General features: G+C 71.2%; 48 protein-coding genes and 1 pseudogene (2 of these 49 cut by a window edge). 14 read left to right on the top strand and 35 right to left on the bottom strand.

Translation table 11 applies throughout. The features are described from left to right. The 18 genes from AB0959_RS21280 to AB0959_RS21365 form a co-directional block, all read right to left on the bottom strand. Window positions 1-135: the 5' end (the start) of a VWA domain-containing protein gene (locus tag AB0959_RS21280; RefSeq protein ID WP_366827992.1), read on the bottom strand. It extends 1212 nt beyond the left edge of the window; the window shows 135 of its 1347 coding nt (coding positions 1-135); its start codon is at window positions 133-135; the stop codon falls past the left edge of the window. Window positions 136-373: 238 nt separating this feature from the next. Then, window positions 374-2014, bottom strand: coding sequence for a PP2C family serine/threonine-protein phosphatase (locus tag AB0959_RS21285; protein WP_366827993.1), 1641 nt, complete (start codon window positions 2012-2014; stop codon window positions 374-376). 3 nt (window positions 2015-2017) lie between these two features. Next, the gene (locus AB0959_RS21290) at window positions 2018-4669 is read right to left on the bottom strand and encodes a tetratricopeptide repeat protein (protein WP_366827994.1); all 2652 of its coding nucleotides are present in this window, start codon (window positions 4667-4669) and stop codon (window positions 2018-2020) included. A 33-nt stretch (window positions 4670-4702) separates the two neighbouring features. Beyond that, window positions 4703-6037, bottom strand: a complete 1335-nt coding sequence (locus AB0959_RS21295; protein WP_366827995.1) for a hypothetical protein — start codon at window positions 6035-6037, stop codon at window positions 4703-4705. A 154-nt stretch (window positions 6038-6191) separates the two neighbouring features. After that, the gene (locus AB0959_RS21300) at window positions 6192-7220 is read right to left on the bottom strand and encodes a glutamate ABC transporter substrate-binding protein (RefSeq protein WP_366827996.1); all 1029 of its coding nucleotides are present in this window, start codon (window positions 7218-7220) and stop codon (window positions 6192-6194) included. A 26-nt stretch (window positions 7221-7246) separates the two neighbouring features. After that, window positions 7247-8686, bottom strand: coding sequence for a hypothetical protein (locus AB0959_RS21305; RefSeq protein WP_366827997.1), 1440 nt, complete (start codon window positions 8684-8686; stop codon window positions 7247-7249). A gap of 308 nt (window positions 8687-8994) precedes the next feature. Beyond that, a complete protein-coding gene (locus AB0959_RS21310; RefSeq protein WP_366828085.1) occupies window positions 8995-9999 on the bottom strand; it encodes a BadF/BadG/BcrA/BcrD ATPase family protein in 1005 nt (334 codons plus the stop codon). Between the two features lie 20 nt (window positions 10000-10019). Next, window positions 10020-11285: a 6-phospho-beta-glucosidase gene (locus tag AB0959_RS21315; RefSeq protein ID WP_366827998.1), complete on the bottom strand. Its 1266-nt coding sequence runs from the start codon at window positions 11283-11285 to the stop codon at window positions 10020-10022. A 7-nt stretch (window positions 11286-11292) separates the two neighbouring features. Then, window positions 11293-12192 (bottom strand): carbohydrate ABC transporter permease, encoded by a 900-nt coding sequence (locus AB0959_RS21320; RefSeq protein WP_366827999.1) that lies wholly within the window; start codon window positions 12190-12192, stop codon window positions 11293-11295. A 2-nt stretch (window positions 12193-12194) separates the two neighbouring features. Beyond that, window positions 12195-13175: a sugar ABC transporter permease gene (locus AB0959_RS21325; protein ID WP_366828000.1), complete on the bottom strand. Its 981-nt coding sequence runs from the start codon at window positions 13173-13175 to the stop codon at window positions 12195-12197. A 4-nt stretch (window positions 13176-13179) separates the two neighbouring features. Next, on the bottom strand, window positions 13180-14523 hold the full coding sequence (locus tag AB0959_RS21330) for an ABC transporter substrate-binding protein (RefSeq protein ID WP_366828001.1): 1344 nt from the start codon (window positions 14521-14523) through the stop codon (window positions 13180-13182). A gap of 235 nt (window positions 14524-14758) precedes the next feature. Then, on the bottom strand, window positions 14759-15982 hold the full coding sequence (locus tag AB0959_RS21335) for an ROK family transcriptional regulator (protein ID WP_366828002.1): 1224 nt from the start codon (window positions 15980-15982) through the stop codon (window positions 14759-14761). 286 nt (window positions 15983-16268) lie between these two features. After that, window positions 16269-17057 carry a hypothetical protein gene (locus AB0959_RS21340; RefSeq protein WP_366828003.1) on the bottom strand — a complete coding sequence of 263 codons (789 nt, stop codon included), beginning with the start codon at window positions 17055-17057 and terminating at the stop codon, window positions 16269-16271. Between the two features lie 69 nt (window positions 17058-17126). Beyond that, window positions 17127-17603, bottom strand: a complete 477-nt coding sequence (locus tag AB0959_RS21345) for a hypothetical protein (protein ID WP_366828004.1) — start codon at window positions 17601-17603, stop codon at window positions 17127-17129. Continuing rightward, on the bottom strand, window positions 17603-17728 hold the full coding sequence (locus tag AB0959_RS21350) for a hypothetical protein (protein ID WP_366828005.1): 126 nt from the start codon (window positions 17726-17728) through the stop codon (window positions 17603-17605). The genes AB0959_RS21345 and AB0959_RS21350 overlap by 1 nt, the downstream gene beginning before the upstream one ends. Before the next feature lie 112 nt (window positions 17729-17840). Beyond that, complete coding sequence (locus tag AB0959_RS21355; protein WP_366828006.1) at window positions 17841-18437, bottom strand: Uma2 family endonuclease; 597 nt, start codon at window positions 18435-18437, stop codon at window positions 17841-17843. Between the two features lie 79 nt (window positions 18438-18516). Further along, window positions 18517-18714, bottom strand: coding sequence for a hypothetical protein (locus AB0959_RS21360; RefSeq protein ID WP_366828007.1), 198 nt, complete (start codon window positions 18712-18714; stop codon window positions 18517-18519). Window positions 18715-18725: 11 nt separating this feature from the next. Then, window positions 18726-19577, bottom strand: a complete 852-nt coding sequence (locus AB0959_RS21365; RefSeq protein ID WP_366828008.1) for a helix-turn-helix transcriptional regulator — start codon at window positions 19575-19577, stop codon at window positions 18726-18728. 266 nt (window positions 19578-19843) lie between these two features. Between AB0959_RS21365 and AB0959_RS21370 the strand changes: the two genes are divergently transcribed. Further along, entirely contained in the window at window positions 19844-20257 is a 414-nt protein-coding gene (locus AB0959_RS21370) for an ATP-binding protein (RefSeq protein ID WP_366828009.1), read from the top strand. A 140-nt stretch (window positions 20258-20397) separates the two neighbouring features. On the opposite strand, the gene AB0959_RS21375 is transcribed toward AB0959_RS21370, so the two are convergent. From AB0959_RS21375 to AB0959_RS21400, 6 genes are all read right to left on the bottom strand, one after another. Next, window positions 20398-20850: a hypothetical protein gene (locus AB0959_RS21375; RefSeq protein ID WP_366828010.1), complete on the bottom strand. Its 453-nt coding sequence runs from the start codon at window positions 20848-20850 to the stop codon at window positions 20398-20400. Between the two features lie 5 nt (window positions 20851-20855). Further along, window positions 20856-25490 carry a putative T7SS-secreted protein gene (locus AB0959_RS21380; RefSeq protein ID WP_366828011.1) on the bottom strand — a complete coding sequence of 1545 codons (4635 nt, stop codon included), beginning with the start codon at window positions 25488-25490 and terminating at the stop codon, window positions 20856-20858. Then, window positions 25490-26104, bottom strand: a complete 615-nt coding sequence (locus AB0959_RS21385) for a hypothetical protein (protein WP_366828012.1) — start codon at window positions 26102-26104, stop codon at window positions 25490-25492. Before AB0959_RS21385 ends, AB0959_RS21380 begins: the two co-directional genes overlap by 1 nt. Further along, window positions 26101-26502 (bottom strand): SseB family protein, encoded by a 402-nt coding sequence (locus AB0959_RS21390; RefSeq protein WP_366828013.1) that lies wholly within the window; start codon window positions 26500-26502, stop codon window positions 26101-26103. The genes AB0959_RS21385 and AB0959_RS21390 overlap by 4 nt, the downstream gene beginning before the upstream one ends. A 135-nt stretch (window positions 26503-26637) precedes the next feature. Then, complete coding sequence (locus AB0959_RS21395; protein ID WP_366828014.1) at window positions 26638-27384, bottom strand: hypothetical protein; 747 nt, start codon at window positions 27382-27384, stop codon at window positions 26638-26640. 335 nt (window positions 27385-27719) lie between these two features. Next, the gene (locus AB0959_RS21400) at window positions 27720-28256 is read right to left on the bottom strand and encodes an HNH endonuclease (protein ID WP_361946960.1); all 537 of its coding nucleotides are present in this window, start codon (window positions 28254-28256) and stop codon (window positions 27720-27722) included. A 371-nt stretch (window positions 28257-28627) separates the two neighbouring features. Here AB0959_RS21400 and AB0959_RS21405 point away from each other — a divergent pair, with 371 nt between their 5' ends. Beyond that, window positions 28628-29695 (top strand): mechanosensitive ion channel family protein, encoded by a 1068-nt coding sequence (locus tag AB0959_RS21405; protein WP_366828015.1) that lies wholly within the window; start codon window positions 28628-28630, stop codon window positions 29693-29695. A 126-nt stretch (window positions 29696-29821) separates the two neighbouring features. Here the strand turns inward: AB0959_RS21405 and AB0959_RS21410 are convergent, their stop codons facing one another. The 4 genes from AB0959_RS21410 to AB0959_RS21425 all read right to left on the bottom strand — a co-directional run bounded on the left by AB0959_RS21410 (window position 29822) and on the right by AB0959_RS21425 (window position 35922). Next, window positions 29822-31174, bottom strand: coding sequence for an ABC transporter permease (locus tag AB0959_RS21410; protein WP_366828086.1), 1353 nt, complete (start codon window positions 31172-31174; stop codon window positions 29822-29824). Between the two features lie 5 nt (window positions 31175-31179). Continuing rightward, the gene (locus AB0959_RS21415) at window positions 31180-31881 is read right to left on the bottom strand and encodes an ABC transporter ATP-binding protein (protein WP_366828016.1); all 702 of its coding nucleotides are present in this window, start codon (window positions 31879-31881) and stop codon (window positions 31180-31182) included. Beyond that, window positions 31878-32411: a PadR family transcriptional regulator gene (locus tag AB0959_RS21420; RefSeq protein WP_366828017.1), complete on the bottom strand. Its 534-nt coding sequence runs from the start codon at window positions 32409-32411 to the stop codon at window positions 31878-31880. Before AB0959_RS21420 ends, AB0959_RS21415 begins: the two co-directional genes overlap by 4 nt. 358 nt (window positions 32412-32769) lie before the next feature. After that, entirely contained in the window at window positions 32770-35922 is a 3153-nt protein-coding gene (locus tag AB0959_RS21425; protein WP_366828018.1) for a beta-N-acetylglucosaminidase domain-containing protein, read from the bottom strand. Window positions 35923-36214: 292 nt separating this feature from the next. Between AB0959_RS21425 and AB0959_RS21430 the strand changes: the two genes are divergently transcribed. The 3 genes from AB0959_RS21430 to AB0959_RS21440 all read left to right on the top strand — a co-directional run bounded on the left by AB0959_RS21430 (window position 36215) and on the right by AB0959_RS21440 (window position 39112). Further along, complete coding sequence (locus tag AB0959_RS21430) at window positions 36215-36448, top strand: hypothetical protein (protein ID WP_366828087.1); 234 nt, start codon at window positions 36215-36217, stop codon at window positions 36446-36448. A gap of 186 nt (window positions 36449-36634) precedes the next feature. Next, complete coding sequence (malQ, locus tag AB0959_RS21435; protein ID WP_366828088.1) at window positions 36635-38752, top strand: 4-alpha-glucanotransferase; 2118 nt, start codon at window positions 36635-36637, stop codon at window positions 38750-38752. Between the two features lie 78 nt (window positions 38753-38830). Then, complete coding sequence (locus tag AB0959_RS21440; protein ID WP_366828019.1) at window positions 38831-39112, top strand: hypothetical protein; 282 nt, start codon at window positions 38831-38833, stop codon at window positions 39110-39112. Window positions 39113-39305: 193 nt separating this feature from the next. Here AB0959_RS21440 and AB0959_RS21445 read toward each other — a convergent pair whose 3' ends face one another. Further along, window positions 39306-39929 (bottom strand): TetR family transcriptional regulator, encoded by a 624-nt coding sequence (locus tag AB0959_RS21445; protein WP_366828020.1) that lies wholly within the window; start codon window positions 39927-39929, stop codon window positions 39306-39308. A gap of 184 nt (window positions 39930-40113) precedes the next feature. Between AB0959_RS21445 and AB0959_RS21450 the strand changes: the two genes are divergently transcribed. After that, window positions 40114-41649: an FAD-dependent monooxygenase gene (locus AB0959_RS21450; RefSeq protein ID WP_366828021.1), complete on the top strand. Its 1536-nt coding sequence runs from the start codon at window positions 40114-40116 to the stop codon at window positions 41647-41649. Between the two features lie 103 nt (window positions 41650-41752). On the opposite strand, the gene AB0959_RS21455 is transcribed toward AB0959_RS21450, so the two are convergent. Continuing rightward, window positions 41753-42253, bottom strand: coding sequence for a MarR family transcriptional regulator (locus AB0959_RS21455; protein WP_366828023.1), 501 nt, complete (start codon window positions 42251-42253; stop codon window positions 41753-41755). A 155-nt stretch (window positions 42254-42408) separates the two neighbouring features. On the opposite strand from AB0959_RS21455, the gene AB0959_RS21460 reads away from it, so the two are divergent. Both AB0959_RS21460 and AB0959_RS21465 read left to right on the top strand, forming a co-directional pair. After that, the gene (locus AB0959_RS21460; protein ID WP_366828024.1) at window positions 42409-43461 is read left to right on the top strand and encodes an EamA family transporter; all 1053 of its coding nucleotides are present in this window, start codon (window positions 42409-42411) and stop codon (window positions 43459-43461) included. A gap of 293 nt (window positions 43462-43754) precedes the next feature. After that, on the top strand, window positions 43755-45035 hold the full coding sequence (locus AB0959_RS21465) for a M14 family zinc carboxypeptidase (RefSeq protein WP_366828025.1): 1281 nt from the start codon (window positions 43755-43757) through the stop codon (window positions 45033-45035). Between the two features lie 144 nt (window positions 45036-45179). Here the strand turns inward: AB0959_RS21465 and pepN are convergent, their stop codons facing one another. Continuing rightward, window positions 45180-47795, bottom strand: a complete 2616-nt coding sequence (gene pepN, locus AB0959_RS21470) for an aminopeptidase N (RefSeq protein ID WP_366828026.1) — start codon at window positions 47793-47795, stop codon at window positions 45180-45182. A 113-nt stretch (window positions 47796-47908) separates the two neighbouring features. Here pepN and AB0959_RS21475 point away from each other — a divergent pair, with 113 nt between their 5' ends. Beyond that, window positions 47909-48433, top strand: coding sequence for a DUF1203 domain-containing protein (locus AB0959_RS21475; protein WP_366828027.1), 525 nt, complete (start codon window positions 47909-47911; stop codon window positions 48431-48433). A 78-nt stretch (window positions 48434-48511) separates the two neighbouring features. On the opposite strand, the gene AB0959_RS21480 is transcribed toward AB0959_RS21475, so the two are convergent. The 3 genes and pseudogenes from AB0959_RS21480 to AB0959_RS21490 all read right to left on the bottom strand — a co-directional run. Beyond that, a complete protein-coding gene (locus AB0959_RS21480; RefSeq protein WP_366828028.1) occupies window positions 48512-50821 on the bottom strand; it encodes a caspase family protein in 2310 nt (769 codons plus the stop codon). Continuing rightward, a complete protein-coding gene (locus tag AB0959_RS21485; protein WP_366828029.1) occupies window positions 50805-51182 on the bottom strand; it encodes a hypothetical protein in 378 nt (125 codons plus the stop codon). The genes AB0959_RS21480 and AB0959_RS21485 overlap by 17 nt, the downstream gene beginning before the upstream one ends. A gap of 125 nt (window positions 51183-51307) precedes the next feature. Continuing rightward, window positions 51308-51400 (bottom strand): annotated as a pseudogene (locus AB0959_RS21490) (nitroreductase family deazaflavin-dependent oxidoreductase); the annotation flags it as partial. Window positions 51401-51574: 174 nt separating this feature from the next. Here AB0959_RS21490 and AB0959_RS21495 point away from each other — a divergent pair. Continuing rightward, window positions 51575-52117 (top strand): GNAT family N-acetyltransferase, encoded by a 543-nt coding sequence (locus AB0959_RS21495; RefSeq protein WP_366828030.1) that lies wholly within the window; start codon window positions 51575-51577, stop codon window positions 52115-52117. Between the two features lie 140 nt (window positions 52118-52257). On the opposite strand, the gene AB0959_RS21500 is transcribed toward AB0959_RS21495, so the two are convergent. Further along, window positions 52258-53274 carry an aspartate-semialdehyde dehydrogenase gene (locus AB0959_RS21500; protein WP_366828031.1) on the bottom strand — a complete coding sequence of 339 codons (1017 nt, stop codon included), beginning with the start codon at window positions 53272-53274 and terminating at the stop codon, window positions 52258-52260. Between the two features lie 486 nt (window positions 53275-53760). Here AB0959_RS21500 and AB0959_RS21505 point away from each other — a divergent pair, with 486 nt between their 5' ends. From AB0959_RS21505 to AB0959_RS21520, 4 genes are all read left to right on the top strand, one after another. After that, the gene (locus tag AB0959_RS21505) at window positions 53761-54279 is read left to right on the top strand and encodes a sigma-70 family RNA polymerase sigma factor (protein WP_366828089.1); all 519 of its coding nucleotides are present in this window, start codon (window positions 53761-53763) and stop codon (window positions 54277-54279) included. A 1-nt stretch (window position 54280) separates the two neighbouring features. Further along, window positions 54281-55447, top strand: coding sequence for a hypothetical protein (locus AB0959_RS21510; RefSeq protein WP_366828032.1), 1167 nt, complete (start codon window positions 54281-54283; stop codon window positions 55445-55447). Between the two features lie 94 nt (window positions 55448-55541). After that, window positions 55542-56015, top strand: coding sequence for an NUDIX hydrolase (locus AB0959_RS21515; RefSeq protein ID WP_366828033.1), 474 nt, complete (start codon window positions 55542-55544; stop codon window positions 56013-56015). Between the two features lie 243 nt (window positions 56016-56258). Continuing rightward, window positions 56259-57374 carry the 5' portion of a TIGR03767 family metallophosphoesterase gene (locus AB0959_RS21520; RefSeq protein WP_366828034.1) on the top strand. Its footprint extends 642 nt past the window's final position, so only the first 1116 of its 1758 coding nucleotides appear in the window; its start codon is at window positions 56259-56261; its stop codon lies off the right edge, out of view.

Consider the following 57374-nt stretch of genomic DNA (forward strand, 5'->3'; position numbering starts at 1 on the left):
GCTGCCGACGGTGCCGCCGCCGGTCGAACTCACCGTCACGATGGCGTTGACCTCGCGGCCGCCCTCCGGCAGGTACTCGTTCTGGTACACGTCCACCGAGAACTGCGGCACGTTCGACTTCGAGAAATTGGCCATGCGCTTTTCGCTCCCCCTAAGACCCCCACGACTCGTGGGGCGATGACTGTGCCTGCGGATACGGACCGGTCCCCTCCGGCCCGCCCGGCCGACCCCGTCGATCGGCCGTAACCCCGGCCGCTCCCACACGGCCGTAACCCCGGCCGCTCCCACACGGCCGTAACCCCGGCCGCTCCCAGACGGCCGTTCCCTGGCCGCTCCCACACGGCCGTGACGGCGTCCGCGCGCGTGGGCGCCCTCAGGCCGATCCTGCCCCCTGGGGCGGGGCCGGGAACGGGAGGACGGCCACTGTTACGTTGTCGTGGCCCCCGCCGTCGAGGGCGTGGCCCACCAGAACCTGGGCGGCGTGCAGTGGGCGCTGTGCGGCGTCGAGGGGGACGACCTCGGCCATCTCCTCGGCGCTCTCCGCGTAGTTCCACAGCCCGTCGGTGCACACCACCACTACACCCGGGCGGTCGGGTTTGAAGGAAGCGGTGTGCGGCTCCAGTTCGTACGCGTCCGCGCCGAGCCAGCCCGTGATGGCGTGGGCACGGTGATCGGCGTACGCCTCGGCCTCGCTCATCAGTCCCGCGGCCACCATCTGCGCGGCCCAGGAGTCGTCCTCGGTCAGCCGGGCCGGGGGTGTGCTGCGGTCCGCGGGGACCCAGTAGGCGCGGCTGTCGCCGACCCAGCCCACGACCAGCAGGGTGGAGGTGACGACGGCGCTGACCAGCGTGCACGCCGGCGCGTTCTGGTGCGGAGCGTGCTCCTGGGCCGTCTCGGGCTCCTCGGCCAGGGAGTTGACGGCGTTCGAGGCGGCGACGATCGCGTCGTGCAGGGCCTGCTGCGGGTGTGTGCCGCGCGGCAGCGTCTCCATCAGCGCCTCGCTCGCGGCGCGGGACGCGGCCAGTGAGGCGTCGTCGGGGCGGGTCGCGGACGACACGCCGTCGCACACGATCGCGACGACCGCGGGCGTGCCGTCGGTCAGGGCGGTGGAGGACACCGCGAACGCGTCCTCGTTGCGGTGGTGGCGCAGCCCCCGGTCGCTGACCGCGGCCACGGCTCCCAACTCCTGCTCCATGTGGTCGCGTTCACGGGGCTGGGCGTGGCCGCAGTTCTCGCAGTAGCCGTCCCGGTCGACCTGTCCCGCCCGGCACGCCACGCAGGTCTTCGTGCCCGCGGGGGGAGTCGAGAGGTCCGCGGTACGGGGGTCGACGGGCTGGGGCGCCGCCAGGTGGTAGTCCCCCGCGTCGGCGGAGTGCGAGGACGGCGAGGACGCCGAAGAGGGTGCGGAAGGCGAAGAAGGCGAAGAAGGCGCGGAAGGCGAGGCGGACTCGGTGGGCCGGTCGAACCGCACCCCACGCGCCGAACGCTCGGCCTCACCCGACTGCGGCCCCTGCGGCCCTTGCGGCTCCTGCGCCCCCTGGTGCCCTTGCGGTCCCTGTGGCCCTTGCTGTCCCTGCGATCCCTGGGCGCGCGCCACGCTCTCGCTCAACTGCTGTCCTTGTGCCTGTGGTTCGGCGCCGCTCAACTGCTGTCCCTGTACGTGTGGTTCGGCGCCGCCCGGCTGCGGCCCCTGTGGGTGCGGCTCGGCCGCGTTCGACTGCTGCCCCTGGGCGTGCAGTTCGGAACCTCCCGAGTCCGTTCCATGGATGTCGCTGGGCAGATGCGCCGGTGCCGGCACGCCGGAGCTGCCGGCGTGGGGGGCGACCGGCCAGTCCACCGGCGCGGCCCCGGGCGACGGGGGTGGTGCCGTCCCGTTCATGGTGATCGTGGGGGAGTCCTGCGGCGGTGCGGGGACCACCGACAGGTCGTACCCGCACGCACCGCAGAAGCGGTCACCCGATTCGAGAGGCCACTCGCAGCTCGGGCAGGCGGCCAGTTGGGGCATCTGCGACATCAACTACACCCACGTCCGGGGGCGGTAACGGTTGGCACGTTCCACCAGGTCGATCCTCTCCTCGCCGCCCTGCGCGAGCCGGGCCAGCGTGCGGTACGAGCGCTCCAGGCCGAAGCGGAGGCCGCGCTCGTCCAGCGCGCTCCCGAGCAGCACACGCCCGCCGCCCGCTGGTGGTGCTGAACCCTGGCTACCGGAGAGTACCCAGTCCAGCGCGCAGCCGAGGACCTCTGTGGACAACTGCTCGCGGCGCACGGCGTCCAGACCGTATCCGCCGAGGGCTTCCACTTGGCCCGCGGCCGCGGTGAGATCGTCGAGGAGCTGCGATCCGGTGGTCTCGTTCGTACGGTGACGCAGACGCGCCCGTACGGCGGCGACGCGGGCCGCCGTGTAGTGGATCGACGCCTCGGGGACGGACTCGAGTGTCCGCACGGCGGCGCTCCGGTCGCCGGCCGCGAGCTGCACCCGGGCGAGCCCGAAGGCACTGCTCACATAGCTGGGGTCGGTCGACCACACCAGACGGTAGTACTCGGCCGCGTTGTCCAGCTGCCCGAGGACCTCCGCGCACAGACCGAGGGCCAGCTTCGGCGCGGGCTCTCCGGGGAACGCGTCGTATATGGCGTCGAACGCCAGCGCCGCGCTCTCGTGGTCGCCCGTCGCGAGCGCCGCCACTCCCCGGTACCAGACCACCCTCCAGTCGTCCGGGTGGTCCCGCTCCAGGGCGTCCAGCGTGCCGACCGCACCGGCGAACCCACCCATCTCCAGCCGGGCCCGCAACTCCCGCAGCCGCAGCTCCAGCGAGCCGGTGGGCGCCGCGTGCAGCGCGGTGATCAGCTCCGCGGGCGCCGAGGCGATGAGCCCGGCGAGGAACCCGGCGTTGGGGTCACCGGGGTCGATCCGGGGGACGGGCAGCGCGAGCGCCGCGGCGGCCGTGTCGAGCTGCCTGACCAGGATGGCCGCGGCGCTCGGCGGCGGCAGCGGCAAGGGCTGAACACCCTGCGCCCCCTTCGACGCCGTCCCGCCCAGTGCCGTCCCACGCGATGGTGCCGTTCCGCCCGTGCCCGTCCCGCCCGGTGCCGTGCCGCCCGGGGCCGCCACCGCGAAGGCGCCCTTCCTCCCGCGCACGCGCACCGGAGCGACCCGCACCCCCAGCCGTGACACGTCCCCGTCCAGCTCGCCGAACAACTCCGTGTCCGTGACCTTGGTCTCGGGCCCGAACAGAGTCGACAGCGCCGGCCGCGCCCGCCCCGTCTGCAGGGACACGACCTCGCGCAGCACGCCCGTGAGCTGCTCGGCCATCTCCTGCGCGGAGGCGAAGCGGCGGGCCGGATCGGGGTCGGTGGCACGCACCAGCAGCCGGTAGAACGACTCGTACTGGCGGAAGACCTCGATGTGGTCCGGGTCGGGCAGGGAGTCCACGAACACGTTCGTGTAGCCCTGGAAGTCGAAGGTGAGGACGGCGAGCGTGCGGGCGACCGTGTACAGGTCCGAGGCCACCGAGGGCCCCACGTCCGCGACCTCCGGCGCCTGGTAGCCGACCGTGCCGTAGATGGCCGACTCCTCGTCGTCCATCCTGCGCACCGCGCCCATGTCGATCAGCTTGAGCTGGTCCTCGGTCTGGATCGCGTTGTCGACCTTGAAGTCGCAGTACAGCAGGTTGCGGCTGTGCAGGTGACCGAGGGCCTCCAGCGCCTCGATGCCGTACGCGCAGGCCTGCTCCACCGGCAGCGGGTCGCGCTTCCCGGCGGGCGTGCGGCGGCCGTTGGCGATCTCCTTCAGCGACTTGCCGCCGACGTACTCCATGACGATGTACCCGTCCAGCGAGCCGGTGCGCTGGTCGAGGTGCTCGACGAAGTTGTAGATGCGGACGATGTTGGAGTGCTCGATCTCGGCGAGGAAGCGGCGCTCGGAGATCGCGGCGGCCATCGCGTCCTGGTCACCGGTGTCCAGCAGGCCCTTCAGCACGACCCACCGGTCCGACACCGCACGGTCGACGGCCAGGTAGATCCAGCCGAGACCGCCGTGCGCGAGGCAGCCCGCGACCTCGTACTGGCCGTGCACGACGTCGCCGGCCTTCAGCTTCGGGACGAACGAGTAGGGGTGGCCGCACTTGGTGCAGAAACCCTCCACACGCCCCGGCCGTTCGCCGCGCGCCCGCCCCACCGGCGCCCCGCAGTCCGAGCGCGAGCAGAACCGCTTGCGCTCGGGCACCTCGGGGTTGTCCAGGACCATCGCGCGCGGGTCGGGCCGCGGCACCTGCGGGACCTGCACCAGACCGGCGCCCAGGCGGGCCCGCCCGGAGGAACCGGCGGACGAACCGGAGCTGCGCACCGACACCGAGCGGCCCGTCGACTTGCCCGACAGGGAACGCGAGAGCCGGCCGGAGACCGAGCGCCGGGACTGCGAGGACCGCGAGGACGTCCGCGAGCTGGTGCGGGAACTGCCGCTCGACCCGCTGGACCGGCTCGACCGGCTCGATCCGCGGGAGCCCTTGCCGCCGACGCCTCCGGCGGTGATCCCCGTCGCCGGTGAGCTCACCATGCCGTTCGCCGCGACGACCGGCGCCAGACCGCACGTGTCGCAGTACAGCTCGCCGTCGCCCATGTCCTCGTACGAACCCGAGCAGTCGGGCCGCTGGCACGCCTGCTGCTCACTCATAGCGCATCACCCATACCGCATCACCTCTGTCGCTCACGCGCCCGGCCCCCTCCGGTCCTGTGGCTGACTCGCCCCGCCCTGCCCCGGCACACCGCTGCCGAGCAGCTCCGCGGCCGCGTGCTGGTAGCGGAGCACCGCCTGTTCGGCGACCCGCAGGTCGCAGGGCGCGCTCCACAGCATGCGGCGGGCCGCGTCGTACCGCTCGATGAGGAAAGGGTCCTCCGCGAGGCCGTGCCGTGCGACCTTCGCCCGGTACGCGTCGAGGCGGCCCCGCAACTCGGCGCGGACCGCCAGCGGCGCGGTGACCGCGGTCAACGACTCGCGGGCACGCAGCAGTTCGTCCTCCGCCTTCTGCTCAAGGGACTCCAGGAGCGGGGACAGACGGTGCCACTGGGCGCGTCTGCGGTAGTCGGCGGCCGTCGCGAGCTGCTCCTGCAGCACGGTCGGCGGGCCGCTGACCACGGGCACCTCCGTCGCGGCGATCTTCGCGAGCACCTCACCGCGCGCGCTGCGTGCCTCGGCGAGCGTACGGTCCGCGCGGCTGAGCACGTCCCGGAGCTTCACCAGCCGCGCCTCCGCATCCTGACGGACCGTCAGTACGGCGTCGATCTCGCGCCGCACGTCCTCCAGGGCGCGCGCCTCACGGTCGTACGTCGAGGTGTCCGGGCGGCCGCCGCCGGGGGCCGAACTGCCCTGCGTGGGAGACCAGTAGGCCAGCGGGTCGGACACCACCCGCTCGCGCAGGGAGGTCAGCGTGCGGGTGATCCGCTCCAGGTCGTCGCCCGCCGGGTGCTCGCCGGGGCGGACGCCCACGGAGTGCGCGAGCTGGCGGGTGCGCTGCAACTCGGCGGCCAGTAAATCGATCCGGGCGGGCAGTGCCGACCAGACCGCGTCGGCGGCGACCACCATGTCCAGCGAGGTCGCGTACAGCTCGTTCATCCGCTCCACGAGCTCGGCCAGCGTGAACTGCTCGCTCAGCCTGCCCGGCCCGGTCAGCGTCGGCACGTTGGCCGCCGCCGCGGTGCTGCCCGCGACCGTGACGCACTGGCCGCGCAGCAACTCGGTCAGCTCGACCAGGTCCTCACGGCTCGACCAGCGGCGGCGGGAGCGGATCTCGCGGGCGGAACGCAGGGCGTCCGTGTACGCGTCGAAGTACGCCCACAGCAGCGTGATCGACGCCTCGGCGGCCGTCCAGCGCTCCTTGGTGGTGCCCGTGAGCTCGGCGCCTTCGAGGAGTCTGCGGCCCGCGTGGTCCTGCAGGGCGAGGAGCGAGGTCTCGATCGCCTCGTGCTCCGCGCCGAGCCGCGCCAGCGCACGGTCCACCTCGTCCCGGTCCATCACCGGCCCGGTGGATCCCGTGACGCCCATCGATCACCTCTCGCTCCGTCGTCCCCGCGCACACGGCGCTCGGGCAACGCTCCAGTCGTATCAGGTCGGTTGTTCGGCTTGGGATTCTGGTCTTTTCGGACTTACGGTTCACGGTCCGTCTGTTCGGGCCGGCGCCGCTGTGCCGGGTCGTCGGTCACCTGTGGTCGGGCGTCGGCGGCCGCGACTTCGCCGGGTCCTTCCCGAGGGTGGGGGCCAGCCACTTGTCGTACGACTGCTGCCAGCCGCTGTCGCGGTAGTCCTCCAGGACCTGGTTGACCCGGCGTACCAGATCCTGCGCGTCCTTCTTCATCGCCACGCCGTAGTAGTCGGTCGTGAAGGGCCTGCCCTTGAGCGCGACCGTCGGGTCCTGCGCGGCCTGGCTCGCGGCGAGCGCGCCGTCCGTGACGACGGCGTCGACCTCGCCGAGCTGGAGCCTTACCAGGCAGTCGAGTTGGTTGGGGACGGTGGTGGATATGTCGGCGGAGGAGACGAGGTCGCCGTGCTCCTGGTCCGCCTTCAGCTTCTCGTACGCGGTGGAGGTGGCCGCCGTGCAGATCTTCTTCCTCGCCAGCGAGTCGTCGTATCCGTCGATCGAGGAGGACCTGGGGGCGAGGACCTGCTGGCCGGTCGTGAAGTAGGGGGCGGAGAACGCGACGTCCTTCAGGCGCTGGCAGCTGATCGTCATGGTGCGGACCACCATGTCCACCTGCCCATTCTTGATCGCGGGAATGCGCTGGTTCGTGGGTACGGCCTTGAAGCGGATGTTCTTCTTCGGGTCGCCGCCGACGATCTCGTCGGCGATGCGGTGCGCGAGGTCGATGTCGAAGCCTTCGAGATCCGCGCTGTCGCTCTCGCTGTTGGGATCGCGATAGCCCCAGCGGTAGCTGTTCTGGTCGACGCCGACGACCAGGTAGCCGCGCTTCTTGATGGCCGCGACCGTCCTGCCGCCCTCGTCGGAGGACGGCCCCGGGCTCTGCTTCCAGGCGTCGGCGTCCTTGCAGTCGTCCGCCTTCGCGTACGTGCCCCGGGTCAGGCCCTGACCGCCGGTGCCCGCACTGCCGTCGAGGGGCGCGTCACGCAGCGGCAGCAGCACGAAGGTCGCGGTGAGGGCGCAGGCGACCCCCATCGCGCCCACTCCGCCCCAGCCCCTCAGGCCGGCCCTCAGCCGTCGTGCCGCACTCATCACCGCGCCTCCCTCCACCGCCCTCATCACCGGTACTCCGACAGCCTGCGCCCGATGCCGAGCACGGCGCCCGCGGCACCCAGCACGGCGAGCAGGGCGGCGCCCAGGGGGAGCCCGCTCATCGCGTCCCTGCCGTCCCCGGCGGCCAGCTTGAACTCGGTCTCCTCGTGCCCGAGCGCCTTCTCCAGGTTCTTCACGACGCTGTCGAAGCACTCACCCGTCGGCTCGTCCTTCTTGGAGCCGATGATCTTGCTGAGGGCGGCCTGGTAGTCGCCGTCGTTGTCGGACTCGCGGGCCTGGTCATGGCGTTCGAGCCAGACCTTCATGTTGCCGGTGGCGGCCTTCACGGGCCGCTCGCCCGACTGGTCGTCGGCGATGTCCTCGGCCTTCGCCAGATACGACGAGAGCTTGTTCATGTCGAGCTTGAAGTCGCTGTCGAACTTGTCGTCGCCGCTCTCGGTGGTCTCCGCGCCCCGGCTGACCAGCGTCAGGTTCTCGTTGCCGCGCGCCTTGAGGGAGGCGATCCGGGCGTCGTTCAGCACGTTCACCGAGACCACCCCGTTGTCGTACGAGGCGAGGAGCTCCGAGCGGGCGACGGTGTGGCCGACGACGAGCCACAGCAGGACCAGGGTGGAGGCGGCGGTGGCGCCGGCCAGGCCGTGGTTCAGCACCCGGTTCGTGCGGTGGTAGTTGCGGCGCTGGGCCCACACGAGGGCGCCGAGAGCGAGGACGCCGAGGCCGATCGCGGCCCACGGGTAGGCGGTCGCGCTGTCGTAGTCGTCGCTCAGGCGCCGGTTCTCGTTGTTGTAGAGACGCTCGGCCCTCGGGAGCATGTCGTCCTGCATCTTCTGGTTCGCGTACCGCAGGTAGGCGCCGCCCAGCGGGTAGCCCTGCCGGTTGTTCGCGCGGGCCCGCTCGACGAGGCCCTTGTACTCGGGCAGCAGTGTGTTGAGCTCGGCGATGGTCTTCGCGGAGGAGGAGCCCGGGTCGGAGGCGGCGGCCGCGCCCGCCAGGCCGTCGGCGGCTTCCTCGATGTCCTTCTCGTACCGGGTGCGGGAGGCGGGGGTCTCCTGGCCGCCGGCGAGGAAGCCGCTGGAGGCCGCCGTGTTGGCGTCGGCGAGGGCGCGGTAGACATTGGCCGCGGCGGCGCTCAGGGGCTGGCTGCTGTGGAGCACGTCGTCGGCGGCGGCCGAGCGGTCCGACATCTGCCAGGCGGTGACGGCGCCGAACGCGACGACCAGGAGGGCGAGGGCCGCCCCGATGATCCGCAGCCGGCCCGGCTCGGTCGTCGCGGCCGCGCGCAGCTCGTCGACGCCCTCCATGAACGCCGTGCGGCGCGGTGGGCCCGCCTCCGGCGCCGCGGCCGCCGCGGGCGGAGCCGGACGCGCGGCCTGCGGCGGGACGGCCGGGAGCGTGGGCGCCGCCTGGCCCGGTGGCGCCGCGCTCCCCTTCGACGTGTACGTCACTTGACCTCCCCCATGGTCATCCGTCGGTCACCTCCGCCCGGTGAACCGCACCGTGAACGGAGGCGCACGGCCGCAAGTATCGCCGTCGGGACCGACATCCGAACAGGTCTTGACTGGATCTTGTTCGGACGGCGGCCCCGGATACCGGATCCCCGCACCGCGAGAGGCTTCCCGCACCACCCCCCGCCCATGAATACGCGATCGGGTTCGGTTCGGTTCCCACCGGGATAGGACACTTTCGGGTGATGCCCGCCAGGGGAGTCGGAGGGGCGCCCACCAGGGGAGTCGGAGGGACGCCCACCAGGGGCTCAGTCTCCTTCGTAATACGCCCTCACGCGCGCATGCACGCCGTCCCCGGCACCCACACGGTCGAGGCCGAGCAGGGCCGCACCCAGCACCGGCCGGGCCGTGACGACCTGGGGGACCGCCTTGGGGGCGCGGGCCGCCAGCAGTTCGCGGACGCGGATGTCGAGCCGGGGGTGACGGGCCGCCAGGACCCCGCCGCCGAGGAGCACGGGAGTCTCCTCGCCGAGGAGGTCCAGGCGGGTCAGGGCGACCGTGGCCATGGTGACCACCTCCTCCGCGAGACGGTCCACCAGGGCGCGGGCCACCGGGTCGCCGTCCGCCGCCGTGGCGAACAGGACCGGCGTCAGCTCGTGCCGGCGGACCGGCTCCACGTGCTCCAGGTGCAGTGCCTCGATGAGCGCGTACATGGAACCGAGCCCGAAGTGGGCCGGCAGCGTGCGGGCGAGCGCCGTCGGCTCACCCCGTCCGTCCTCCGCCCTGGCCGCGTGCCACAGGGCCTCCTCGGCCAGGCCCCAACCACCGCCCCAGTCCCCGGAGATGCGGCCGAGCGCCGGGAAGCGGGCGGTGCGGCCGTCGGGGCGCATGCCGACGCAGTTGATGCCCGCCCCGCAGACCACGGCCACCCCGCGCGGTTCGGCGATCCCGGACCGCAGGATCGCGAAGGTGTCGTTGCGCACGTCCACGCTCTGCCCCCACCCGCGCGCCTGCAGGGCGGCGGCCAACTGCTCCTCCTCCACCGGGAAGTCGGCGTTCGCCAGGCAGGCCGAGACATGGGCGACGGAGGTGACGCCCGCGGCGGCGAAGGCCTGCCGCACGGCGTCCGCCAGCCCGTCCACCGCCGCCTCGATCCCCACGGTCGGAGGCTGGAACCCGGCGCCGCGCCCCGTCCCGGCGACCTCGCCGTCGGCCGCGATCACCGCCACGTCGGTCTTGCTGTTGCCGGCGTCGACGGCGAGTACGAGGCCGGCCGTGCCGGGAGCCGGCGCCGTGCCGTCGACGCCGGGCACGGGCGCGGCTCCCGTCGAGGTCACGCCCACGCGAGGTGCTCCCGGTTGTGCGCGATCAGCTGGTCGGTGAGGGTCTCGGCGTACGCGTACTGCCCGATCAGCGGGTGCGCGAGCAGCGCCCGGAAGACCCGCTCGCGGCCACCGCGCAGGGCGGCGTCCAGCGCCAGGTCCTCGTACGCCGTCACGTTCGCCATCAGCCCCGCGAACAGCGGGTCCACGGGCGCCACCGGCAGCGGGGACGTGCCGTGCGGGCCGACCGCGGCCTGCACCTCGATCACCGCGTCGTCCGGCAGGAACGGCAGGGTGCCCCGGTTGTACGTGTTCACGACCTGGAACGCACTGCCGGAGCCGCCCAGCAGCGCCGCCGCCAGGTCCACCGCGGCCTCCGAGTAGTACGCCCCGCCCCGCTTGGCGAGCAGCTCCGGCTTCTCGTCCAGCGCCGGGTCGGCGTACATGTCCAGCAACTGCCTCTCCATCTTCGCCACTTCGGCGGCACGCGACGGCTTCGTGCGCAGCTCCTCCACCACCTCGTCGTGCGCGTAGTAGTAGCGCAGGTAGTAGGACGGGACCACGCCCAGGCGGTCGATGACCGGGCGCGGCAGGCGCAGGTCGGCCGCCACGGCGTCACCGTGCTCGGCGAGCAGCTTGGGCAGGATGTCCTCGCCCTCGGGGCCGCCGAGCCGTACACCGGTCTCCCAGGTGAGGTGGTTGAGGCCCACGTGGTCCAGGTGCACCTCGGTGGGGGTCACGCCGAGCAGTCCGGCGAACTTCCGCTGGAAGCCGATGGCCACGTTGCACAGCCCGACCGCCTTGTGCCCGGCCTGGAGCAGGGCCCGGGTCACGATGCCCACCGGGTTGGTGAAGTCGATGATCCAGGCGTCCGGGTTGGCGCGCCGCACCCGCTCGGCGATGTCCAGCACCACCGGCACCGTGCGCAGCGCCTTGGCGAGGCCGCCCGCACCCGTCGTCTCCTGTCCGACGCAGCCGCACTCCAGCGGCCACGTCTCGTCCTGCTGACGGGCCGCCTGGCCGCCGACGCGGAGCTGGAGCAGCACGGCGTCCGCGCTTTCGACGCCCTTGTCCAGGTCGCTCGTCGTGACGATCCGCCCGTCGTGGCCCTGCCGCGTGAAGATGCGCCGGGCCAGGCCGCCGACCAGCTCCAGCCGGTCGGCCGCCGGATCGACGAGCACCAGCTCCTCGATCGGCAGCGTGTCCCTGAGCCGGGCGAACCCGTCGATGAGTTCGGGAGTGTAGGTCGATCCTCCGCCGACCACGGTGAGCTTCATACCAGTATCAACCCTTTACTCCGGTCAGGGTGACGCCCTCGACGAACGCCTTCTGCGCGAAGAAGAACACGAGGATCACGGGGGCCATGACCAGGACGGTCGCGGCCATGGTCAGGTTCCAGTCGGTGTGGTGCATGCCCTTGAAGGACTCCAGGCCGTAACTCAGCGTCCAGGCACCGGCGTTCTCGGAAGCGTAGATCTGCGGCCCGAAGTAGTCGTTCCAGGCGTAGAAGAACTGGAAGAGGGCCACGGCCGAGATGCCGGGCTTCGCCATCGGCAGCACGACCCTCAGCAGTGTCTTCAGATCGCCGCAGCCGTCGACCCGCGCCGCGTCGAGGTACTCGTTCGGGATGGTCATCAGGAACTGGCGCAGCAGGAAGATGGAGAACGCGTCACCGAACGCCATCGGGATGATCAGCGGCCACAACGTGCCCGACAGGTCCAGCTGCTTCGCCCAGAACAGGTACATCGGAATGATGATCACCTGGGGCGGCAGCATCATCATCGAGATCACCAGCATCATCGCCAGATTCCGGCCACGGAAGCGGAACTTGGCGAGCGCGTACGCCGCGGGGATGGACGAAACGACCGTGAGGACGGTGCCCAGGCCCGCGTAGAACAGCGTGTTCTTCCACCAGGTCAGAAAGCCCGGGGTGTCGAAGACCTTCTTGTAGTTGGCCCACTCCCAGGTGTGCGGGATCAGATCGCGGCTGAGCGCCTGGCTGTCGCTCATCAGCGAGGTCAGGAACACGAACACGAACGGCAGGACGAAGAAGAGCGCGGCGGCCACGCCGAGGGAGTGGATCGCGACCCACTCGAGCAGCGCCTTGCGCCGGGCGGTGCGCTCGGCGGCCGTGTCCGGCGCCGAAGGGGCGGTACGCACCGGCTGGTCCAGTACTTGGGTCATGATCAGTCACCTGCCTGGATGAGCCCGCCGCGGCGCCGCATCAGCAGCCCCGTGAACGCCATGGACAGCGCGAACAGCACGAGCGCGACCACACAGGCGGAGCCGTAGTCGAAGCGCTGGAAGCCGAGGTTGTAGACGACCTGGGGGAGCGTCCAGGTCGAGTTCTCCGGGTAGCCCGGCTCGAAGTTGGTGCCGGCGCCCTGGATGACACCCGAGGCGACCTTTCCGGCGATCAGTGGTTGCGCGTAGTACTGCATGGTCTGGATCACGCCCGTGACCACGGCGAACATCACGATCGGCGAGATGTTCGGCAGCGTCACGTACCGGAACCGCTGCCAGGCCGAGGTGCCGTCCAACTCGGCGGCCTCGTACTGCTCCTTGGGGACGTCGAGCAGCGCGGCCATGAAGATGACCATCAGGTCGCCGACGCCCCACAGGGCGAGCAGAGTGAGCGCGGGCTTGGACCAGGTGGGGTCGTTGAACCAGGCCGGAGCCGGGATCCCGATCTTCTCCAGGATCGAGTTGACCGGTCCCGTACCCGGGTTGAGGAGAAAGGCGAACGCCATGGTCGCGGCGACGGGCGGGGCGAGGTAGGGCAGGTAGAACAGCGTCCGGAAGACACCCGTACCCGTCTTTATCTTGGTGATGAGCAGCCCGATGCCGAGCCCGAACAGCACCCGCAGGCTGACCATCACGACGACGAGCCACAGGGTGTTGCGCATCGCGGGCCAGAAGTACGGATAGTCCTTGAAGACGTAGAGCCAGTTCTTCGCCCCGCTGAACTCCGGCGGCCTGAACCCGTCGTAGTGCATGAACGAGAAGTAGACCGTCGAGATCAGCGGATAGGCGAAGAAGACGGCGAAACCGATCAGCCAGGGCGACAGGAAGGCGGCGGTCGTGAAAGCCGCCTTCCTGCGCTTGGCGCGCAGCGTGTACGCGGTGTACGTGCTGGTGGTTGCGGTCGTGGATGTAGTCGTGGCCATGGGACTACTTCGCCTGCGCGATGTCCGTGTCGATCTGCTTGGCCGCCTTCTCCAGGCCGGCCTTCAGGTCGGTGACCTTGCCGCTCTCGTAGTCGTACCCGAGCTTCTGGATCGTGACCAGGTACACGCCGCCGTTGACGGACGCAGGGCTGGTCTGCGAGTTCGGGTTCGAGGCGATGTCCAGGAACGTCTTGAAGCGCGGGTCGTACTTCAGCTTCGGCGACTTCAGAGCCGCGAGCGTGGAGGGCACGTTGTGGATGGCGTTGGAGAAGTTCACCACCGCGTCCGTGTTCGTGGTCATGTACTTCACCAGCTCCCACGCCGCGTTCTGCTTCTTGCTGGTGGAGGGGATGCCGGCGATGGTGCCGGTGATGTACCCCTTGCCGTACTGGTCCGCCTGGTCGTCGGGAACGGGCAGCGGCGCCACGCCGATCTCGAACTTCGGCTTCGCGTCCATGGCCATCCCGAGCCGCCACTCACCGTCCAGCTGCATCGCGACCTGGCCGGTGTGGAAGGGGTGCTTCGGGCCCCACTCGTCACCGAGCCCGGAGCGGTACTTCTCCAGCTTCTTGTAGCCGCCGAGTTCGTCGACGAGCTTCTTCTGGAACGTGAAGCCCTCCGCGAACTTCGGGTCCTTGGCGACGTTCGACTTGCCGCTGGCGTCGAAGTACGTCGGAGACAACTGGGCGAAGACGTGCTCCGTCGTGAACTCCCAGCCGTGGTAGTTCGGCATGACACCGAGCTGCGAGAACGAGTCGCCCTTCTTGATGGTCAGCTTCTTGGCGTCGGCCGCGAACTCGGACCACGTCTTCGGCGGGCTCTTGATACCGGCCTTCTCGAACGCGGTCTTGTTGTAATAGAGGCCGTACGCGTCGCCCAGCAGCGGCACCGTGCAGCGGTCGCCGTCGTACTGGGTGTACTCGTTCATCGCCTTCGGGAAGGTCGTGTCCGGGTCGATGCCCGCCTTCTTGAAGAAGGGGTTGAGGTCGACGAACGCACCGGACGAACAGAACTTGCCCACGTTGTTCGTGGTGAAGGACGACACGACGTCGGGGGCCTTGTCACCGCCGGCGCGCAGCGCCTGGTTGACCTTGTCGTCGGTCATGTTGCCGACGACGTTGACGTGGATGTTGGGGTGCGTCTTCTCGAATCCGGCGACCAGGTCCTTCACGGCCTTCTGCTCGGACGGCGCGCTCCAGCCGTGCCAGAAGTTGATGGTCGTCTCCTTGGACGCGTCGTCGCTGGACCCGGAGGAGGAGGAGGACTGGCCGGTGCAGGCGGTGGTGAGGAGGGCGAGGGAAGCGGAGGCGGCGAGAGCGACAGCGACTCTCTTGGACATTCCGGACATGGCGGGGTCTCCCTAGGCAGGGGTAGGGCGGAAAAGGGCAGGTCAGGGCAGAGGAAGGGCAGGTGAGGGCAGGTGAGGGCAGGTGAGGGCAGGTGAGGGCAGAGGAAGGGCAGGGAAAGGGCAGGGAAGGAAGTGGGAAGTACGGGAAGTACGGGAAGTACGGGAAGTACGGGAAGTACGGGAAGTACGGGAAGTGCGGGAAGTGCGGGTGTGCCTGGGCGCGGACGCGTACGGGCTAGCGCGAGGTGTCGAAGACCTCGTCGCGGGTGGTGGCGAGCGCGCTCTCCAACGCGCCGCGCAGCACGGGGTGTTCGGTCACGTCGCCGACCACCAGGCGGGGCCGGGAGGCGGCCAGTTCCGCCAGCTCGGCCTCGACGAGACCGCGGAGGGGTTCGCCCCCCGAGGTGAGCGCGGAGCCGCTGAGGACGACGAGTTCGGGGTCGAGCACGGAGATGAGCGAGGCGAGACCGGTGGCCAGCCCGGTCGCGTACGTCTCCAGGAGCCGTCGGTGGAGACCGGCGCCCGGGCCTCCGTCCGCCGCCCGTGCCACCAGTGCGGCGGCGACCTCGGCGTACGGACCGTCGGGGACGTCCTCGATGCCCAGCTCACGGGCGAGCCGGGGGATGACCTGCGAACCGGCCAGCTCCTGGAAGCCCCCGCTGCCCGCCTTGCTCACCTGGCGGACCAGCGGCGCGCCCGGCACCGGCAGGAAACCGACCTCGCCGGCGCCCCCGGTCCAGCCGCGGTGCAGCCGGCCGCCGAGGACGAGCGCGGCACCGAGACCGCCCTCGTTCCAGAGCAGGACGAAGTCGGCGTGCCCCCTGGCCGCGCCCAGCCGCTGTTCGGCGATCGCGACGAGGTTGACGTCGTTCTCGTACTCCACCGGCATCGTCAGGGTGGCGGCGAGCTCGTCCAGGAGGGTGGGGGAGTGCCAGCCGGGCAGGTGGGAGGCGTAGCGCAGACGGCCCGTGTTGGGGTCGAAGGCGCCCGGAGTGCCGATCACGAGCCGGTGCACGTCGTCCCGGCCGACCCCGGCGGCCTTGACCGCCCCGTCGAGGGCGTCGGTGACCTGCCGTACGACGGTGTGTCCTGAACGCCGTCCCGGGGTGGGGACCTCGTGCTCGCCCACCGTGCGGCCGGTGATGTCGGCGACGGCGGCGAGGATGCGCTCGGGGGTGACGTCGAGCCCGGCGGCGTACGCGGCGGCCGGGTTGACCGCGTACAGCTGGGCGCTGGGGCCGGGCCGCCCCTCGCTGGTGCCCGTCACGAGGACGAGCCCCGCCGACTCCAGCCGGGCCAGCAGCTGGGAGGCGGTCGGCTTGGACAGTCCCGTGAGCTTCCCGATCCGGGTGCGGGACAGGGGGCCGTGGGTGAGGAGGAGGTCCAGCGCGGCACGGTCGTTCATGGCGCGCAGGACGCGCGGGGTGCCCGGCGTGCTGCCGGATCCGGTTCCTGCCATGCGTGTCGACACCTGCCTCTCGGCTGCTCAGCATCTCAGTGACCTGTCCGGGCGTCCATGTCGAGGTACCCATCGGCCACTGTTAGGAAAGTTTCCTATCGGTTGGGGAGGAAGGTAGGTCCGGACCAGTGAGGCCGTCAAGCCCCTCCGACGCGAACCGCCCCCGAGGCAACGGACTCGTTACCTGCGGGGGCGGGGCGTGTGGGGGGTGGGGGCCGTGGTGTCCCACGGGATTCACGGCACGTCCTTACCGAACGTGTCGTTACCGCGGTCGCTACCGCAGCTGCTACTGCACGTCGACGTAGTCGGAGGTGGACGTCTTCGCGGCCGTCGTGGACGTCCCCGCGAACTTGTAGCGGTAGTAGCCGTCGACCGAGGCCGTGACCGTGGTGGACAGGGCGCCGCCCGTGCCCGACGTCACCGTCTTGACGTCGCTGTACGTGGTGCTGCTCTTGGCCCTGAACTGCAGGGTCACCGGCTGGCTCGCGTAGCCCGTGTAGGTGCCGGACGACCAGGTGGCCCGGGTCAGGCTGCCCTTCACGGTGAGGGTCTTGCCCTTGGCCACCGGCTCCGGCGTGGCGTTGGTGGTGAGCTTGGCGGCGCGCTTGATGGTGGCGGTCGAGCCGGTGTTCCGCGCTATGACGTCCACACCGTCGTCGCCCATGCGTATGTACTCGCCGGCGGTCTTCCACGTGGTGGCGTCGGCGGCCTCGTACAGGTCGCCCTGCGGAGTGATGCTGATGTCACCGGTGCAGTTCTGCGTAGTGTCGTTTACGGCCGTGCAGCTGGGCGCGTCGCCCGGGCCCAGGACGTTCTGGGCGGTGGTGAAGCTGGTGCCGCGGTAGAGCATGACCATCGCGTTGACGTCGTCGAACTGGACGTCGGCGCTGCGGGTGATCGTGTACGTCACCGGAACGATGACGGTGTTGGTGGTGCCGACCGTGATCGCCTTGCCGCTGTTGACGACGACGTTGGAGAAGGTGATGTCCGGCGTGAGTGCCTGCGCCGACGGTACGGCGAGGGCCGAGAGGGCCAGAGCACCGCACACGGCGGTGCCGACGGCGAACTTGCGCATGTATCCCCACATTCGAAACGGGCCCCTGGGCGTTGCGCTCCAGAACAAGGGCCCGTTGTTGAAGGGAATCTAGATCTTGGTGAGGCGTGAGGGGAACGCGTGCTGTGTGTGAAGACGGTGTGAGCTGCCGTGGGTCGCGGACAGGCCGGAGCAGTCCTGCCCTCCGGAGGGATCGGGCTCGTAGACCCAGTACAGCGCCGCGAACTGTGCCAGGAGCAGAACGGGCACGAGGCACACGGCCACCATGGCCACGCGCCCCTGCCACACCGCCCCCGGCCGCTGCCCCCGCCGGTGCGCTCCGCGGCGCAGGGCCAGCAGGAGCAACGCGGCGGCCAGGCCGCACGCCGGGGCGGCCCAGGAGGTGACGTACATGCGGGTGGACGGACCGAGGTAGCGGCAGTTCTGGAAGGTGTCACCGTCGAAGACGAAGCGGGCTGCCAGGAGTCCCGCCGAGCCGATGACCAGGGCGGTGACCAGCAGGGACCAGAAACGCCAGGCGGGGGCGGGGACCCTGGCTCCCGTCCTGGGGTAGGCGTGTGTGCTCATCAGTACCAGTCGGGGTTGGGGTGGACGGGGCGGACGATCCGTCGGCCGTTGACCTCGTTCACGCCGATGACGCCGTTGACGCCGTGAGGGAAAATCGGCCAACTCGTGCGAATGCTTCGCGCCATCCTAGGGGGCGGACGCCCCGTCAAAACCGGGCTGCTGGTACCTCGACAGTTCTCTTCGGAAACCTCCACACTCGCACGTCAGGTGGACGTAGGGCTGCTGCTCCAGCGCCCTCTACTCGGCTGTCTCACCGAAGGGAGCCGTGTCGAGGGTGGGGTACGGGGCCGGGAGCGCGAGCGGCTCACCGAGGCCGACCTTGGCCTCGGACGCGTAGTACGCCTGCGTGGGGTCCTCGCCGGGCCGCATCGGGTCTGTGTAGCAGTGGGCGGTCTTCGCGTTGCGGTTGATGAGGACGTAGACGGGCACTCCGGCGGCGGCGTAGGTGCGCAGCTTGGGGCCGGTGTCCGTCTCGTGGTTGGTGGAGGTGACCTCGCCGACCAGGACGATCATGTCGATGGGGTACCAGCCCTGGTGGGTCCTGAGATACGACTCGTCGAGTTCGGTGGGCTCGCGGTGCAGCACACAGAAGTCCGGGGCGAGCAGGGACATCGTGCTGCCGTCCTTACTGGCGGCCCGGTAGCCGTTTCCCATGCCGACCAGGAGCCCAGCTGAGTCCAGCTGAACGGCGAGCCTGAATGCGCCCTTGTTGTGCTTGTGGCTCCGCTGCGGTGGCACGAAGGCCGTCTCCTCGATGTACTCGGGTCGAATCGGCGCAACCGACGCCTCCTCGATCGCGCTCAACAAATCGACGGGGTCCTGCTCCGGCTCCATGGGCAGAACGATGAGCCACCCTGGATGCCCCGTGACCGGGGAAAACGGTCGCGTTCACTCGAACGGCGTGCTGAACCGCTCAGAGCAGGTGATCCACCTTCCCCGCCTTGATGTCGAGGATGAGTGAGCGGAGGGCGTCATGGCTGTCGGTGAGGTAGGTGTGCTCGGCGCCGGCTATGGCGATGTAGGCGTTGCCTTGGGGGTCGGTGCCGAGGCGGAAGCAGCTGGCTCCCTCGCCGCAGAACGGTTCTTCCCACGCGATCGTGTTGTTGTCCACAGGGCGTCTCCTCACAGATCGTTGGCGATCTCGCGGATGAGATCGCGCGACGCATCGGGCGCCAGGGCGATGCGCTCCATCCAGTCCAGATGGGCACGGTACTTCGCCAACTGCCCCTCACCACCCAGGAATTCCGGACCGTGTGAGCTGTCGACCTGAGCGGTGTCCAACTCGGGAACGGAACTCTCCAGGTAGTTGACGGTCTGTCCGGCTCCGGGGAACGTCCCCGCGGGGAACGGAATGACAACAAGGCGCACGGATGGCCGCTCGGACGCAGTCAGCAGGTGCTCCAACTGCGCACGCGCGACTTTGCGCCCGCCGAACTGCATGCGCAGGGCTGCCTCATGCACGACACCGACGTACTCGGGCGGGCTGTCACCGGCCAGAACCTGCTGACGTTCGGCGCGGAACGCCAGTCGGAGGGCGATCTCGTGCTCGGGCAACGACGGAAGTACGGCCCGGAAGAGCTCGAGCGCGTGGTCGCTCGTCTGGAACAGGCCGGGAATGTGTGCGGTGTGGGCCGTCCGCATACGCGTGGCGTGCGACTCCAGCTCCGCGATGTCCAGGAGCCCCGGAGAGAGCGAACCTCGGTACCGCTCCCACCAGCCACGCCCGTTGGGCCGGGCCATGTTCACCAGCGCGTCCACGTAAGCCTGGTCCGAGCAGGCGCAGTTGCAGGCGAGGGTGCGCAGCCGCTCCGGGCTGATGGTGCGGATTCCCGTCTCGATGTTGGAGATCTTGGCCCGGTCCAGCCCGAGGAGCCCGGCGGCCTGGTCGGCGGACATCCCGGCGGCTGTCCGCATCTTGCGCAGCTCGCTGCCCAGTCGCCTCTGGCGCTCCGTGGGGGTCGTCCTCGGTGGCATGCCGTTCCTTCCGCGTGCGGTCTGTGTGCAGTCTGCAGCCTCCTGGCCACAGTGAGCCACGAAAGGGTCAATTGCTTCAAGCGAGTGGCAATGTAACCAGCCGTGGCTCTACTTTAAGTAGCGCATCAGCTACTCACCGCAGTTGGCAGCGCATCGCGCGAGCCTGCCCACGTACTCCTCCCCTGGGAGGGGCGGGCCTGCGTCAGGGAGACGAGCCACCAACTGCCGTGCCCCACCACTCACTTCACCCGGAACGGAGATCACCCATGCCCGAACCCACCCCTTGGGAATGCCACCTGCAACTCCCCAACGACCCGAGAGCCCCACGCATCGCCCGCCACACCATCCGCACGGCCCTCGCCAGGTACGCTCGCCCCCGCGAACTCACCGACACGGCCGAACTGCTGACCTCGGAGCTGGTCTCCAACGCGGTGAAGCACTCCGACGGCCCGGTCTCCGTCAGACTCCGCTCCCGCCCCGACGCCGTACGCATCGGAGTCATGGACGACCACCCGGAGCTCCCCGATCCCCTTCCCTGCACCACCGACCAGGACTTCGGCCGGGGCCTGTACCTGGTGGAGGTGCTGGCGGACGCATGGGGGCGCTATCCGGTAGCCATCCATTCCCGGACACCCGGCTGGAAGGTGGTGAGGTTCGAGTTGTCTGCCGGGCGGGAATGACTCGGCATTAGTCGACCGCGAGTCGGTATTGTGCAGCCTCGGGTCGCTCAGATTGCGATCGGGGCTGCTCGGGTTGTCGTCCAGGGCGGGTGGGCAGTGTGAAGGCCGCTTTGGCGGGCAGATGACTCGGCCTTTCCGGTTCAACGGAAATCTTCGAACCCCGGCTGTCCGGGCTGCGGCATATTTGGATCCAGTCCGAGACTGTCCTTGATGATCGTCCAATTAATTTCGGTGAGACGGTCCCCGATGTTTTCGTCTGACTGTGCCGCAGCGATAACTTCATGGAGCCTGTTCCGGACAAAGGAGACCTCCGTTTCGAAAGGCTCGCCTCGTTCGGCCAGTGTCTCCTCCAGGGCGGAGTTATCTATGTAATAGCGCCAAATCTGTGGGGCGAGCCGGGGGTCGCCGCTGGGTGGGCTCAGGGTGATTCCCCATTTTCCCCTTTCTCGGAGCAATTGCACTTCACACCCTTCGCCTGCGAAGCGAATCCAGACATTTTCAAAGCCTCCCGTCTCGCGCACTTCTTCCATGATGGAAAATCCGTGCCCTAGGAGCCATTCAGACAGTTCGTCGGCCAGGCTCTGGTCAGTCATGAAACTCACCTTCCGGGGATCAAGGAATCCCCCGTCGCATTGAACGTGTAACCATTTTTCAGCAGGTGGTTAATTTCGGCAAGGTACGCAGAGCCTGCTCTCTCCTTTCCTATTGGGGTGGCGAGTCGGAATGTAGCGCCCTCTGCTATTCCTCTATCAAGGAATTTTATATTCTCGGCCCATTGTTGCTCCGGTGTAAGTCTGTTCCAGTACGTCATAGGAACTTCAAAATACTGCAACCCTTCCAATGTGGCGATTATTCGGTAGTCCGGGTCGTTTCCAATGACTCTAGCTCTTGGGCAGGGCGAGAGGCCGAGTGGGTCAATCCAGAGGAGCGGATCGTGAACGTATGCGTATGGATTATCGGCAGGTGCGAGACCAAGGGGGTCGGGTGTGGTGTACCTGGCTGTTTCAGGATCGTAGTGGCGGAAGTAGTTGTAGTGGAGGCCGGTTTCGGGGTCGAAGTACTGGCCCGGAAAACGAAGCGGAGTGTAGGCGGTGGCGGTGTGGTCCCAGGCTGTGGTGCCCCAGAGGGCAGTGCGGGCGCGCCAGGCGATGTCGCCACCATCGTCGACGAGTTCGGTGGGGGTGCCGACCAGATCGGTGACGATGGCGTAGAAGCGGGAGTCGATTTCTTCCTGGGGCGAGTTGGCAAGGGACTTGCGTTCGGTCTGGGCCAGGGGGTGCAGTCCATTGTGGTCCCAGGTGAGCGTGACGGTCGGCTGGGCAGCGCCGGGGGCGTGCGTGGTTTGTTCGCAGAGGGTCGCGCCGTCCCAGGTGAAGTCGACCTGCTCCAGAACTGTTTCGCCGTCCGAGGCCAGGCGTTGCTTGGCAATGCGGCGCCCCAGGGGGTCGTAGCGGTAGCGCCAAGTGGCTCCGTCGGGGGTGACGACCTGGGTGAGGCGGTCTTCTGCGTCCCAGGTGTAGCGCCAGGTGTCGGGTTTGCGGGAGAGGCGGGTCTTCTGGCGCAGGGTGATGCGGCCTGCGGTGTCGTGTTCGTAGCGGACGGCGCCGGCGCGGAGGATGCGGGTGCCGGTGTAGGTGCGGGGGCCGGTGGCGGTCTGACCGGGGAGGGTGGTGGGCCAGGTGGCGTGGGTCTGGTTGCCCGCCTCGTCGTAGGCGTAAATCTCCGTCCAGTCCGTGGCGTGGACGGCGGTGACTCGCCCGGCCGTGTCGAGGTCGAAGCGGCGGGCGCCGGTCAGGTGGTCGTCGATTCCGCTCAGGTGGCCGTCGGCGCGATAGGTGTAGGCGCGGTGCTGGAGGCGTTGGTTGGCTGGGCCGGTGAGTTCCTGTTTGGTGAGGCGGCCCAGGGGGTCGAAGGTGTGGGCGAGGGTGAGGGTGTTGCCGAGGTGGCGGGTGAGTTCGCGGCCTGCCGCGTCGTGGGTGAAGGCGATTCGGCGGCCGCAGGTGGTCAGTTCGGTGCAGTTGCCTGCGGCGTCGTAGGTGAAGGTGCTGGTTGCTCCGGTGGGGGTGGTGCGGCTCGTGCGACGGCCCAGTGCGTCGTAGGTGTAAGTCGTGGTGCGGTCGGCAACCGTCTCGGACATCAGGCGGCTGGCGGTGTCCCGTTGCAGGGTCAGCGTTGTGTCCGGCCCCGTCGCCTCAGCGAGGCCCCCAGTTACGTCGTAGGCGTAGGTGGTGACCGCACCGGCCACGTCCTTGGTCACGGTGCGGCCCAGTACGTCTCGCTGGAAGCGGATGACGTCGCCGGAGGCGGTGGTGCGGTCGGTCAACTGACCGGCTGTGTCGTGCTCGTAGGCCACCGTGCGGTCGTCGAAGTCTGTCTCCGCGACCAGGCGTCCGACCGGGTCGTACTCGTAACTCCACGTCAGGCCCTGAGGATTGGTGACCTTCCTCAGTCGAAGCTCGGTGTCGTGTTCGAACTGGTAGCGGACGCCGTCCGGGCCGGTGCGCGCCGCCAGTAGGTCGAAGTGCGTGTACTCGTACCGAGTGACCGCCCCCATAGGGTCGGTGTGGGTGATGCAGTTGCCCTCGCCGTCGTAGGTCCAGGATTCGGTGGTGCAGTCCGGGGCGGTGCGGCGGGCGGGTTTGCCTTCCACCGTCCATTCCAGGCGGGTGACCGCGCCCAGTGGGTCCGTGAGTGTGACAGGTCTGCCAAAAGTGTCACGTTCGTAGCGGGTGACGGCGCCGAGCGGGTCGGTGATCTCCAGGTGCAGGCCTGCGGCGTCGCACCGTACTTGTGTTGTCGCGTTCAGCGCGTCGGTGACCGATGCCAGGTGGCCCATGGCGTTGTAGGTGAAGCGTGTGGTCGCCCCGGAGGGGTCGGTCACGGCGGTGCGGTTGCCGTTGGCGTCGTACTCCTGCCAGGTCCGGGTGCCGTCCAAGTGGGCGACTACTACCGGTAGGCCTTGGTCGTTGTAGCCGATGCTGCTGTAGCGGCCGTCGGGGCGGACGGCCATGATCGGGCGGCCGGCCTTGTCGTAGGCGTAGCTGGTGGTGCGGTCCAGGGGGTCTGTGATGGTCAGCGGGCGATCGCCGCGGTCGTAGGTCGTGTGCGTCGTCGCGCCGTCCGGTCCCGTTTCCGCCACCACGTGGAGGTGGTTGTTGATCAGGTAGCGGGTGGTGTGGCCGAGTGAGTCGGTCTTTGTTGTGACCTGGTGGCCGGTTTCCGGGGCTGTGCCGTCGTACGTGTAGGTGTTGCGCAGGTGGCCCGCCTCTCCCGCCTGGAAGGTGCAGCGGTCCTGCTCGTCGTAGACGTAGCGGTACGTGGAGCCGTTGGTGTCCGTCCAGGAGGTGATCCGGGCCAGGTCGTCGTTGGTGAACCGGGTCGGAGTGCCTGAGGAGTTGGTCACTGCCGTCAGGGGGCCCTGCTCGTCGTAGCCGAAGCGGACCAGTTCCTGATCGGTGCCGTCGGCTGCCGCCCCGGCCAAGTGCAGGGCGGTGACGCGTTCGCCCTCGGTGGTGATCTTCAAGTGGTAGCCGGACGAGTGGGCGATGCCCGTGGGGGCGCCCTCCGCGTCGTAGTCGAACGTGAGCCACTGGCTGCCCGAGCGGTCGGTGATCTGCTCCAGCAGCGCGATGCCGTTGCCGTCGCCGCCCGGGGACGCGAAGTACCAAGTACGGCCGGATTCGGGGTCGGTGACGGTGTAGTCGCCCCACGCGTCGACGGTCAGCGGATGGTGCTCGCCGTCCAGCGGGAGGACCGGTACGCCGGGCGCGGGGTGGGGGTAGGCCAGCAGGGAGCCGTCCTCGCGGATGAAAATGACGCCCTCGGCGTCGACCTCCAGGCGCTGGTCCGCGGTGGAGGCCCAGGTGGGGCCGAACCAGCGGCCAGCCCGGTAGGACGACTCGAAGCACCGGGAGAAGACCAGGGGGAGACGGGCCGGTAGCGAGATGTCCGTCTGGGGAAGGGCCATGCGGCCCGTGGCCATGTCGATCGGGTCGCCGCCGAACGTCCTGCACCAGAGTTTCCGGGCGAAGTTGCGGATCGACGCCGTCACGCCCTCGCGCGCGCCCCCCGTCACCGCGCCCCGAGCCGCCCCACGCAGCGCCCCCCGCCCCGCCGCCCCCGCGCCCTTCCCACCGATCAGGTTCGAGGCGAGGTACCCCATCGCGTCGCCCGGGTCGCTGCGCCAGCCCGTGCCCAGGATGGACATCGGCAGCCGCTCGGGGTGGGCGGCCGTGCCGACCAGGCCGGCCAGGAGCATGTTGGAGTTCTTCAGCCACTCGCCCGGGTGGGTGAGGTTGTAGGAGTCCATCGGGTTGACCGTGCGGGCCAGTTTCACCATGTCCGCGCCGCCCTTGAGCAGGCCGCCCAGGACGTGGACCTGGTTCAGCTGGACGCCCACGACGGCGTCCATGGCGTTGGCGCCGAGACGGTCGGTGAACTCCGGCTTCGGCGGAGCCGTCTCCAGGGCCCCCGCCAGCCGCCGCTGTGCGTCCCGGGCCGCCGCCGTGCGCTGGCGGCGTGCCTCGGCCAGGATCTCCACCGCCTCCCGCCGGCCCGCCACCGACGGGTCGGTGAAGGTGCCCGGCTCGGTCGGGCGGGGGCCCGGGTTCCGGCCCGCCAACGCGGCGGCGTTGTACCGGTCGGCCGCCTGGTTGAAGGCCTCCACCTTCGCGTTGTGCGCGTCCGCCGCCTGCCGGTACGCATCCTGGGCGGCGCGGAACGCCTCGATCGCGGCCTGCGCCTGCCGCTGCGCCCAGCGCACCGTGTCCGCGTACGCCTCCAACGCGGCCGCCGCGCTCTCGCACGCGTCCGCCGCCGTCAGCCACTGCTTGGGCTGCATGTCGAACTTCGCGCGGAAGGCGTCCCCCGCCTCGCCCTGCCAGCCGCCCGTGTCCAACGACCGCAGGCCCTGACCGACGTTCTCGAACGCTCGAAAGAAGTCCCGCAGGTGCTGCGCCCGCGCGTCCATCGCCTCCGGACTGCCGTGGATCAGCTCCTTGGGGTCCTCCGTCTCGCCCAGCTCGCGCTCGGCGACCTCGCCGCCCAGCCGGTTGTTCACGCCCTCGCCGAAGTCGCGGACCCCCTCGGCCATGCCGTCCGCGCCGACCGCCGACAGACCGTCCGCCGCCCGGTCCGTGCCCCAGTTGACGGCCTCGCCCACGCCCTGTTTCACGCCGTCGACCGCGCCCTCGATGCCATCCCCGAGGCCGTCGACCATGTCCCCCAGGCCCATCAGCCCTTACCCTCCCCAGGTGCCGGGGGCTGAGGTGGGCCGCCCCACTGCCAGTCCGTTCTCGGATCGAGCATCGCGTCCGGCGTCACCGTCGAACTCGCCAGGTCGTCCCCCGCCTGCGCCCAGGCCTGTCGCGCTCCCTCCTCGCCCTCCACGAGGGACTCCGCGCTGTAGTCCGCGTCCGCCGCTTGGGAGTAGGCGTTGTCCTTCAGCGTGTCCGACCAGGAGCGCTGCTCGACCTCCTCCGGGGACAGGTACGGGTTGCCGGCCGCCGCCGTCCAGACCGTCTTCATGGTGTTCGAGACGTACTGCTCCTGCTCGTGGTACAGCCCCGCCGACAGGTTCAGCCGACCCGCGAACTCGTTCGCGTCCTGCATCAGCGAACGCACGCCCCAGCCCCACCGCTCGCAGAAGCCTTCGAAGACCTGGTGCAGGCTCGCGTCGCCCACCTCCAGGCCCGCCAGCTCCAACTCGTCGAAGCCGCGCCCCAGGTTCGCCTCGATGTCGAAGCCCAGCTCCTTGAGCTCGTCCATCGCCAGGTTGATGCCCCGGGTGATCCGCTCCAGCGCCTCCGCGTCGACCCGGTAACCACCAGCACCACCGCCGTCGCTCACGCCGACGCCCCCTCCGCGTCCAGCGCCACCGACTCCGGAACGATCCCCGCCACCGGTGGCAGCACCATCCCTGCCGGACTGCCCGCGTCCACCGCGATCCCGACCGGACCGCCCACCTCAGGGATCACCTGGTCCAGCAACCGCGCCCCGTACACCGGCACCCGCTCGGGCACCGCCTCACCCCGCGCCTCGGCGAAACGCGCCAACGCCCCGTCATCCGTGAACACCAGCAGCCAGCGGATACCGCCCGCCTCCACCGACAGCAACGCGTCGTCCATCACCGGTACCAGCACCTCACAGCGCCGGAAGTCCCCGACCACCGCCCGCAGATCGCCCTGCCCGGCCTCGGCCAAGTCCGCCAGCCGCAGCCGCAACGCCTCCGCTCCCACCCCGGCCACTCCCGTCGCTCCCCGTCACCCATTCGTCGCGCAAACGGTCGATCACGTTAGCTGGTTGGGCTCCTGGAACACCACAGGGCTCGGCGCTGTGGTGTGGAGTGGCCGGTTCTGCCTTCCTGCTGGGCCGACGAGGGCTCAGCGCGCCGGAACGGCCACGGGCGCCGACTCGTCCACGCTCGGGTCGACCGCCGACGCGCCGGACGTCGGGCTGAAGTGGCTGTTCGTCCGGCAGCCGAGGAGCCGGTAGATGTCGGGCTCTCCCGCGGGCGGGCGGATCCACTGGTACTGGCACGCACCCTCGATGAACCTGCCCTGGACACCGCCGGGGAAGTCGATCTCCTTGTTCCACAGGTACGGCGACTGGATGCCGGTCTGCCGTGCGGTGGCGTTCACGTCGATCCCGCCCGGGGCCTGGATCGCGTACACCCACCCGATGTGCTGGGTGCCCCCCGTGGCGAAGGCCTGTGCCACCCACCGTGCGCACGTGGTGCTTAGGTGCGCGGTGTTCTGGCCGCCGCCCCCGGTGATCCACTCAGCGAGCGGGGTGAGTGTCGATCCCAGAGGGGTGAAGCCGTTGCGGAAGATCGGCTCCGGATCGGGCCGGGTGTCGCCCCGCCACAGCGTGTTGTCGTCGTGACGCCAGTACCAGCCCTCGCGGATCGCGACCAGGTCCGGCTGTGGCTGGATTCCGAGATCCGTCGTGGTCTGGGACCAGTCCGACTGCTTGTACGCGCCGGTCGGGCCGCAGGGGCCGGTGTCACGGATCTGCTCCGGGGTTCCGGGATACGGATCCGATGCCGATGACGCGTCGGCGGGGGACGCCAGGGCCAACGAGGCGGCGACAAGGGTGGCGGAGGTGATCCGCAGCGCGGTCTTCAGCATGGTCGGGACAACCCATCACTCGGTGCACAGGACGCAGGGTCCCTAGCCCGAAATGTGGGTGAATCCGCCAGGCGCTCCGGGGAGTCACCCGCAGGCGCCACCATGTCCACTCGCCCGGCGCAGTCCCGCCCAGCCCTCCACGCCACGGGAGGCCGCCGGTCGCGCTCCCGCACACCGATCGGCCCTGGGGCGCATACGTCCCCAGGGCCTGCGAAAGACACCCCGCCGCTCGCGAGCAGAGCACGCGAGCGGGAGCACGCGAGCGGGAGCACGCGAGCAGAGCACGCGAGCAGAGCACGCGAGCAGAACTCCGGGCTATGCAAAAGCCCGGATCGTCAGGCGGAAATGCCGTCGATCCGGGCCATCGCGTCGTCCGCGCCGTACGGCTGCAAGTAGGGCAGCCAGCGCGGGTCCCTATGGCCGGTCCCGATGATGCGCCAGGCCAGACCGGTGGGCGGTGCGGGTTTGTGGCGGAGCCGCCAGCCGATCTCGACGAGATGGCGGTCGGCCTTGACGTGGTTGCAGCGCCGGCAGGACGCCACCACGTTGTCCCACACGTGCTTGCCCCCGCGGCTGCGCGGGATGACGTGGTCGACGCTGGTTGCGACGCCACCGCAGTACATGCACCGGCCCCCGTCGCGGGCGAACAGCGCCCGACGGGTCAGTGGGACGGGCCCCCGGTAAGGGACCCGAACGAACCTCTTGAGCCGGACCACGCTGGGTGCGGGGACTGTGACGGTCGCGCTGTGCATGAAGGCGCCGGACTCCTCGAGACAGACGGCCTTGTTCTCGAGGACGAGGACGAGCGCGCGGCGGAGCGGTACGACGCCCAGCGGCTCGTACGACGCGTTCAGGACCAGGACATGCGGCACGGATGCCTCCTTGTACGCCGGCGGCGCGTGGCTCGCGCCGTGGACGATCCGTAGTCAGTCTCCCCTCATGCCTGGTGGAAGCGCCACCATGTCCCGGTAACGGGCTGGGAGTGTTTTCGACCACACCTCATTCATCCCCCCGGACGGGGGCACTTCATCCCACCTGTTCATTCCCGGGTGACAGTGGTCTCTCCCTCGAACATCACGACGATCCACACACGATGCCCCGATAGTGTGGTGGTTCTGCCCGGTAGTCCACGTCTGTCCACGCTCCGGTCCAGGCTCGTCCATGTTCATGACGGGTCCGCGACGGTCCGTGGCCGTGTCCCCCCTGTCTGTCGGCAGACCCGCTATACCTGGAGGTACCTGCCGTGTCCTTGTCCGTCCTGCTGTCGGCCGCCGATCCCACTGAGGGACCGACGGCCCCCACGCTCCAGGACGCCCAGGAGAGCGCGACCAACGCCGCGAGCTGGGTCGAGGAGAACTGGTCCACCTGGCTCGCGATCGGTCTGCGGGTCCTGCTGATCCTGGTGATCGCGGCCGTCCTGAGAGTGGCGATCCGCCGGGCCATCACCAAGCTCATAGACCGCATGAACCGTACGGCCTCGGCGGTCGACGGCACCGCCCTCGGCGGGCTGCTCGTCAACGTGGAACGGCGGCGTCAGCGCTCCCAGGCCATCGGCTCGGTGCTGCGCTCGGTCGCCTCCTTCCTGATCATGGGCACGGCCGGCCTGATGATCCTCGCCACCTTCGAGATCAACCTGGCGCCGCTGCTGGCCTCGGCCGGTGTCGCCGGTGTCGCCATCGGTTTCGGCGCCCGGAACCTGGTCACGGACTTCCTCTCCGGCGTCTTCATGATCCTCGAGGACCAGTACGGCGTCGGGGACACCGTGGACGCGGGCGTCGCCTCCGGCGAGGTGATCGAGGTGGGGCTGCGCGTGACCAAGCTGCGCGGCGACAACGGTGAGATCTGGTACGTCCGCAACGGCGAGGTCAAGCGCATCGGCAACCTCTCCCAGGGCTGGGCCACGGCCGGCGTCGACGTCACGGTCCGCCCCAGTGAGGACCTGGACAGGGTCCGCCGCACGCTGCTGGCCGTCGGCGAGGAGATGAGCAAGGACGAGCCCTGGAACGAGCGCCTCTGGGGCCCGATCGAGGTCCTGGGTCTGGACAGCGTCCTGCTCGACCAGATGGTGGTCCGCGTCTCCGCGAAGACGATGCCCGGCAAGGCCCTCTCCGTGGAGCGGGAGCTGCGCTGGCGCGTCAAGCTGGCCTTCGACGCGGCCGACATCCCCCTCGTGGGCGGCATCCCGGCCCAGCCGGAGGGCGGTGAGGCGGACGCGGACCCCACGGCCGGCATGGCACCCCCGTCCGCGTACTCCTCCACGTCGTCGCCCCAGTCCGAGCGGGCGGCTCCCATCGCCCCGCCGGTGAAGTAGCCCATCGGTGAAGTAGCCCTACCGGTGTCCCCACCGGTGAAGTAGGCCGCCGTACGGAGATCTGCCTCGTCGCGGCACCCCGGGTGGACCCCCGTGCCTCCCGGGGCGCCGCGACCGTGGTGGGCGTCACGTGTAGCGCAGCTCCGCCGGGCGCACGGTGCGGCGCAGGAGCGGCAGCGAGGTGGCCGCGGCCAGGAGGCAGAGGACGTACACCGCCACCGGGACCAGGAGCGCCTCGTACGGCACGCTCCAGCCGGCTCCGCCGACGGCGGCCGCGTACCAGACGCCGATCGTCATGCCGCCCACGCCCGCCAGCAGCACCGCCGGAGCGAGCGGCAGCGCGGTCTCCATCAGCAGCGCCCGGCCCAGCACGGTGTACGGCACACCCGCCGCGGACTGCGCGGCCAGGCCCCGGCGGCGGGTGGCCAGGGATTCGGCGGCGCCGACCGCGAGGCCGGAGAGGGTGATCGCGAGGGCGACGAGGACGGCCGCGCCGGTGAGGTTGATGCCGGTGGTGTAGTAGGACATGTCGGCGGCCGTCGGCTCGTTCGCGTTCAGGTCGGTGAGCAGGGCATGCCGTACACCCATGAAGCCGGTGCCGACCACGGTCACCAGGAGTACCGCCGCGTGGGTGCGGGCCGCTGTCCACGGGGCGTCGCGCATGCGTTCGGCGGCGATCAGCACGGCAGGGCTTCCGGTGCGGGGGGCCAGCAGCCGGCCGGTGAGCCGTGAGGTCACGCCGGTCAGCCCCACGGCGCCCATCCCGGTCAGGACCACCACGACGAACACGGTCACCGGGGCCGTGGCGTACCCGCCGAAGGCGTCCGGCGTCAGGAACAGTCCCGCCAGCAGCACGCCCAGCGCGGCCGCGAGGAACGCGGCCCCCGGACCCCGCCGCGTGGCCGGCCGCACCCGGCGCACCCAGCCGAGAGGTGACGCGACCACCCGGCGCAGCGCGAGGGCGCTCACCAGCGCGCCCAGCAGCGGGACGGCGAGCGCGACCAGCACGATCCCGGCCCAGACGATCCCGGGCGGGTCATCCGCCAGGCCCAGCAGGAACGGCACGAACAGCGCCGTGGCGACCGCCGCGCCCGCCAGGCACGCCAGCCCCGACTCCAGCGCGGCGATCCGCCGTACTTGCCAGGCCGTCGCCCCCGCCAGTCGCAGCCCGGCGAGGCGCCGGTCGCGGTGCACGGCGCCGATCCGGGCGCACTGGCCGAGGAAGCCCAGCACCGGGATCAGCAGGAGCGTGAGCCCCAACAACACACCGGAGCGCGTGCCCGGCTCGTCCAGCAGCCCGGCGGCGAGCGGAACGCGGTACGCCCGCCCCGACACCGAGGCCAGCACTGTCGCCCCGAGCGTGAACGCCGTCGCCAGCCCCGCCCCGACCGCGGTGAGCGTCACCCGCCACCACTCCCGCCGGTCGGACCCGCGGGTGAGCAGCCAGGCCGTACGCAGATCCGACGCGACGGATCTCATCGCACTCACGCCGCCACCCCCACCGGGACCACGGCACCGTCGTGCAGCCGGACCTCTCGGTCCGCGTACGCCGCGACCTGCGCGTCGTGTGTGATCAGCAGCACCGCCGTGCCCGACTCCCGGGCCGTGTGCACCAGCGCCGACATGACCTGCTCGCCCGCGAGCGAGTCCAGCGCCCCCGTCGGCTCGTCCGCGAAGACGACCTTCGGGCCGGTCACCAGCGCCCGTGCCAGCGACACCCGCTGCGCCTGCCCGCCGCTCATCTCGCCGGGCCGCAGCTCCTCCTGCCCGAGCACGCCGAACCGCTCCAGCCACTCGCCCGCCCGTGCGTGGGCGTCCCCCCGCGAGGTGCCCGCCAGCAGCAGCGGCAGCGCCACGTTGTCCAGGGCCGTCAGCTCGGGGATCAGCTGTCCGAACTGGAACACCACCCCGAAGTCCGTACGGCGCAGCTCGCTGAGCCGCTTCTCGGGGAGCTGGTCGAGGCGTGTGCCGTCGTAGTGCACGGCCCCCTCGTCCGGGCGGACGATTCCCGCCAGGCAGTGCAGCAGCGTCGACTTGCCGCTGCCGCTCGCGCCCGTGACGGCGAGGATCTCGCCCGCGCGCAGTTCCAACGAGGCGCCGCGCAGCGCCTGGGTTCTCCCGTGGGTCTTGGCCAGTCCGCGGGCCGCCAGGAGTGGCGGCGCCGGCTTGTCGCTGTGGTTGCTCATGAGGCGTCGACCTCCGCGGTCAGAGTGGTGAGCCGGGCCGCGGTGGTGTCCATCCAGCGGAGGTCGGCGTCGAGGTGTTTGAGGGCGTAGTCCGCCGAGAGAACGGTGGCGAGGTCGGTGGTTCGGGCGGTCTTCACGGCGGTGAGCTCCCGCATCCGTTCCATGTGCGCGGTGCGTTGCGCCTGGAGGTAGGAGGACGGGGCGCCGCCGGCGAGGATCGAGACGACGACCTTGGCGAAGATCTCGTTCGTCACGAACGGTGCGGGCGGGGTGATCTCGGCGGCCCACTGGGTGAGTTCGTGTGTGCCGTCGTCCGTCGAGCGGTACATCGTCCGTTCCGGGCCGCCGTCGGAGTCGGTTCCGTCGATCTCGGCCAGGCCGTCGCGGACCAGTCGTTGGAGGGTCGTGTAGACCTGCCCGTAGGCCAGGGGGCGGGCCTGGGGGAAGCGTTCGTCGTGGCGTCGCTTGAGGTCGTAGCCGTGGCTCGGGCCTCCGGCGAGCAGGCCCAGCAGGATGTGGCGGGTGCTCATGGGGATCATTATGCACCGAGTATATGTACTGAGTGAATAGTGGTTCGTGGATTCGTGGATTCGTGGATTCGTGGGTCGGGGTTCGCGGTTCGAGGTGATTCGCCCCCGCCGCCCCTACCCGTCCCATCCTGTACCTGGGGGCTGCGCCCCCAGACCCCCCGTGGGGGGGCTGGGGTGGGTTGGCTGGTGCGGGTTGGGGGTGGCTGGTCGCGCAGTTCCCCGCGCCCCTAAAAGCCGTGCGGTTACTCGCGCATATCCAGCCCCTCCGGCCTTTGAGGAGCGGGGTCCGGGGCGGAGCCCCGGGGGACGGGAACGGGTAGGGGCGGCGGGGGCGAGGAACCCTCGGGTCCCGGACGTGTCAGCGTCCTGCGTCCCCCGCCACCGCGTACGCCTCCACCGACCACAGCGAATACCCGTACCGCGTCGCCCGCTTGACGCCCTGCACGCGCACGAACCGCACATCCCGCTCGTCCATCCGCACGGACTCACGCCCGCCCCGCCCGTCCCGCACGGCCGCCGCCGTACGCCACGTGCGGCCGTCGGCCGACACCTGGACGCGGTACTCGGCCGCGTACGCGTCCTGCCAGCGCAGCACCACCTGCCCGAGGCGCACCGGCTCGGGCAGCTCCGTCTGCCACCAGGCGCCGTCCTCGGCGGGGGACGACCAACGGGTCCCGGGATCACCGTCGTTGGCGGCCGAGGCGGGGAAGTCCTTCGTCTCGTCGCCGGACGACGCGGACTTCGCCCCACGCGCGAGATCGCGGTCCGCGGTGCGCGGGAAGGTACGGACCGTCAGGGTTCGCGTGGAGTCGTCGCCGTCGCCGTCGCCGAAGGAGACCGGGATCTCGTACGTCCCCGAAGGCGTCCCCTCGGGGACCGTGATCTCGATCGGGACGTCGACCGCCGTCCCGCGCGGGAGCGTCGAACGAGAGGGGACCGTGACCTTGATGCCCCGGGGCGCCTTCGCGGTGAGCCGTCCCCGTACGTCCCCGGGCCGCAGCGACGTCAGGCGGGCGGTCACCGTGCGGGTCCCGCCGATCTCCACGTCCGTCTCGGGGCGCGTCAACTCCAGTGAGGTGGCGGGGGAGTCGTACCAGGGCACGAGATGGCGCACGCCCGCACCGCCCCGTACGCGCAGGGCGTCCGCCCGTAGGGAACCCCTGAGTTCGAGCTCGGTCGCGCCGCCCTCCGCGAACGTCCCGATCCACCGCCAGCCCTCGCCCGGCACATGCGCCTCGACCACACCGCGGGCGCCGGGGTCGGCGAGCACCGTCACCGCCGTGAGCTCGCCGGTCCGGGGCAGGCGCCCGTCCCGTGCCGCCTCCTGACCGAGCCCCGCCCAGCTCTCGTACGCCTTGCGGGCCCGCGCCAGGAACGGGTCCAGCACACCCTCGCCGACCGTCACCCGGCCCGTGCCGAGCCCGCCGCGCAGCCGGCCCAGTTCCTGGTACGCCGCCCAGGCCGCCGCCGGGTCGTCGGCCGCCTGGGCGTCCAGCAGGTCGACGGCCGTCTCACCGGCGGTGCCGTAGCGGGCCAACTGCTCGGCCCAGGGCGCGACCTCGTCCGCGATCCTGGTGTCGGACAGGCGCTCGGGAGTCTCGCGCATCACGGTGAAGGCGGCCCGCAGCCGCTTCGCCGCCCGCGCGTACGTGGCCCGGCCGGTCGTCGTGCCGGTCGTCGTGCGCGCCGTCCAGACCGCTTCGATGAGCGGCCGCAGATACGCCGACTCGGTGGTGCCGAGGACCGACGAGGAGTCGTTGCCCGCGAGGGCATCCAGGGCCTCCTCGCGGGTCCGGTCGCCGTCCGCGACGTCGTCGATCGCCGCCCGCCATGACTCCTCGGGCCGGTAGTCGCGCGGGTTCCACGCGTAGTCGGCGGTGGTGAACAGCGGGATGCGGGAGGCCTCCGCCTGCGGCATCGCGTTGGCGAGCAGGGCCGCCGAGCCGCCCGCCACCGCGGGTTCGCGGCCGGTGTAGGGGCCGAGGAAGATACGGTCCTCGGCGTAGTCGTTGACCGGGTAGTTGTCCATCGTGACCAGCGGGTGCCCGGCGAACACCTCGCGGGTGCGGGCGAGTTCGGCGCCGGTGATGGTTTTCGGCACGACCCCGACGCCCGTCCACGCGACGCCGACCCTGTCGTCCAGCTCGGCCGCCAGCGCGCGCCGGTACGCGGTCGGCCCGTCCTGGTAGTACTCGGTCGGCATCAGCGACAACGCCGGTGTGTCCGGGTGGCGTTCGGCGAGGTGCCGGGCGACCGCGTTCGCCACCCGGGCCTGCGCCCGTGCCGCCGCCCGAGGCCCCGAGCCAAACGTTTCCGCATCCGCCCCGCAGTGCCACTCGCTGTAACTCACGTCCTGGAACTGGAGCTGGAAGCCCCTGAAGCCCAGCTCCCACATGGCGTCGAGCTTGCGGGTGAGTGCCTCCACGTCGTCGTCCGACGAGAAGCACATCGCCTGGCCCGGGGACACCGCCCACGTCAGCGTGACGTGGTTGCGGTCGGCCCGGTGGGCCAGCTCACGGAAGTCGGCGCGCTGGTCGGCGGGGTACGGCTCCTGCCACCGCGCCTGGCGGTAGAGGTCGTCGCCGGGGGCGTACACGTAGAGGTTCTGCTTGGTGCGGCCCATGAAGTCGATCTGGGCCAGGCGCTGTTCGCGCGTCCACGGGGTGCCGTAGAAGCCCTCGGTGGTGCCGCGCAGGGAGGTGCCCGGCCAGTCGCGGACGACGACACCCGCGACGCGCCCCTCGGCGATCAGCTGGCGGAGCGTCTGGACCGCGTGGAACAGTCCGTCCCCGCCGACGCCGGACAGGGCCACGGTGTCGCGGCCCGCGATCCGGCCGACCGCGAGGCGGTAGCCGCCGGAGGGGAGGTCGGCGCGGGGCGGGGCACCGAGAGCGGCGAGCGCCTCATCCACGCCCTTCCCGTCCTCCCTGCCCTTCCCGTCCCCCCTGCCCTTCCCGTCCTCCCCGCCTCGGTACGCCGGGCTCTCGCCCGTGCGCACCACCAGCGCACCCGAAGGGACACGCTCCCCTTCGCGCGCCAGCGTGACGGTGCGCGCACCGGCCTCGAACAACAGCGCCCGGAGCGTGTCGAGGGCGGACGGATCGGTCGTCGCCTCGGTGACCACGACGATCTCGTCCGTGACCGCGACACCGGCGCCGGTCGAGCGGAGCGACTGGGGGCGGGGCCAGACCGAGGGCGTGGTCGAGTTCTTCGCGGGTGCGTCCGGTAAGGACCCGGACCGGCTCGGGGGACTCGTGGACTCGTTCGAGGGCTGTGCCGGGCCGCCGGGAGCCGCGACGGACGTACCCCCTGCCTCGGTGGAGGTGCCCGCACCCTCGGCGGAGGCGCCTACGGCCGACTCCGCCGACTCCGCCGACTCCGCCGACTCGTCCTGGGCGTCCGAGGTCGTCGTCGGCACCACCGGGCGTGCCGCGGACGGACCCGTCCCGAACGCCCCCGCGACCACGGCGATCGCGATGGCCGCCGCTCCCTTCCGGCTCCGGAGCTGCACGGCCCCCTCCTCCGTCAATCGCCCAATCGCCTTGCCGCCCCCACGGCCGACACCAAAACGTTATCGACCTCACCACCCGGGCAGGCGCAGTGTCAACGTGCGTGGCCGTTGTGCCAGAATTGCCCAAATCTGCACGCTCAGTGACGAGGGGAAACGGAGCGTGTGTGACCAAAACCACGTTGTCCACCCGGATACGTCTGCGGAGGCGCCCACTGGGTAGGGGGCTGCCGTAACCCCGCTGGCGACCCCGCCAGTGACGTACGACGACAAGGAGGCCATCGTGGCCGCACACATGCTGTTCCCGGCCCTCTCCAAACCCACGGCGGAGCAGTCCGCCGACCTGGAGCACGTCTGCGTGTTCAGCGCGGAGGGTGCCTGCGCCGAACCGCCCCTGACCAGTGAGCCCCCGCTGCCGGACGCCGAACCCCTCACCAGCGAACCGCCCCTCGCCGACCTCGCCCCCCTGACCAGCGAACCCACGCCCACCGGCGCCGCCTGCTACGGCCTCGATCCCCTGGGGGTCTAGATGGCACAACCGGCCGACCCGGCGGCGGAGCCGAGCTCCGACGAGGACGCCGACTCCTCCGAGGGCTCACAGAGATCATCCGACAGCTCCGAGAGCGCGGAGGGCTCCGAAGGCCCCCAGGCCTCCGATGGCTCCCCGGACGGGACGTCAGGCTCCCCGGGCGGGATGCCAGGCTCCCCGGGCGGGATGCCAGGCTCCCCGGACGGGATGCCAGGCTCCCCGGACGGGACGCCGCTGTCCCGGCTTGCCGCGCTGCACGGGGTCGCCACCTCCTACAGCCCCTCCCCGGACCGTACGGTCGCGGCCTCGGACGCCGCGATCGTCGCGGCCCTGGCGGCGCTGGACGTCGACGCGAGCACTCCTGGGGCCGTGCGCGCGTCCCTCGCCGTACGGGAACGGGAGCTGCGGGAGCGTCTGTTGCCGCCGACCGTGGTGTGCTGGGGCGGACGGGCCCCCGGCGAGCTGGCCGGACTCCCCGAGGGCACCCGCCTGCGCATCGAGACCGAGCAGGGCGAACTCCGCTCCGCCGCCGAGCAGTTGCCCCCGGGCGTGCACGCCCTGCGCGCCACCGCCCCCGACGGCCGCACCGCCGACGCCCACCTCGTCGTGGCCCCGCCCCGGCTGCCCGCGCCGCCCGGACGCGCGTACGGACTTCTCGTCCAGCTCTACTCCCTGCTCTCCCGGCGCAGTTGGGGCATGGGCGACCTCGGCGACCTGGCCGAGCTGACCGCCTGGGCCGGTCGCGCGCTCGGCGCCGGATTCGTGCAGGTCAACCCTCTCCACGCGGGCGTCCCCGGCCACCCGACCGACCCCTCCCCGTACCGCCCCTCCTCGCGCCGCTACCCCGACCCGGTGCACCTGCGCGTCGAGGACGTCCCCGAGTTCCCGTACGCCGACGACCAGGGCCGCGTCCGTGCGCTGATGGACCGGGGTGCCGGGCTGCGCGCGTCCGTGCTCGGCGACGGCGAGCTGATCGACCGCGACGCCGTGTGGGAGGCCAAGCGCGAGGCGCTGGAGCTCGTCCGCGACGTACCGCTCGGGCCCGGACGGCGCGCGGCGTACTGCGACTTCCTCGCCGAGGAGGGCGAGGCGCTGGAGGATCACGCCACGTGGTGCGCGCTCGCGGAGGCGTACGGCTCCGACTGGCACCGGTGGCCCGCCGGTCTGCGCGACCCCCGCTCGCCAGAAACCGCCCGCGCCCGCGCCGAGTTGATGGACCGCGTCGACTTCCACAGCCGTCTGGCCTGGCTCACGGACGCCCAGCTCGCCGCCGCGCAGCGCTCCGCGCGGGACGCCGGGATGCCGATCGGCCTCGTCCACGACCTGGCGGTCGGCGTGCACCCCGGCGGCGCCGACGCGTGGGCGCAGCAGGAGTACTTCGCGGCCGGCATGTCGGTCGGCGCGCCCCCGGACGCCTTCAACGCCCGCGGCCAGGACTGGGGTCTGCCGCCGTGGCGCCCCGACCGCCTCGCCGCCTCCGGCTACGCCCCGTACCGCCGGCTGCTGCGCGCCCTGTTCCGGCACGCGGGCGCCCTGCGCATCGACCACGTCATGGGGCTCTTCCGGCTGTGGTGGGTGCCGCTGGGGCAGGCGCCGACGGAGGGGACGTACGTCCGCTACGACGCCGAGGCGATGCTCGCGATCCTGGTGCTGGAGGCCTCGCGGGCCGGGGCGCTGGTGATCGGCGAGGACCTCGGAACGGTCGAGCCGGGGGTGCGCGAGGCGCTGAACCGGCGCGGCGTGCTGGGCACGTCGGTCCTGTGGTTCGAACGCGACTGGGAGGGCACGGGGCTGCCGCTGCCGCCCGAGCGCTGGCGCGCGGACTGCCTGGCCACGGCCACCACCCACGACCTGCCGCCCACCGCCTCCCGGCTGACCGGCGACCACGTCGAACTCCGTGACCGCCTCGGCCTGCTGACCCACCCGCTGGACGAGGAACGCGCGGCGGCCGCAGCCGACACGGGCGAGTGGCTGGCCCTCCTGGCCCGGCTGGGCCTGCTCAGGGGGGCGAGCGGAGGCATCTCCTCCGCGACGGAGGAGGCCGAGATCCAGGCCGTCCACCGCTTCCTGCTGCGCACCCCGGCCCGCATGGTCGGCCTCTGGCTCCCGGACGCCGTCGGTGACCGCCGCCCGCAGAACCTCCCCGGCACCTGGGACCAGTACCCCAACTGGCGCCTGCCCATCGCCGACGCCGACGGCCGCCCGGTGACCCTGGAGGACCTGGCCTCCTCGCCCCGGCTGTACGCGCTGGTGGACGTGTTGCGGGGGCGCGGGGCTCAGGGCGGTGACGACGGCGAGTCCTGAGCGGCCCTCGTACGGGTCCGGGGCGCGGTACGGGACCCCGGGCGCGCGGCCCTTTCCGACGTTCGCTACGTTTGCTCCGTGGACAAGAAGAACGCCCTGCGCGCCGGCGCCCTGGCCGCCGGTACGACGCTGATGATGCTGCTCCTGTCGTCCCCCGCGCTCGCGGTGACGCGCGACGACGGCGACGACCCGGGGCCCGGCCTGTCGGTGATCGAGACGCTGGGCCTCTACGTTCTGGCGCCGATCGGGATCTTCCTGCTGATCGCGGGCCTGGTGTGGGTCCTCGACGGGTCCACGGACCGCGCGCCGAAGGCCAAGGGCAAGGCCCAGCCCAAGGCGAAGGCGGACGCCAAGGCCTGACGGACGCCAAGGCCTGACGGCCGCCCGTCGTCCACAGCCACGGCTTTTCCGCCCTCCACGGAGGGCGCCGAGAGCACAGAGGGCACCCATCGCACGCGTGTGCGATGGGTGCCTTTGCCGTGTTCTGTTCCGGTCTCGGGTGGTTCGGGGTCTTCAGGGGTCTTCTAGGGCCTTCTGGGGCCTTCTGGGGCCTTCAGGGGTACGGCGTCGGGTACGGCGCCGTGAGATAGCGCTGCACCGTGGGGCCCAGCCACTTCACGATCTCCTCGCGGGTCAGGGCGACGGTGGGCGGGAAGCGCAGGACGTAGCGGGTGAGCGCCATGCCCAGGATCTGTGAGGCGGTGAGTGCCGCCCGGGTCGCGGCCTGCTCCGGATCCGGGCACGCGGACCGGGCGACCGGCAGCAGTTGGTCCCGGAAGACGCCCTGCAGGCGCTCGGCCCCCGCCGGGTTGGTCACGCCGACCCGGAGCATCGCGGTGAGCGCCTCGTTCTCGTCCCAGAGGTCGACGAAGTGGCCCACGAGGACCTCGCCCACCTCCCGCGGGTCCAGCCCCTTCGGCTCGGGCAGCCGCAGGTCGATGTCGAGCACCGTGGCGAAGAGGCGCTCTTTCGAGCCGTAGTACCGCATCACCATGGACGGGTCGATCCGGGCGTCCCTGGCGATCGCGCGGATGGTGGCCCGCTCGTACCCGTCGGCGGCGAACCGCTCGCGCGCGGCGGCCAGGATCGCGTTCCGCGTGGCGTCGGAGCGGCGGGGCGCGGGGGATCCCGGTGGGCCGGGCGAGTCGGCGGGGGCGGAGGGTGCCGTTTCGGTCATGCCAACAAGCGTAGGCCAACACCTGTTGACGGTCCAGTGGTGTCGCCGTATGTTGGCGAACGGTCGTAGGCAAACAGATGTTGGCAAACAAATGTTGGCAATCAGGTGTTGGCAAACGAGTGGTGGCAAACGGTTGTTGGCCACCAGGTGTTGGCCAACCAATGCTGACCCCGAGGAGGTCGTCATGACCGGCACCGCAGACCCGACGCGCCCCAGCACCCCTCACCCCGCCACCGCACCCCGGGACCTCGCCTCCCAGGGCGACGCACCCCGCGACGTCATCGTCGTCGGCTCCGGGCCCACCGGTCTGCTGCTGGCCGGCGACCTCGCCGCCGCGGGCGTCCCGGTCACGCTCGTCGAGAAGCGCCCGCACCGGATCAGCAACCTGTCCCGCGCGTTCGTCGTGCACGCCCGCACCCTGGAGCAGCTCGACGCGCGGGGCCTCGCCGGTGAACTGGAGGCGAGGGGCACCACGCTCGACCGGATCCGGCTCTACGCGCGGCTCACCGTACGGCTGGACACGCTGCCGTCCCGGTTCAACCACCTGCTCGTGATCCCGCAGTACGAGGTGGAGAAGGTGCTGGAGAGGCGCGCGGTGGAGTGCGGTGTGCGGTTCCGGTACGAGACCGAGGTCACCGGGATCCGGCAGCACGGCGACACGGTGACCGTCGAGGTCCGCGGTCCGCACGGCGAAGGTGAGCCGGACGCCCTCAGCGCCGCGTACGTCGTCGGGGCCGACGGTCACCGCAGCACCGTGCGGGAGGCGATCGGCCTGCCGTTCCCCGGCAAGTCGGTCATCCGGTCCGTCGTCCTCGCGGACGTACGGCTCGACGAGGAGCCCGAGACACTGCTCACGGCGGACGCCGCCGGAGACGCGTTCGCCTTCATCGCGCCCTTCGGTGACGGCTACCACCGTGTCATCGGCTGGGACCGCGGCCGTGACGTCCCGGACAGCGAGCCGGTCGAGCTCGACGAGGTCAGGGAGATCACCCGGCTCGCCCTCGGCCGTGACTACGGCATGCGCGACGCCCGCTGGATGTCCCGCTTCCACAGCGACGAGCGCCAGGCGCCCGCGTACCGGGTCGGCCGGGTCTTCCTCGCCGGTGACGCCGCGCACGTCCACACCCCGGCCGGCGGGCAGGGCATGAACACCGGCCTCCAGGACGCCGCGAACCTCGGCTGGAAGCTCGCCGCGGTCCTCGGCGGCCACGCGGACCCCGCCCTCCTGGACACCTACCAGGCCGAACGCCACCCGGTCGGCAGGTCCGTGCTCCGCAGCAGCGGCGGCATCGTCCGGCTGGCCATGGCCAAGTACCCCTGGACGCTGGCGTTCCGGGCCGTACTCACCACGTTCCTCAACCGTGTCGGCCCCGCCCGCACCCACCTGGTCGGCCAGGTCACCGGCATCGGGTTCTCGTACCCCGCATCCCGCGGCGCCCACCGGCTCACCGGCACCCGCGTCCCGGACGTCGCCCTGGAGAGCGGCCGTCTCTACGAGGCCCTGCGCGGCGGCCGGTTCGTCCTCATCACGCCCCGGTCGTCCGACCCGCACACCGTCGACGGCCACGGAGCCCGCAAGGACCGCCTCACCGTGGAACGGTGGGCGAGCGACCGCCGTACGACCGTGCTGGTGCGGCCCGACGGATACGTGGCGTGGGCCGCGGAGGAAGCGGACGGCCCCACTGTCGAGGCCGCCCTGGCCGCCGCCGTGGGCCGGTAGCCGGGCCCGACTACCGGCGCTGTCTGGCACGACAGCCGCCCTGTCCGGCTCGGCTGCCTGCCCTGCCCTGCCCTGCCCTGTCCGGCCCGGCGGCCGTCAGGCGCTACGCGCCCGTAGCCAGCACCAATCGACGCAGCAGGTCGGCCAGTTGGCCGGCCTGTTCCTCGTTCAGGTGGGAGAGCGCCTCCGTCTGGACCTGGAGACCGGCCAGGACCGCTTCGTCGACCAGCCGCAGCCCCTCGTCGGTGAGCGTGACCTGCAGGCCTCGCCGGTCGTGCGGGTCGGGGGAGCGGCGGAGCAGCCCGGCGCGCTCCAGTTTGTCGAGGCGGCCGGTCATGCCGCCGGTGGTGAGCATCAGTGTGGCCGAGAGCTGCCGGGGGGGCAGGGTGTACGGCGCGCCCGAGCGGCGGAGGGCCGCCAGGACGTCGAACTCACCGCGCCCGATGCCGAACCGCGTGTACGCCTTGTCCATCCGGTCGCCCACGGTGCGCGAGAGCCGGTAGACGCGCCCGAAGACCTCCATCGCGGTGGTGTCCAGATCGGGCCGGACCTGCGCCCACTGCTCGATGATCGCGTCGACGGGGTCCGTGGGGGAGTTGTTCATGGGGCGAGTATCGGCCGCGTGTCGGTCGGCCGCAAGAAAGCGGCTTGACGTCAAGTTGCTTAGCGTTAAGCTAATCGCAAGCAAGGCAATCGCAAGCAAGCCAACCATGGGCAAGCTGAACCGGTCACCTCATCCCGCCGTGAAGGGCGTACTCCATGACCTCGAACCGCCCCACCCTCATAGCCCTGACGGCTCTCGCCCCCGTCTCCTGGGGCACCACCTACGCGGTCACCACCGAGTTCCTGCCACCCGACCGCCCCCTGTTCACGGGCCTGGTGCGAGCGCTGCCCGCCGGGCTGCTGCTGCTCGCACTCGCCCGGGTGCTGCCCCGCGGCGTCTGGTGGGGGAAGGCCGCGGTCCTGGGCGCGCTGAACATCGGAGCGTTCTTCCCGCTGCTGTTCCTCTCCGCGTACCGGCTGCCCGGCGGTATGGCGGCGGTCGTGGGGTCGGTCGGGCCGCTGTTCGTCGCCGGGCTGGCCACCGTGCTGCTGGGCGAGCGCCCGACCCCGCGCACGCTGCTCACCGGCGTCGCCGCCGCCCTCGGGGTCAGTCTCGTCGTGCTGAGGGCGGCGGGCGCGCTCGACCTCGTCGGCTTCCTCGCGGCCCTCGCCTCCACCGCCTCCATGTCGACCGGGACCGTGCTCACCAAGCGGTGGGGCCGGCCGGAGGGTGTCGGCCCGCTGGCCCTCACCGCCTGGCAGCTCACCGCGGGCGGGCTGCTGATGGCTCCCGTCGCCCTCCTCGTCGAAGGGGCTCCGCCCGCGCTGGACGGCCGGGCGATCGGCGGGTACGTCTACCTCGCACTGGCCAACACCGCGGTCGCGTACTGGCTCTGGTTCCGTGGCATCGGCCGGCTCAGCGCCACCCAGGTCACCTTCCTCGGGCCCCTCTCACCGCTCACCGCGGCCGTCGTCGGCTGGGCCGCGCTCGGACAGGCGCTGACCTCCGTCCAGCTGGCGGGCATGGCGCTGGCGTTCGGGGCGACGGTTCTCGGGCAACTCGGGCCGCGTACCGGCCATTCCGTCACGGAGGCCCCCGGGAGGCCCCTGACCCCCCTCGCTCCCTCGAACCCCGTGGCTCCCCAGGGACGTGCCCTTGACACCCCGAACCCGCGAGTCGAGCCTTGGCAGGGCGTGTGCTCGGGAACCTCTGAGACCGCACGTGAACCCTCCGGAACGCTCAACCTTCCTGCTCGGCAAAGGAGTTGACGTGACTGCGAAGACGGTGATCAGCACCTCGCGGAAGCAGGGGGCTTCCCCTTCGCACCCAACCGGGACCAGGGGCCGCGGCGACGCGACGGGCTCCTGACGGGGCGGGCGGCATGCGAAGAGGTGGCATACGAAGCGGTGGTATGCGCAGAGGCGGCACAGGACGCACAGGCCATGTGGGGCGCGGGGGACATGGGAGATACGAGGGACACGGGGGAGACGGAGGCCACGGGGGAGACGGAGGCCACGGGGCAGACGGAGCACACGGAGCACACGGAGCCCTCGGCCGGCCGGTGATCGTCGCCGGGATCTATCCCACCCTTGAGGAACTGACCCTCCAAGCCCGGGCGTTGACCGCCGCGCGCCCCGGCACCCTCCGGCTGCGCACCGTCGGGGCCTCGCGCTCGGGGCGGCCCCTGTGGCTGCTGTCCGTCGGGCACGGGCGCCGGAACGTCCTCACCGTCGCGGGCGCCCACTCCAACGAACCCGTCGGCGGCGCCTCCGCGATCCGGCTCGCCGAGGAGTTCGCGCTCGATCCGGGCGTGCTCGACGCCCTGGACTGCACCTGGCACTTCCTGCTCTGCCTCGACCCGGACGGCATGAGCATCAGCCAGCGGCACGGCTGGCCGACGGCGGGGTGGAGCGTCGAGCGCTACCACCGGTACTTCTACCGGCAGGAGTTCACCTGCCAGCCGGAGTTCCGGCCGCTCGGGGGCCGGCCGGAGACGCCCCTGCCCGAGTCCGACGTGCTCGTCGGTCTGCTCGACGAACTGCGCCCCGCCGTCCAGTTCTCGCTGCACGGCATGGAAGCAGGAGGAACCTTCCTGCAGTTGACCCGAAGGGTGCCCGGAGCGGCCCGCGCCTTCCGTGAGGTGGCGGCGAACCTGGGGGTCCCCGTGGAGCACCGGCCCTTCGACGGCCTGGGCTGGTTCGTGGAGGGCCCGGGCGTCCTCGTGGTGCCCGGCGCCGAACCGGCCGACGAGCGCGACCCCTCCGGCTTCACCTCCGAGGCGACCTGGACCTACCCCATGCGGTACGGCACCGTCACCGCCGTGGTCGAGGCACCGATGTGGGCCGTGGACGCCGTCGCCGACCCCCGGCCCACGGCCGGCGCCGAAGAAAACATCGCCCAGGTGAGCCGGACCCTGCTGGAGCGCAGCGAACGGGTGGAGGCCGTCGTCGGGCGCCGCGCCGTACCGGTCGCCGCCGAGCTGCTGCCGTACGAGTCGGCCGCCCGCGAACTGCTCGGTGTCGGTCCCGGAGTCGCCGACACCTGGAAGAGCTACCTCGCGGACGACCTCGGCGGCGTCGGACTCGCCACCACCGTCGGCAACTCCGTCTCCCTCGACCTCGCGGCCCGCCGCGTCCCCCTGCGCGCGGCGGCGATGCTGCGCCAGGCCCTCGGCGACCCGCCCACCGACGCGGTGGCCGCGGACGCGCTCGACGCCCTGGTGCGGGAATGGTGCCGCGAGTTCCAGACCGCCTTCGGCGTCCGCTGGCTGCCGGTCCGTCACCAGACCGCGCTGCACGGGCAGATCATGCTGCGGCTGGTGCGGATGCTGCTGGGCGGCTGACGGCGGCCGGCTGACAGCGGCGAGGGGCGCCCGGTGAGCCACCGGGCGCCCCTGAGCGTCGTACGACGGACCGCTCATCCGTGGTACGACGGACCGCTCATCCGTCGTACCACGGACCGATCCCGCTCCTGCGGCCAGGCACTACTACGCCTGGGGCGCCGCCGCGTCCGCCGCCTGGGCCTTCAGGGCGCGCTCGACGCCGGCGCGGGACTCCGAGACGAGCCGGCGCAGGGCAGCGCCCGGCTCGGCGTCGGTCAGCCAGGTGTCCGTGCGGTCCAGGATGGCCTGCGAGACCTGGACGGACGGGTACAGGCCGACGGCGATCTGCTGGGCCATCTCGTGGGAGCGGGACTCCCAGATGCCCTTGACCGCCCCGAAGTACTTCTCCGCGTACGGAGCGAGCAGTTCACGCTGGTCGGTCTGGACGAAGCCCGAGATGACCGCCTCCTGCACGGCGTTCGGGAGCTTGTCGGACTCGACGACCGACGCCCAGGCCTCCTCCTTCGCCGCCTCCGTCGGGCGCGCGGCCCGCGCCGCGGCCGCGTGACGCTCGCCCGCCGCCGTCTTGTCGCGCTCGTACTCGCCCGCGATCTCCGTCTCGTCGAAGCGCCCCACGGCCGCGAGCCGGTGCACGAACGCCCAGCGCAGCTCGGTGTCGACGGCCAGCCCCTCGATCGTCTGCGTGCCCTCCAGCAGGGCGTCCAGCAGGTCCAGCTGCTCCGGCTCCCGCGCGGTCGCCGAGAAGGCGCGCGCCCAGGCCAGCTGGTGGTCGCTGCCCGGCTCGGCCGCGCGCAGATGGGCCAGCGTGGCGTCCGTCCAGCGGGTCAGCAGCACATCGCGCGCGGCCGGGTCGGCGTACAGGTCGATCGCCAGCTTCACCTGGCGGTGCAGCGACTGCACGACACCGATGTCGGACTCCTTGGCGATGCCCGACAGGACGAGCGAGAGGTAGTCGCGGGTCGCGAGCTCCGCGTCGCGCGTCATGTCCCAGGCCGAGGCCCAGCACAGGGCGCGCGGCAGGGACGCCTCGAAGTCGCCGAGGTGCTCGGTCACGAAGGCGAGGGACTGCTCGTCGAGGCGCACCTTCGCGTACGACAGGTCGTCGTCGTTGAGCAGGACCACGGCCGGGCGGCGCCTGCCGACCAGCTGCGGTACGGCGGTCAGCTCGCCGTCGACGTCCAGCTCGACGCGGTCGTCGCGCACCAGCTTGCCGCTGTCGTCGTCGAGCTCGTACAGGCCGATCGCGATGCGGTGCGGGCGCAGCGTCGGCTCACCCTTGGCGCCGGCGGGCAGGGTGGGGGCCTCCTGCCGGATGGCGAAGGAGGTGACGACCCCGTCGGCGTCGGTCTCGATCTCCGGCCGCAGGACGTTGATCCCGGCCGTCTCCAGCCACTTCTTCGACCACGTCTTCAGGTCGCGCCCGGAGGTCTCCTCCAGCGCCCCCAGCAGATCGCCGAGCCGCGTGTTGCCGTACGCGTGCGCCTTGAAGTACGCCTGCACGCCCCGGAAGAACTCGTCCTGCCCGACGTACGCGACGAGCTGCTTCAGCACGGACGCGCCCTTGGCGTAGGTGATGCCGTCGAAGTTGACGAGCACGTCGTCCAGGTCGCCGATCTCGGCCATGATCGGGTGGGTGGACGGCAGCTGGTCCTGGCGGTACGCCCACGTCTTCATGGAGTTCGCGAACGTCGTCCACGAGTGCGGCCAGCGCGAGCCGGGCGCGGCGGCCTGGCAGGCGATCGACGTGTACGTGGCGAACGACTCGTTCAGCCACAGGTCGTTCCACCACTCCATCGTCACGAGGTCGCCGAACCACATGTGGGCCAGCTCGTGCAGGATGGTCTCGGCGCGCAGCTCGTACGACGCGTCGGTCACCTTGGACCGGAAGACGTACTGGTCGCGGATGGTGACCGCGCCGGCGTTCTCCATCGCGCCCGCGTTGAACTCCGGTACGAACAGCTGGTCGTACTTCTTGAACGGGTACGCGTAGTCGAACTTCTCCTGGAACCAGTCGAAGCCCTGCCGGGTCACCTCGAAGATGGCGTCCGAGTCGAGGAACTCGGCGAGCGAGGGCCGGCAGTAGATGCCGAGCGGCACGCTCTGCCCGTCCTTCTCGTACACGCTGTGGACCGAGTGGTACGGGCCCACGATGAGCGCCGTGATGTACGTGGAGATCCGGGGCGTCGGCTCGAAGACCCAGACGTCGTCCTTGGGTTCGGGCGTCGGCGAGTTGGAGATCACCGTCCAGCCGGTGGGCGCCGTCACGGTGAACTGGAAGGTGGCCTTCAGATCGGGCTGCTCGAACGACGCGAACACCCGGCGGGCGTCCGGCACCTCGAACTGGGTGTAGAGATAGGCCTGGTTGTCGACGGGGTCGACGAACCGGTGCAGTCCCTCACCGGTGTTGGTGTACGCGCAGTCGGCGACGACCCGCAGGATGTTGCGCCCCTGCAGCAGTCCCGGCAGGGCGATCCGGGAGTCCTCGAACACCTCGGCGGGGTCGAGGGTGTCCCCGTTGAGGGTCACTTCGTGGACGGTCGGGGCCACCAGGTCGATGAAGGACTCCGCGCCTCCCCCACTCTCGGCTTCGCTCGAGCGGGAGGTGCCCCCATCCACCACGTCGAAGCGCACCGTGGTCACGGACCGGTAGGTGCCGCCCTCCTGCGCGCCGGAGAGGTCGAGATCGATCTCGTACGAGTCGACGGTGAGCAGCTTCGCCCGCTCTTGCGCCTCTTCGCGGGTCAGGTTTGTGCCAGGCACGCGGTCATCTCCTCGGTATGTGTGGTCCCGGCCATCCTTCCACGGGACCCGCGGGGAACGCGATGTCCGTTTCCCGCCGGTGAACAGGGCGTACGCGCGTGAGGCTGGTTCCCATGACGACCTACACGACGACCTACGTTTCGCGCCCCATCACCCGTGCGGCCCTGAAGGAGTTGCGCTCTGCCGACGATGCGGGGCGCCGGATGGTTCCCGTGACCGACCAGGAGGGCGGCGCTCCGCTCCGCTGCTGCCTGCGCCACAGTGAGCCGGGGGACGTGATCGCCCTCGTCTCGTACGCGCCGTTGCGGCGCTGGGCGGCGGAGACGGGAGCGGACCCGGGCGCTTATGACGAACAGGGGCCGGTGTTCATCCATGCGGAGGAATGCGAGGGCCCTGCCGGGCGGGGGCATCCGTTCACGAGGGCGCACCGTACGGTCCGTCGGTACTCCACCGACGGGCGCATCGTCGGGGGGCGGCTGGTGGAGAGCGGTGTGGCGTCCGAGGAGGGCTCCGAGCAGGCCTTCGAGGCGGCGTTCGAGGAGGCGTTCGAGGAGGCGTTCGCCGATCCCGAGGTGGCGGTGGTGCATGTCAGGGCGGTGGAGTACGGGTGCTTTCTGTACGAGGTGCGCAGGGGGTAGGGGGCCGGATGCGCGGGTGCGGGGTTCCGCCCCCGCCGCGCTCGCCCTTCCCGTCCCGCTCCAGGCCGTGCGGGCCGCTCACTGAGGGCCGCGGTGGGCCTCCTGCCGAGCGCGGGCGTGCTTCTCGTCCCAGCGGCGGGCTGTCGTAAGGCCTGCCTGCAGGCCGATCCACACGCATCCGGCGGAGGCGGGCAGCAGGATCAACGTGACGAACACCTCGCCGCCGATGACGGAGAAGCTGTCGCTGTTCACCAAATTCAGGAATTCGCTGAGGCCGGCCTCGCGGAGGAGGTCGGAGTCGACCCTGTATTCCGGGAAGGTGGGGGACATGGCATGGTCGGCGAGAAGGCCGAAGGTCAGCAACAGTGCGGCTGCCAGGGCCGTGCGGGCCGGTGGCAACCACGTCGAGGGTGCGCGCAGGCGCGGCCGGAAGGCGCCGCCGAGCCTCAGGGCGGACGGAACCAGCCGGCACAGGGCCGCGAGGCCGAAGGTGCAGAGCAGTGCGGTGAGCAGCAGGGCGAGGCCGTACTCGTAACTGGAGAACCACCAGCTGACCCAGACGGCCACGACCGGGGCCAAGGCCCATGCGGCCCCGAGGGCGAGCGCGCGCAGCACAGCCAACACACGGGCGGCCGGACGCATGCGGGCGGCCTCTCTGGCCTGCCACGCCCGCTCGCGCAGCCGCCACCGCCTCGCCTCCTGCTCCTGTCTGAGCCGCCACTGTCGTGCCTCCTCCTCCGCGTGCCGAAGCTTCGCCTGCCGCCGCTGCTCCGCCTCCCGTTGCTGCCTGAGCCGCCGCTCGCGCTCCCTGGCCACGGTGAGTGCCTCCTGCCGAGCCTGCTCGGACCACTCGGCCTCGGCCAGTCGGCCGAGCAAGGTGTCCCGTCCCCCTGCGGCCTGGAGCAGGCGGTCGTACCACGCCATCGACGGATCCGGCGGCTGTGCCCTGTCCGGCAGCCGGTTCCGGATCTCCGTCAGCGCCTCCGGTGGGAGAAGGGCGGCCAGCTGCGCCCCCGGCCCGATGTCCGCGGCCCAGTCCCGCACCTCGGGCGGCCATAACGTCGTATCGGCGTCCCGCCACGCCTTCAGGGCCTTGTGCCACGTCCGCCGCACGTTCCGTAGCCGGTCGAGCGTGGGGAACTCGGCCAGGGTGTCGAGCAGCCACTCGTGCGGCCGGGCCAGTACCTCGAGCAACTCGGCGTCGGGCTCGTCCCCACCGGAGTAGGGGTGCAGGCAGATGCGGGCCAGCGAGGCGTAGGTGATCGTGCAGCTGCGGTAGACGACCGGGCCGTCCGGGTCGAGCCACTGCAGCAGACGCAGCAGCTTGTGGTCCGGGGGGAGGGCGGGGTCGGTCAGGTAGGTGTCGATGAGGACGATGCGGCCCTCGACGTCGTCGGCCCGGTGGTCGTTGAACTGCCTCAGCCAAGAGCGGAGTTGGGACCAGCTCTCAGAGGGGTGCGACTCGGTGCCCATGCGCCGGAAGAACCGGTCGGCGGCGGTCGCCCAGTGCTTGCGGATGGTCGAGGCCAGGTCCTTCTTGGTGGCGTGCTCGGTTCCCGCGAGGACGAGGGCGCGGGAGACGAAGGCGTGGGCGGCAGAGGGCCGGGACGGGGGCGCGACCGGGACGGCCGGCGGCGGGGCGCCAGCGGTGGACGCGGCGGGGTTGCGGGCGAGGGCGATGTGCTGCGTGGTGCCGCGGAACTGCTGTTCCGGCATCGGCAGCTCCCGCCGACGGGCGCTGCGGCGGAGTTCCTCGCCCAGGACGCCGAGGGAGAGGAGTGGCCCGGCCTCCGGCCTGCCGCTGCGCAGCAGGTGGAGCAGTTGGCCGGTGAACGCCGTGTACCTCTCTCCCGGCAGGGCAAGGGCCTGTTCATTCGCTGTGGTGGCGGTCAGGAGGCAGCTGCCCTCGATGTCGAGTTCCTGCGCGAGCCCTGCGGTGCCGCCGCTCATGCCCGGGATGGCCCGTCCGCTGAAGCAGCTGTCGACGATCACGATCTTGTTGGTCGCGCGGGACGAGTTCACGATCTCGCGCAGCAGGTCGTAGTCGAAACCGCTGACCGCCGCGTTGGTGAACTGCGTGTGGGGGAGGGCGAGATACAGGCCCCCGCGCAGTTTGCGCAGGCCGTGCCCCGCGAAGTAGATCAGCAGGGTGTCCGTGGCCTCGGCGGCGTGGTGCCGCAGCGCGTCGTAGACGGGGATCGCGCCGGGCGGATCGAGCAGGACCGTGCAGCGCTCTTCGGCGAAGGCGCCCAGCGGAGAGGTCAGGGCGGCGCGCAGGTCCGTCAGGTTGTTGCCGACGGCGGGCAGGTCGGCCAGCTCGTCGGCTTCGTAGGACGCGGTACCGAACAGGAACGCGCGGGAACGCTCCGGATCAGGCAGCCGGGTCATCGTCGCCGGGGAGGTACTCGGAGAGGGCCGCGGCCGCGCGCGCAAGCTCCGCGGGATCCTCGTGCCTGATCTCGTACCGCCTGCCGTCCGGCGTGATGAGGGTGACGCTCCCGGTGGGCGCGGCCGCCTGGGTCGCGCGATAGGTCACCCACGCACCGAGCGACGACACAAGAGTGTTTATGAATGCGAGCCCCAGGTCCGACAGCTGGATGGCGATCTCCAGGCCGGACCCCATCGTGCCGGGCGGCCCGGGCGGCCTCTCCCACCGCATACGCGCCCGCAGGTCATGCTCGGCGTCCAGCCACTCCCTCAGGTCCTCCAGGGCCTCGTCGTCCCCCGCAACGTCGATCCGTACGGACATGTGGCCCCCGCGCGTGTGTGAGCAGTTTTTCAGGAGTGTGAGGTGTCCATTCCAGTGATGCATTCCAGTGAATGGGTGATGGCCTGTCAAGCAGGCCGTACTCCCCGTTGTGGATCGGGCGCCTCTCAAGCGTCGAGATCGACCCGTACCGTCAGCAGGTTCGTCCCGAGCACTCGGACCGCCGCGCTGTTGAGCTGCGGCCGCATGCGGGTGACCGGTGCGGCGTCCGCGCAGGCTGCGGGCTACCTACAAGTCGAGCGGGTCTTCCTGCCCACCTACGGCTCCTGGCTGAACTGGATCGAATCGGAGTTTGCGGCCTGTGCTGCTTCGCCCTCAACGGCACCGACCACCGCAACGGCCAGGGCCGCCTGACGCATTTCTGCGATCTTCACATGAGTGACCTGAACCCGGCCGACGGACAACTGCAGGCCGCCCGACTGTCGTTGCGGCGTCCGACCGAAGCCGACATCGACGCGATCTTCGCGATCCACCGTGACTCCGAAACCTGCCTGCACAACCCCTCCGACGCGCTCACCCGGCTCGATGAAGCCAGGGAACTGTATCGCCGCTGGAACGACCAGTGGCAGCGGTGCGGATACGGGTACTGGGTCGTCCGACGCCACGGCTCCGCCCTGCAACTGGGATTCTGTGGGATCAAGCCCATGGAACTGCGCGGAATGAAAGTCCTCAACCTCTTCTACCGCTTCGCCCCGTCGGCCTGGGGCCAGGGCTTCGCGAGCGAGGCCGCAGCGACGGTCACCACCTGGGCATCCCGCCACGTTCCCGACCTCCCACTGATCGCCCGCGTCCGGCCGGCCAACATCGCTTCGCAACGCGTGGCAGTGCGCGCCGGCCTGACCCGAGCAGAGCAGCTCGACGAAACCGGATACGACGGCCTCGACTGGATCTATGCAGCAAGGCTGCCGAACCGTTAGGGGGCCCGGGGGCCGGCCCCGAAAAAGGTGGGGGCCAGGGGGCGCAGCCCCCTTGGCGGGGTCGAAGGGGCAGCGCCCCTGGGGAGGGGACGGGTAGGGGCGGCGGGGGCGAAAACCTCACCCCCGCACCCCCACCGGCGTCAGCGCTTCAGCTCCGCCGCCACCAGCTCCGCGATCTGCACCGCGTTCAGCGCAGCCCCCTTGCGCAGGTTGTCGTTCGAGAGGAACAGCGACAGACCGTACTCGACCGTCTCGTCGACACGGAGGCGGCCCACGTACGACGGGTCCTTGCCCGCCGCCTCCAGCGGAGTGGGGATGTCGGAGAGGGCCACACCCGGCGCACCCGCCAGCAGCTCGGTCGCGCGCTCGACGGTGATCGGACGGGCGAACCGGGCGTTGACCTGGAGCGAGTGTCCGGAGAAGACCGGGACGCGGACGCAGGTGCCGGAGACCTTGAGCGCCGGGATCTCCAGGATCTTGCGGGACTCGTTGCGGAGCTTCTGCTCCTCGTCGGTCTCGTTCAGCCCGTCGTCCACGATCGACCCGGCCAGCGGGACCACGTTGAAGGCGATGGGACGCTTGTAGACCTGCGGCTCGGGGAAGTCGAGCGCCTCCCCGTCGTGCGTGAGCTTGTCCGCGTCGGCGACCACCTTCTGCGCCTGCCCGTGGAGCTCGGCGACGCCCGCGAGACCCGAGCCGGATACCGCCTGGTACGTCGCGACGACCAGCGCCTCGAGGCCCGCCTCCTCGTGCAGCGGCTTCAGCACCGGCATCGCGGCCATCGTCGTGCAGTTCGGGTTGGCGATGATGCCCTTGGGGCGGTCCGCGATCGCATGCGGGTTCACCTCGGAGACCACCAGCGGGACCTCGGGGTCCTTGCGCCAGGCGGAGGAGTTGTCGATCACGACCGCGCCCTGGGAGGCGACCTTCTCGGCCAGCGCCCGGGAGGTCGCGCCGCCCGCGGAGAACAGGACGATGTCGAGGCCCGAGTAGTCGGCCGTCGCCGCGTCCTCCACCGCCACGCCGTCCAGCACTGTCCCGGCCGAGCGGGCCGAGGCGAACAGACGCAGCTCGGCGATCGGGAACTCCCGCTCGGCGAGGATGCTGCGCATGACCGTGCCGACCTGACCGGTGGCTCCGACGATTCCGACCCTCACGACGACTCCTTCATGGCTTGCGTGTGCCTGTTACGTGGCCGAGGCGTTTCCATCATGCGTCTCACCCGGCCCGGCCTGTCCAATCCTTTGCGCGGGAGATCGGACCATCCGGGCTGTCGGCCGGGCACCGCGACGACCCCCCGGCCGGCCGCCCCTCTCCGGAGCACCCCGGAGATATCCCCTCCGAACGCGCGCGGGACCGGAAGCCGTACTGGGCTCACACACTGGTTCCGGGCGTTCCTCCAGTTCCCGGCGGATCGACGGGGCCCGGGCGCGGTGCGGCCCGTGCGTGATGAACACCTCGGTTTCGGGTCCGGTGTGACGTATGACTCCGTGGCCCTCGCGACACGATCCCGGAAACGGGCCGAACGTTTCCGCCCCCACCGGCGTCGTAGAGGAAACGCGGCGAGGGGAGGGGTGGCTGTGCTGCGCAGAAAGGCCCGGCGGGCCGAGGGGGTGGACGACCCTCTGGACGTGGTCCAGGGGATGGACGACCCCTTGGCCGTGGTCCAGGAGGCGGACGATCCCCTGGACGTGGCCCAGGAGCGCCGGGTGCGGGCGGTGCTCGCGCTCGGCGGAGTACCGCAGGCGGACCTGATGGACGGGGTGCAGCAGGTGCGGCTGCGGCTCCTGGAGCGGGCCGCGAGCGGTCGCGAGGCCCCACGGGACGTGTCCGCGTGGGCGGCGGTCGTCGCCTCTAACCTGGCCATGGACTGGCACCGGGCCAAACGCCGACAGGAGCGCCTCGGCGAGCGTCTGGCCTCGCTGCGACAGCTGGAGCACCCCTCCGGCGAGGACTCCAGCGTGCTCTCGCTCGCGGTCGCCCGCGGCCTGGACGCGCTGCCCGACGCCCTGCGACAGGTCGTCGTCCTGCGTTTCTACGCCGACCTGCCGGTACGCGGGATCGCCGAGGAGCTCGGCATCCCCGAGGGCACGGTCAAGAGCAGGCTCCACTCGGCGGTCCGCGCCCTGCGCGCCCGCCTGCACGAGGACGAGGTGGTGTGACGTGGCCGCCCGGAACGAGGACCGGAACGAGGACCGGCGCGACGCCCGGTACGACGCCGACAACGTGTACGAGGCGCACGAGGCGCACGAGGCGCACGAGGCGCACGAGGCGCACGAGGCGCACGACGCGCACGACGCGCACGACGCGTACGACGGCATGGACGCGCTGATGGCCGCGATCACGGACGACCCCCTGCCCGAAGGGGCCCTGGACGACGCCGTGTTCGCGGCTGAGCACCGGTCCGCGCTGGCCGACGTGGCGCTGCTGCGCGAGCAGTTGGGGCTGATCGGGGAGGCGCTGGTCGCGGACGGCCCCGCCGTGAACGGTACGGAGGCGGAAGCCGTGACCCCGGCGGGGCGACCCGCGGCCGCGCGGCCCGCACCCGGCACCGAGGGCACGCCGCGGCCCGCACAGAAAGCCGACGCCGAGACGGGGCCCTCACCGGCGCCCACCCCGCCGGTGAAGCCCCGCCCGCTCTCCCCCCTCACGACGCGCCCGACCCGTACCGGCCCGACCCGTACCGGCCCGACCCGTCCCAGTCCGAGCCGTACGCGCCCGCCGAGGCGTCGCCCCGCGGCGGTCTCGCTCGCCCTCGGGACCCTCGCCGCCGCAGTGGCCGCCTTCGCGGTCGTCGGGCTGGGGTGGCTGATCGCGCAGGGCGGCGTCGGGGCCAGTGACAGCGGCGCCAGCAGCGCGACCTCGGAGAAGCATGCGGACGACGCGGCCGGGGCGAAGGACAGCGCGACGTCACAGCTCAGCCCGTCGTACGTCGCCTGCGCCCGGCTCCTCGCGGAGGGCACCGTCACGGCCGTCGAACCCGTTCCCGGCACCGGGCAGTCCAGGGTCACGCTGGACGTCGAGCGCTCCTACAAACCGGAGAAGCCGAATAAGTCAGAGAAGTCAGAGAAGTCGGAGAAGCCAGAGAAGCCAGAGAAGCCAGAGAAGTCGGAGAAGCCGGCCAAGGGCGGCGACGAGGTCGTGTTCCCCGTGGACGAGAGCGAGGCCTCCCGCCTGCGCGAGGGCGAGCCCGTCCTGGTCGGCATCCACCGCGACCGGGCGACGCCCGACCTGCTCGTCACCGGCGAGAAGAAGATCGCCCAGGAACGCGCCCGGATCAGCCGGGATCTCACCGAGGCACGCGGCCTGACGTGCGAGGACGGCGGCTGACGCGGACGGCGGGGGACGGCCGGCCCGAGCGGTCCGGGCCGGCTCGTCCCTCGTGGGCCCGGCCGCCGCTTCTCCCTCTGTGTAACGTCTGTGCATGCGCGAGGAGTTGAGAGTGGCGGCGTACGCCGTGTGCGTACGGGACGGGCAACTGCTGCTGGCCCGCTGGGTGGCCCAGGACGGCAGCAAGCGGTGGACGCTGCCGGGCGGCGGCATGGACCATGGCGAGGACCCGTACGACACGGTGGTCCGCGAGGTCGACGAGGAGACGGGATACACGGTCGAGCCGGCCGCCCTGCTCGGCGTGGACTCCGTCAAGCGCCAGTACCCGCGCCGCCTCGGTGCGGTCGCCGACTTCCACGGTCTGCGGATCGTCTACGAGGCCCGCGTCACCGGCGGCGACCTCCGCCACGAGACGAACGGCTCCACCGACATGGCCGCCTGGCACCCGCTGGACGCCGTGCCCTCCCTGGAACGGGTCGAACTGGTCGACGTGGGCCTCGCCCTGTGGCGTGAGCGCCCGTCCTCCGGACACCTGAACGGACCGGTGCCGGACGCCCCTCGGGGATAGGTGCCGTACCCCGACAGATGAACACGGAGTGACAGCCTCCCTTCGGTCCCCCTTACGTTCGGGAAGCCTCCGTGAAAGCGGAGGGTGGTCCAAGATCCACGTACGGTGATCGGCGCTGCCCGTTGCCGCCCAGTTCACGTGCAGGTCATTCCCGGTGCCAACCATCCAGTATGAGCGGGCCGTTCGCGTTTGCGAGCTGTCCGCGACCACTGATGATGCGTTCGCACTCGGGGAGAACCGCGCATGTCGCGCATACGCTCTGTCGCCGCCGCTGCCACCGCTCCGGGCCGCCGTGCCTTCCTCGCCGCCACCGGCGCCGTGACCCTCTCGGCGGGCGTCGGCCTCGCCCTGCGCCCCGGATCCGAAGCCTCCGCCAAGGCCGCCGCCTCCGACACGTCGGCGGTCGCCCTGTCCTCCCGTCAGGCCCCGGCCGCGCCCCTGGCGCCGTACACCCGCGGCACCACCCTCAACTCGGTCGCGGCGCCCCGCGGCGGCTCCGGCTACCGCCGGCTCGGCGACGGCCCGGCCTGGAAGCGTGTCGTCCGCGGCGACCTGGCCGCCCCCAAGTCGGGCCGCGAGAGCCGCCGTACGGCGCTCGCCGCCTTCGTCCAGTTCACCGACCTGCACGTGGTGGACGTCCAGCACCCGCTGCGGTACGAGTACCTGCGCGCGCAGACCGCGAGCGCCTGGCGTCCGCAGGAGGCGCTGTCGGTGGCGGGCGCCGTCTCGCTCGTCGAGCGGGTCAACGCGCTGCGGGGAGCCCCCGTCACCGGCTCCCCGCTCCACTTCGTCATGACGACGGGCGACAACACCGACAACAACTCCCGCACCGAGCTGGACTGGTTCCTGAAGGTGATGAGCGGTGGCCGCATCACCCCCAACTCCGGTGACCCGCGCCGCTACGAGGGCGTCCAGGACAGCGGCCTGAAGCTGTACTGGCAGGCGGACGCCGCTCTGCGCGACTCCGACAAGCAGCTCGGCTTCCCGCGCATCCAGGGTTTCCTGGAGGCGGCGATCCGCGAGGTGAACAGCCCCGGCCTGAACCTGCCCTGGTACTCGACGGTCGGCAACCACGACTCCCTGCCCGGCGGCTGCTACGCCCCCGGCGACTCCTTCTTCGCGGACTTCGCGGTCGGCGGCAAGAAGCTGATGACGCTGGACGAGCAGTCCGGGAAGGCGATCTGGGACAACGTGCAGTCGGGCGGCGACCCCCGGGGAGCCGACTGGAAGGCGATGCTCAAGTCCCACGCCCGGCAGATGCGTTCGGTCACCCCGGACGAGCACCGCGCCCCCTTCACGCCGCTGGAGTACCTCAAGGCCCACCTGGACCCGGCCCACCGCGGCCCCGGCCCGGTCGGC

The sequence above is a fragment of the Streptomyces sp. NPDC046862 genome (genome assembly GCF_040704615.1).
GTDB lineage: Bacteria > Actinomycetota > Actinomycetes > Streptomycetales > Streptomycetaceae > Streptomyces.

Excerpts from the sequence above, each read along its gene's own strand:
- AB0959_RS21285 (WP_366827993.1), bottom strand. The coding sequence starts at position 2,014 with ATGTCGCAGATGCCCCAACTGGCCGCCTGCCCGAGCTGCGAGTGGCCT.
- AB0959_RS21290 (WP_366827994.1), bottom strand. The coding sequence starts at position 4,669 with ATGAGTGAGCAGCAGGCGTGCCAGCGGCCCGACTGCTCGGGTTCGTAC.
- AB0959_RS21295 (WP_366827995.1), bottom strand. The coding sequence starts at position 6,037 with ATGGGCGTCACGGGATCCACCGGGCCGGTGATGGACCGGGACGAGGTG.
- AB0959_RS21300 (WP_366827996.1), bottom strand. The coding sequence starts at position 7,220 with ATGAGTGCGGCACGACGGCTGAGGGCCGGCCTGAGGGGCTGGGGCGGA.
- AB0959_RS21315 (WP_366827998.1), bottom strand. The coding sequence starts at position 11,285 with ATGAAGCTCACCGTGGTCGGCGGAGGATCGACCTACACTCCCGAACTC.
- AB0959_RS21320 (WP_366827999.1), bottom strand. The coding sequence starts at position 12,192 with ATGACCCAAGTACTGGACCAGCCGGTGCGTACCGCCCCTTCGGCGCCG.
- AB0959_RS21325 (WP_366828000.1), bottom strand. The coding sequence starts at position 13,175 with ATGGCCACGACTACATCCACGACCGCAACCACCAGCACGTACACCGCG.
- AB0959_RS21330 (WP_366828001.1), bottom strand. The coding sequence starts at position 14,523 with ATGTCCGGAATGTCCAAGAGAGTCGCTGTCGCTCTCGCCGCCTCCGCT.
- AB0959_RS21335 (WP_366828002.1), bottom strand. The coding sequence starts at position 15,982 with ATGGCAGGAACCGGATCCGGCAGCACGCCGGGCACCCCGCGCGTCCTG.
- AB0959_RS21340 (WP_366828003.1), bottom strand. The coding sequence starts at position 17,057 with ATGCGCAAGTTCGCCGTCGGCACCGCCGTGTGCGGTGCTCTGGCCCTC.
- AB0959_RS21345 (WP_366828004.1), bottom strand. The coding sequence starts at position 17,603 with ATGAGCACACACGCCTACCCCAGGACGGGAGCCAGGGTCCCCGCCCCC.
- AB0959_RS21350 (WP_366828005.1), bottom strand. The coding sequence starts at position 17,728 with ATGGCGCGAAGCATTCGCACGAGTTGGCCGATTTTCCCTCACGGCGTC.
- AB0959_RS21355 (WP_366828006.1), bottom strand. The coding sequence starts at position 18,437 with ATGGAGCCGGAGCAGGACCCCGTCGATTTGTTGAGCGCGATCGAGGAG.
- AB0959_RS21365 (WP_366828008.1), bottom strand. The coding sequence starts at position 19,577 with ATGCCACCGAGGACGACCCCCACGGAGCGCCAGAGGCGACTGGGCAGC.
- AB0959_RS21370 (WP_366828009.1), top strand. The coding sequence starts at position 19,844 with ATGCCCGAACCCACCCCTTGGGAATGCCACCTGCAACTCCCCAACGAC.
- AB0959_RS21375 (WP_366828010.1), bottom strand. The coding sequence starts at position 20,850 with ATGACTGACCAGAGCCTGGCCGACGAACTGTCTGAATGGCTCCTAGGG.
- AB0959_RS21380 (WP_366828011.1), bottom strand. The coding sequence starts at position 25,490 with ATGGGCCTGGGGGACATGGTCGACGGCCTCGGGGATGGCATCGAGGGC.
- AB0959_RS21395 (WP_366828014.1), bottom strand. The coding sequence starts at position 27,384 with ATGCTGAAGACCGCGCTGCGGATCACCTCCGCCACCCTTGTCGCCGCC.
- AB0959_RS21410 (WP_366828086.1), bottom strand. The coding sequence starts at position 31,174 with ATGAGATCCGTCGCGTCGGATCTGCGTACGGCCTGGCTGCTCACCCGC.
- AB0959_RS21415 (WP_366828016.1), bottom strand. The coding sequence starts at position 31,881 with ATGAGCAACCACAGCGACAAGCCGGCGCCGCCACTCCTGGCGGCCCGC.
- AB0959_RS21420 (WP_366828017.1), bottom strand. The coding sequence starts at position 32,411 with ATGAGCACCCGCCACATCCTGCTGGGCCTGCTCGCCGGAGGCCCGAGC.
- AB0959_RS21430 (WP_366828087.1), top strand. The coding sequence starts at position 36,215 with ATGCTGTTCCCGGCCCTCTCCAAACCCACGGCGGAGCAGTCCGCCGAC.
- malQ (WP_366828088.1), top strand. The coding sequence starts at position 36,635 with ATGCCAGGCTCCCCGGACGGGATGCCAGGCTCCCCGGACGGGACGCCG.
- AB0959_RS21445 (WP_366828020.1), bottom strand. The coding sequence starts at position 39,929 with ATGACCGAAACGGCACCCTCCGCCCCCGCCGACTCGCCCGGCCCACCG.
- AB0959_RS21450 (WP_366828021.1), top strand. The coding sequence starts at position 40,114 with ATGACCGGCACCGCAGACCCGACGCGCCCCAGCACCCCTCACCCCGCC.
- AB0959_RS21455 (WP_366828023.1), bottom strand. The coding sequence starts at position 42,253 with ATGAACAACTCCCCCACGGACCCCGTCGACGCGATCATCGAGCAGTGG.
- AB0959_RS21460 (WP_366828024.1), top strand. The coding sequence starts at position 42,409 with ATGACCTCGAACCGCCCCACCCTCATAGCCCTGACGGCTCTCGCCCCC.
- AB0959_RS21475 (WP_366828027.1), top strand. The coding sequence starts at position 47,909 with ATGACGACCTACACGACGACCTACGTTTCGCGCCCCATCACCCGTGCG.
- AB0959_RS21480 (WP_366828028.1), bottom strand. The coding sequence starts at position 50,821 with ATGACCCGGCTGCCTGATCCGGAGCGTTCCCGCGCGTTCCTGTTCGGT.
- AB0959_RS21485 (WP_366828029.1), bottom strand. The coding sequence starts at position 51,182 with ATGTCCGTACGGATCGACGTTGCGGGGGACGACGAGGCCCTGGAGGAC.
- AB0959_RS21495 (WP_366828030.1), top strand. The coding sequence starts at position 51,575 with ATGAGTGACCTGAACCCGGCCGACGGACAACTGCAGGCCGCCCGACTG.
- AB0959_RS21505 (WP_366828089.1), top strand. The coding sequence starts at position 53,761 with ATGGACGACCCCTTGGCCGTGGTCCAGGAGGCGGACGATCCCCTGGAC.
- AB0959_RS21515 (WP_366828033.1), top strand. The coding sequence starts at position 55,542 with ATGCGCGAGGAGTTGAGAGTGGCGGCGTACGCCGTGTGCGTACGGGAC.